At 72.0% G+C, this 57671-nt stretch carries 48 protein-coding genes, 1 tRNA gene and 1 other RNA gene (1 of these 50 cut by a window edge); 32 read left to right on the forward strand and 18 right to left on the reverse strand.

Annotated features, from left to right (window positions below):
- Both INTCA_RS02125 and INTCA_RS02130 read right to left on the reverse strand, forming a co-directional pair.
- A protein-coding gene (locus INTCA_RS02125; protein WP_041308234.1) for an extracellular solute-binding protein crosses the window boundary here: on the reverse strand, positions 1-159 show its 5' end (the start). 1203 nt of this gene lie to the left of the window's left edge; the window shows 159 of its 1362 coding nt (coding positions 1-159); its start codon is at positions 157-159; its stop codon lies beyond the left edge, outside the window.
- A 20-nt stretch (positions 160-179) separates the two neighbouring features.
- Positions 180-1382 (reverse strand): carbohydrate kinase family protein, encoded by a 1203-nt coding sequence (locus INTCA_RS02130; protein WP_013491287.1) that lies wholly within the window; start codon positions 1380-1382, stop codon positions 180-182.
- 159 nt (positions 1383-1541) lie between these two features.
- Between INTCA_RS02130 and INTCA_RS02135 the strand changes: the two genes are divergently transcribed.
- Together INTCA_RS02135 and INTCA_RS19750 are read left to right on the forward strand one after the other, a co-directional pair.
- Positions 1542-2891, forward strand: coding sequence for a 6-phospho-beta-glucosidase (locus INTCA_RS02135; RefSeq protein WP_013491288.1), 1350 nt, complete (start codon positions 1542-1544; stop codon positions 2889-2891).
- Positions 2892-3053: 162 nt separating this feature from the next.
- On the forward strand, positions 3054-5531 hold the full coding sequence (locus tag INTCA_RS19750; RefSeq protein WP_013491289.1) for a discoidin domain-containing protein: 2478 nt from the start codon (positions 3054-3056) through the stop codon (positions 5529-5531).
- A gap of 189 nt (positions 5532-5720) precedes the next feature.
- Here the strand turns inward: INTCA_RS19750 and argF are convergent, their stop codons facing one another.
- Together argF and INTCA_RS02150 are read right to left on the reverse strand one after the other, a co-directional pair.
- Positions 5721-6728 carry an ornithine carbamoyltransferase gene (gene argF / locus INTCA_RS02145; protein ID WP_013491290.1) on the reverse strand — a complete coding sequence of 336 codons (1008 nt, stop codon included), beginning with the start codon at positions 6726-6728 and terminating at the stop codon, positions 5721-5723.
- A gap of 72 nt (positions 6729-6800) precedes the next feature.
- Positions 6801-6888 (reverse strand) — tRNA-Ser (locus INTCA_RS02150).
- Between the two features lie 278 nt (positions 6889-7166).
- On the opposite strand from INTCA_RS02150, the gene INTCA_RS02155 reads away from it, so the two are divergent.
- The 3 genes from INTCA_RS02155 to INTCA_RS02160 all read left to right on the forward strand — a co-directional run bounded on the left by INTCA_RS02155 (position 7167) and on the right by INTCA_RS02160 (position 9953).
- Positions 7167-8477, forward strand: a complete 1311-nt coding sequence (locus tag INTCA_RS02155) for an MFS transporter (RefSeq protein WP_013491291.1) — start codon at positions 7167-7169, stop codon at positions 8475-8477.
- 24 nt (positions 8478-8501) lie between these two features.
- Positions 8502-8600: signal recognition particle sRNA small type (ffs, locus tag INTCA_RS18920), an RNA gene on the forward strand.
- Positions 8601-8741: 141 nt separating this feature from the next.
- Positions 8742-9953 (forward strand): MFS transporter, encoded by a 1212-nt coding sequence (locus tag INTCA_RS02160; protein ID WP_013491292.1) that lies wholly within the window; start codon positions 8742-8744, stop codon positions 9951-9953.
- A gap of 15 nt (positions 9954-9968) precedes the next feature.
- Here INTCA_RS02160 and INTCA_RS02165 read toward each other — a convergent pair whose 3' ends face one another.
- From INTCA_RS02165 to INTCA_RS02180, 4 genes are read right to left on the reverse strand one after another with little or no spacing between them, the layout of a single operon-like run.
- Complete coding sequence (locus INTCA_RS02165) at positions 9969-11198, reverse strand: GNAT family N-acetyltransferase (RefSeq protein ID WP_013491293.1); 1230 nt, start codon at positions 11196-11198, stop codon at positions 9969-9971.
- Positions 11195-12889 (reverse strand): RecQ family ATP-dependent DNA helicase, encoded by a 1695-nt coding sequence (locus tag INTCA_RS02170; protein WP_013491294.1) that lies wholly within the window; start codon positions 12887-12889, stop codon positions 11195-11197. Before INTCA_RS02170 ends, INTCA_RS02165 begins: the two co-directional genes overlap by 4 nt.
- A gap of 17 nt (positions 12890-12906) precedes the next feature.
- Positions 12907-14298: a hypothetical protein gene (locus INTCA_RS02175; RefSeq protein WP_148236455.1), complete on the reverse strand. Its 1392-nt coding sequence runs from the start codon at positions 14296-14298 to the stop codon at positions 12907-12909.
- Positions 14299-14312: 14 nt separating this feature from the next.
- Entirely contained in the window at positions 14313-14969 is a 657-nt protein-coding gene (locus tag INTCA_RS02180) for an ABC transporter ATP-binding protein (RefSeq protein ID WP_013491296.1), read from the reverse strand.
- 358 nt (positions 14970-15327) lie between these two features.
- Between INTCA_RS02180 and INTCA_RS02185 the strand changes: the two genes are divergently transcribed.
- From INTCA_RS02185 to INTCA_RS02230, 10 genes are all read left to right on the forward strand, one after another.
- Complete coding sequence (locus INTCA_RS02185; protein WP_013491297.1) at positions 15328-17667, forward strand: DNA polymerase III subunit gamma and tau; 2340 nt, start codon at positions 15328-15330, stop codon at positions 17665-17667.
- Positions 17668-17727: 60 nt separating this feature from the next.
- Complete coding sequence (locus INTCA_RS02190) at positions 17728-18483, forward strand: class I SAM-dependent methyltransferase (RefSeq protein ID WP_041307159.1); 756 nt, start codon at positions 17728-17730, stop codon at positions 18481-18483.
- 46 nt (positions 18484-18529) lie between these two features.
- Entirely contained in the window at positions 18530-19204 is a 675-nt protein-coding gene (locus INTCA_RS02195) for a lysophospholipid acyltransferase family protein (protein WP_013491299.1), read from the forward strand.
- Positions 19205-19267: 63 nt separating this feature from the next.
- Positions 19268-19867 carry a recombination mediator RecR gene (recR, locus tag INTCA_RS02200; protein WP_013491300.1) on the forward strand — a complete coding sequence of 200 codons (600 nt, stop codon included), beginning with the start codon at positions 19268-19270 and terminating at the stop codon, positions 19865-19867.
- Positions 19868-19948: 81 nt separating this feature from the next.
- Positions 19949-20599 (forward strand): DUF5063 domain-containing protein, encoded by a 651-nt coding sequence (locus tag INTCA_RS02205; protein WP_013491301.1) that lies wholly within the window; start codon positions 19949-19951, stop codon positions 20597-20599.
- Positions 20600-20806: 207 nt separating this feature from the next.
- Entirely contained in the window at positions 20807-21565 is a 759-nt protein-coding gene (locus tag INTCA_RS18490) for a helix-turn-helix transcriptional regulator (protein ID WP_013491302.1), read from the forward strand.
- A complete protein-coding gene (locus INTCA_RS02215; protein ID WP_013491303.1) occupies positions 21562-22833 on the forward strand; it encodes an aspartate kinase in 1272 nt (423 codons plus the stop codon). The genes INTCA_RS18490 and INTCA_RS02215 overlap by 4 nt, the downstream gene beginning before the upstream one ends.
- An 84-nt stretch (positions 22834-22917) precedes the next feature.
- The gene (locus INTCA_RS02220; protein WP_013491304.1) at positions 22918-23184 is read left to right on the forward strand and encodes a hypothetical protein; all 267 of its coding nucleotides are present in this window, start codon (positions 22918-22920) and stop codon (positions 23182-23184) included.
- Positions 23185-23231: 47 nt separating this feature from the next.
- Positions 23232-23651: a hypothetical protein gene (locus INTCA_RS02225; RefSeq protein ID WP_013491305.1), complete on the forward strand. Its 420-nt coding sequence runs from the start codon at positions 23232-23234 to the stop codon at positions 23649-23651.
- An 81-nt stretch (positions 23652-23732) separates the two neighbouring features.
- Positions 23733-24422, forward strand: coding sequence for a DUF6766 family protein (locus tag INTCA_RS02230; protein ID WP_013491306.1), 690 nt, complete (start codon positions 23733-23735; stop codon positions 24420-24422).
- Between the two features lie 64 nt (positions 24423-24486).
- On the opposite strand, the gene INTCA_RS02235 is transcribed toward INTCA_RS02230, so the two are convergent.
- Both INTCA_RS02235 and INTCA_RS02240 read right to left on the reverse strand, forming a co-directional pair.
- Positions 24487-27759: an ATP-binding protein gene (locus INTCA_RS02235; RefSeq protein ID WP_013491307.1), complete on the reverse strand. Its 3273-nt coding sequence runs from the start codon at positions 27757-27759 to the stop codon at positions 24487-24489.
- Between the two features lie 119 nt (positions 27760-27878).
- Positions 27879-28442: a hemerythrin domain-containing protein gene (locus tag INTCA_RS02240; protein WP_013491308.1), complete on the reverse strand. Its 564-nt coding sequence runs from the start codon at positions 28440-28442 to the stop codon at positions 27879-27881.
- 94 nt (positions 28443-28536) lie between these two features.
- On the opposite strand from INTCA_RS02240, the gene INTCA_RS02245 reads away from it, so the two are divergent.
- The 10 genes from INTCA_RS02245 (at position 28537) to INTCA_RS02295 (ending at position 38771) form a co-directional block, all read left to right on the forward strand.
- Positions 28537-29574, forward strand: a complete 1038-nt coding sequence (locus tag INTCA_RS02245) for a DNA topoisomerase IB (protein ID WP_013491309.1) — start codon at positions 28537-28539, stop codon at positions 29572-29574.
- A 307-nt stretch (positions 29575-29881) separates the two neighbouring features.
- Positions 29882-31543 (forward strand): phytoene desaturase family protein, encoded by a 1662-nt coding sequence (locus tag INTCA_RS02255; protein ID WP_052337947.1) that lies wholly within the window; start codon positions 29882-29884, stop codon positions 31541-31543.
- Entirely contained in the window at positions 31540-32010 is a 471-nt protein-coding gene (locus tag INTCA_RS02260) for an SRPBCC family protein (RefSeq protein ID WP_013491311.1), read from the forward strand. Before INTCA_RS02255 ends, INTCA_RS02260 begins: the two co-directional genes overlap by 4 nt.
- 82 nt (positions 32011-32092) lie before the next feature.
- Positions 32093-32557: a hemerythrin domain-containing protein gene (locus INTCA_RS02265; protein WP_013491312.1), complete on the forward strand. Its 465-nt coding sequence runs from the start codon at positions 32093-32095 to the stop codon at positions 32555-32557.
- A gap of 211 nt (positions 32558-32768) precedes the next feature.
- Positions 32769-33041 carry a DUF7218 family protein gene (locus INTCA_RS02270; RefSeq protein WP_013491313.1) on the forward strand — a complete coding sequence of 91 codons (273 nt, stop codon included), beginning with the start codon at positions 32769-32771 and terminating at the stop codon, positions 33039-33041.
- Between the two features lie 106 nt (positions 33042-33147).
- Positions 33148-33585: a hypothetical protein gene (locus INTCA_RS19375; RefSeq protein WP_013491315.1), complete on the forward strand. Its 438-nt coding sequence runs from the start codon at positions 33148-33150 to the stop codon at positions 33583-33585.
- Positions 33582-34811, forward strand: a complete 1230-nt coding sequence (locus tag INTCA_RS02280) for an NRAMP family divalent metal transporter (RefSeq protein ID WP_013491316.1) — start codon at positions 33582-33584, stop codon at positions 34809-34811. Before INTCA_RS19375 ends, INTCA_RS02280 begins: the two co-directional genes overlap by 4 nt.
- Position 34812: 1 nt before the next feature.
- Positions 34813-35628, forward strand: coding sequence for a hypothetical protein (locus tag INTCA_RS18495; protein WP_013491317.1), 816 nt, complete (start codon positions 34813-34815; stop codon positions 35626-35628).
- Positions 35629-35684: 56 nt separating this feature from the next.
- Complete coding sequence (locus INTCA_RS02290; RefSeq protein ID WP_013491318.1) at positions 35685-37106, forward strand: FAD-dependent oxidoreductase; 1422 nt, start codon at positions 35685-35687, stop codon at positions 37104-37106.
- A gap of 9 nt (positions 37107-37115) precedes the next feature.
- Entirely contained in the window at positions 37116-38771 is a 1656-nt protein-coding gene (locus tag INTCA_RS02295; RefSeq protein WP_013491319.1) for an alpha-amylase family protein, read from the forward strand.
- Between the two features lie 89 nt (positions 38772-38860).
- Here the strand turns inward: INTCA_RS02295 and INTCA_RS02300 are convergent, their stop codons facing one another.
- From INTCA_RS02300 to INTCA_RS02315, 4 genes are all read right to left on the reverse strand, one after another.
- The gene (locus INTCA_RS02300; RefSeq protein ID WP_013491320.1) at positions 38861-41278 is read right to left on the reverse strand and encodes a glycoside hydrolase family 31 protein; all 2418 of its coding nucleotides are present in this window, start codon (positions 41276-41278) and stop codon (positions 38861-38863) included.
- Between the two features lie 169 nt (positions 41279-41447).
- Entirely contained in the window at positions 41448-41879 is a 432-nt protein-coding gene (locus INTCA_RS02305; protein ID WP_041307166.1) for a DUF6098 family protein, read from the reverse strand.
- Between the two features lie 135 nt (positions 41880-42014).
- Positions 42015-45533, reverse strand: a complete 3519-nt coding sequence (locus INTCA_RS02310) for an ATP-binding cassette domain-containing protein (RefSeq protein WP_013491322.1) — start codon at positions 45531-45533, stop codon at positions 42015-42017.
- Positions 45534-45665: 132 nt separating this feature from the next.
- Complete coding sequence (locus tag INTCA_RS02315) at positions 45666-47351, reverse strand: alpha-amylase family protein (RefSeq protein WP_013491323.1); 1686 nt, start codon at positions 47349-47351, stop codon at positions 45666-45668.
- Between the two features lie 146 nt (positions 47352-47497).
- On the opposite strand from INTCA_RS02315, the gene INTCA_RS02320 reads away from it, so the two are divergent.
- From INTCA_RS02320 to INTCA_RS02335, 4 genes are all read left to right on the forward strand, one after another.
- Positions 47498-48484 carry a TIGR03885 family FMN-dependent LLM class oxidoreductase gene (locus tag INTCA_RS02320; RefSeq protein WP_013491324.1) on the forward strand — a complete coding sequence of 329 codons (987 nt, stop codon included), beginning with the start codon at positions 47498-47500 and terminating at the stop codon, positions 48482-48484.
- Positions 48485-48513: 29 nt separating this feature from the next.
- The gene (locus INTCA_RS02325; protein WP_052338067.1) at positions 48514-49389 is read left to right on the forward strand and encodes an SDR family oxidoreductase; all 876 of its coding nucleotides are present in this window, start codon (positions 48514-48516) and stop codon (positions 49387-49389) included.
- A gap of 153 nt (positions 49390-49542) precedes the next feature.
- Positions 49543-50667: a carboxylate-amine ligase gene (locus INTCA_RS02330; protein ID WP_013491326.1), complete on the forward strand. Its 1125-nt coding sequence runs from the start codon at positions 49543-49545 to the stop codon at positions 50665-50667.
- Between the two features lie 2 nt (positions 50668-50669).
- The gene (locus INTCA_RS02335) at positions 50670-50921 is read left to right on the forward strand and encodes a hypothetical protein (RefSeq protein ID WP_013491327.1); all 252 of its coding nucleotides are present in this window, start codon (positions 50670-50672) and stop codon (positions 50919-50921) included.
- Positions 50922-50988: 67 nt separating this feature from the next.
- Here the strand turns inward: INTCA_RS02335 and INTCA_RS02340 are convergent, their stop codons facing one another.
- A complete protein-coding gene (locus INTCA_RS02340; protein ID WP_013491328.1) occupies positions 50989-51360 on the reverse strand; it encodes a hypothetical protein in 372 nt (123 codons plus the stop codon).
- Positions 51361-51608: 248 nt separating this feature from the next.
- Between INTCA_RS02340 and INTCA_RS02345 the strand changes: the two genes are divergently transcribed.
- The 3 genes from INTCA_RS02345 to INTCA_RS02355 all read left to right on the forward strand — a co-directional run bounded on the left by INTCA_RS02345 (position 51609) and on the right by INTCA_RS02355 (position 54311).
- The gene (locus INTCA_RS02345; RefSeq protein WP_013491329.1) at positions 51609-52457 is read left to right on the forward strand and encodes a sigma-70 family RNA polymerase sigma factor; all 849 of its coding nucleotides are present in this window, start codon (positions 51609-51611) and stop codon (positions 52455-52457) included.
- Between the two features lie 245 nt (positions 52458-52702).
- Complete coding sequence (locus INTCA_RS20050) at positions 52703-53749, forward strand: helix-turn-helix domain-containing protein (protein WP_013491330.1); 1047 nt, start codon at positions 52703-52705, stop codon at positions 53747-53749.
- Between the two features lie 274 nt (positions 53750-54023).
- Positions 54024-54311: a DUF1905 domain-containing protein gene (locus INTCA_RS02355; protein WP_013491331.1), complete on the forward strand. Its 288-nt coding sequence runs from the start codon at positions 54024-54026 to the stop codon at positions 54309-54311.
- Between the two features lie 93 nt (positions 54312-54404).
- Here the strand turns inward: INTCA_RS02355 and INTCA_RS02360 are convergent, their stop codons facing one another.
- From INTCA_RS02360 to INTCA_RS19385, 3 genes are all read right to left on the reverse strand, one after another.
- On the reverse strand, positions 54405-55517 hold the full coding sequence (locus INTCA_RS02360) for an AI-2E family transporter (protein WP_013491332.1): 1113 nt from the start codon (positions 55515-55517) through the stop codon (positions 54405-54407).
- Between the two features lie 21 nt (positions 55518-55538).
- Positions 55539-57035 (reverse strand): phospholipase D-like domain-containing protein, encoded by a 1497-nt coding sequence (locus INTCA_RS02365; RefSeq protein WP_013491333.1) that lies wholly within the window; start codon positions 57033-57035, stop codon positions 55539-55541.
- Between the two features lie 323 nt (positions 57036-57358).
- Entirely contained in the window at positions 57359-57580 is a 222-nt protein-coding gene (locus INTCA_RS19385; protein WP_041307169.1) for a CarD family transcriptional regulator, read from the reverse strand.
- Positions 57581-57671 lie beyond the last annotated feature (91 nt).

Here is a 57671-nt window from a genome sequence, read left to right on the forward strand (position 1 = left end):
CGTGACCTCCCCGAGCGACGTGGCGTCCGTCGTCACGGACGCGTTCGGTGCCGGCTCGCTCGGGCCGGCGGTGCCGCCGGAACCGGGCGTGCACGCGGTCAGGCCCAGCGCACCGGTCAGGCCCGCGAGGGCGATGGTCCGAAGAACCCTGCGACTCATGGTGACTCCTTGGTTGTCGTTCACAGCGAAGCTCCTGGTGGTGTGCCCGCGGGTGGGCCGGGGAGGTCGCTGAGGTGGGCCAGCGTCGCCTCGGCCCGTCGCGTGGTCGCGATCGGCCCGATCGGGATGACGTCGTCGAGGAAGGCGAAGCGGCGCAGCAGCGACTGCTCGTAGGCGGTGGCCCCGGCGACAGCACGCAGGTCTCGCCACCAGTCGGCGATGTCGCCCCAGCCGGGCGCGGCGAGGGACCCGCCGAAGTGCTGCACGGCGAGCGCGGCGCACAGGCTGGCGAACGAGATGCGCTCGAGGAGCGGCCAGCCGCCCAGGGTGCCGACGACGAGCGCGGCGCCGAAGACGTCACCCGCTCCGGTCGGGTCGAGCGCATGGGTGCGCAGGGCCGGGACGGCCACCTCCTCACCAGTCCCGGCGTCGAGGGCGAGAGCCCCCTGCGCGCCGTTCGTCACGATGGCGAGGGGCACGAGGTCCGCGATGGCGTAGAGCGCCTCCTGGGGCGTCGTGGTCCGCGTGTAGGCCATTGCCTCGACCGCGTTGGGCATGAACGCATGGCAGTGCAGCAGCCGGTCGAGCACGCCGCGGTCCCAGGCCCCCGTGGGGTCGAAGCCGAGGTCGGCGAACACCAACGTCCCCTGGCGGTGGGCCCGCTCGACCCAGGTGGCGGTGCCAGCGGGACCGGACGCTCCGCCGCCGGGCCCGAGGTCGACGATGGCGGCAGCGGAGCGCGGTGGCTCGCCGATCATCTCGCCGAGGTCGACCGGTGGAGGGTGGCCGTGCGTCACCATGCCCCGGTCGGTCGCATCGGCCATCGAGACGGTGACCGGGGTGTGCCAGCGGGGGAAGCGCCGGGACCGGGACAGGTCCACGCCCTCCTGCTCGGCCAGGGTGGACCAGCAGAAGTCGCCGTAGGCATCGTCCCCGAACGCGGCGGCGAGGCCGGTGCGGAGCCCGAGCCGGCTCGCCGCGACGGCGAGGTTCGCGATGCCGCCCGGCGCGGACCCCATACCCGTCGACCAGACCTCCTCGCCGCCTGCGGGGCGGTGCTCGAGTCCCGTGAAGACGATGTCGAGGAAGACCGTGCCCGACATGAAGACGTCGAGGTCGGTGTCGCCGGGCTGCCCAGCCCGGCGCGCGGCGTGGGGCCGGTCTCGGGGCGGCCGCGGCGGGACGTGGTCGGACGTGCGCGAACCTCCCGTCCTCACGTCCATGCTCGCGATCCTTGCAGCGTCTGCGGGAGCGGGGCAACCAGATCCACGCACCTGGCCGCCACCGGGGCGCCCTCCAGGGGCGCTCCCTGCCGGTGGTTGCTACGTTGAGCAGGTGCGACACGAGCGGCTCCGCCACGGCGGCCCGGAGGTGACCGAGGCGTGAAGCTGGCGATCCTCGGCGGCGGCGGGTTCCGCACGCCCCTCGTGTACGGGGCGCTCCTCGGCGACCGGAGCGAGCGCCGCATCACCGAGGTCTGGTTGCACGACGTCGACGAGGATCGCCTCGACACGATCACGGCGGTCCTGCACTCGATGGCCGGGGCCGTGGACCACCCGCCGCGCGTGCGGACCGGCACCGACCTCGACGCGGCTCTCGAGGGGGCCGACTTCGTCTTCTTCGCCGTCCGCACGGGGGGCCTGGCTGGGCGCACGGCGGACGAGCGGGTCGCGCTCGAGCTCGGTCTGCTCGGCCAGGAGACGGTGGGCCCCGGTGGCATCTCCTACGGGCTGCGCACCGTCCCGGTGGCCCTGCACGTCGCCCACCGCGTCGCCGCCGTGGCGCCACAGGCCTGGGTCATCAACTTCACCAACCCGGCCGGCCTGGTCACGGAGGCGATGTCGGCCGTGCTCGGCCACCGGGTGGTCGGCATCTGCGACAGCCCGATCGCCATGGCGCGCAAGGCGGTTCGTCTCCTCGGGCTGGAGGGGTCCGAGGCGCGTCTCGACTATGTCGGGCTCAACCACCTCGGCTGGCTCCGTGCCGTGACGGTGGGGGGAGAGGACCGTCTCCCCGAGCTGCTCGGCGACGAGGCCCGCCTGGCCAGGATGGAGGAGGGGCGGCTCTTCGGCACGGAGTGGCTCCGCTCGCTCGGGGCGATCCCCAACGAGTACCTCTACTACTACTACTTCACGCGAGAGGCCGTGGCGCAGGCACTCGCCGCAGAGCAGACCCGCGGTGAGTACCTCGTCGCCCAGCAGGCCGCCTTCTACGCCCGGGTCCGTCGGTCGCCCACCGACCCGGTCGGTGCCCCCTTCGCCGAGTGGGAGCGCGTCCGTCTCGACCGCAACGCGACGTACATGCGCGAGGCGCGCGCCGAGGGGGAGGAGCGCGACGAGGAGGACGCGCAGGGCGGTGGCTACGAGGGGGTGGCGCTCGCCCTGATGGCGGCGATCGCCCGCGACGAGCCGGCGGAGCTGATCCTCAACGTGCGCAACGGCTCCACGGTGCCGGGGCTCCCCGCGGACGCCGTGGTCGAGGTCCCGTGCCGTGTCGACCACAACGGGCCCGCCCCCCACCGGGCGGCGGCCCTCGAAGGCCACCAGCTCGGGCTGGTGCAGCAGGTCAAGGCCGTCGACCGGCTCGTCATCGAGGCGGCGGTCACGGGTGACGCCGCCGTGGCGGTCAAGGCGTTCGCGCTGCACCCGCTCGTGGACTCGGTCACCGTGGCGCGCGAGCTGCTCGCCGGGTACCGGGCCAGGGTCCCCGAGGTGGGCCGGCTCTTCCGCTGAGTCCCGAGCCCTCCAGGTCGGCGGCCGTATGCCGCTGGGCTCGGTCGCGAATCAACGCGCGGTCCTGCTCTTGCCGGGTGTGAGATGGGGCACTAGTGTCATCGGACATCGTATGTCGGATGACCGTATTGCCCGAATTCTTCAACGAGGAGGAGTTACCTGATGCACACCCGACGCGCGGCCCTCGCGGGCCTCGCCCTCACCGTGTCCATCCCCCTGACCGTCCCCTTGAGCGTCCCCGTGGCGATGGCCGGGGCAGCCGCCGCCACCGCCGCGGACCAAACTGGCATCACCCGCACCGACCTCGACCACACCGGCGACGGCTACCCCGTCTACCGCATTCCCGCGCTGACGAAGACGACCGACGGGACGCTCGTGGCGGCTTATGACGGCCGCCCCAGCTATGGAGACGTCCCGAACAACATCGCGCTCGTCGTTCGTCGCAGCACCGACGACGGCTCGACGTGGGAGGACCGGCAGGTGGTTCGCTACGAGGCCGGCAAGCCGGGCTTCGGTGACCCCAGCCTCGTCACCGACCGGGTGACGGGCCGGATCTGGCTGTTCCACGCCGCCTCCGTCAACCAGGGCTACTTCGGGTCCACGACCGGCACCGACGACGCCGACCCCAATGTGCTCCACGCCGACGTCAGCTGGTCCGACGACGACGGCCTGACGTGGCAGCACCGGCGGCTCACGAGCGAGGTCAAGGACCCGCAGTGGGGCGGCCTCTTCGCCGCCTCCGGCGAGGGCATCCAGATCCGGCGCGGCCCGCACCAGGGGCGACTCGTCCAGCAGTACGCCATCCGGTACCAGGGCGGCAACTGGGCGGCCAGCCTCATCAGTGACGACCACGGCGAGACGTGGCGCTTCGGGGACCTGCTCGGCCCCGGCATGGACGAGAACAAGGTGGTCGAGCTCTCGGACGGGCGGCTCATGCTCAACTCTCGGGCGCCCGGCGGATACCGCAAGGTCGCCTACTCGAGCGACGGCGGCGAGACGTGGTCGGGGCTGCACGCCGACGACGAGCTGGTCGACCCGCAGAACAACGGGTCGATCATCCGCTACGACGCGGACGCGGCCCCGAGCTCACCGGACGCCGCCAAGCTCCTCTTCAGCAACACGGCGACGCAGAGCGGCCGCCGCAACCTGACGATCCGACAGTCGTGCGACAACGGGGAGACCTGGCCGATCCGCAAGGTCGTCGAGCCGGGCGCCGCCGAGTACTCCACCCTCACGCCCTTGGGAGACCAGCAGTTCGGCCTGCTCTACGAGCGGGGTGGCTACCAGCACATCAGCTTCGCGCGGTTCGGTGGCGACTGGCTCGACGGCGTCTGCGCGCCGCTCACGAGCCGCACGGTCACGGCGGGCTCCCCGGGCGGAACCGCCGAGGTCGAGGTGAAGGTGACGAGCCAGGAGACCGGTGCCATCGACGGAGGCAGGGTGGCCCTCGACCTGCCGTCGGGCTTCACCGCGCCCGAGGTCCCGGTCGCGAAGCTGAGCCGCGGGGCCACGGCGACGGTGCGGATCCCGGTCCGGATGCCCGAGGGAGCGGTGACCAACGCCTACCCGTACACCGCCCGGTTCCTCAGCGACAAGGGTTCCTCCCAGAGCGGCGGGAGCATCGTGGTCAAGGGCGGCAACGTCGTCCTCAGCGACTCGACCGAGCGCAGCTACGACGGAGCGACGATCACGGACCTCACCGACCGGGTCGACGCGGTGAAGGACCTCACCGGCGGCGCCGTGACCGTGCGCTTCAGCACGACGGCCCGCCCCGCCGTGGGCACGCTCCTGTCCCTGGCCGACCCCATCAGCGCCGTCCGTGACGTCATCGTCTCGCTCAACGGTGGGCGGCCCTACGTCGAGGTGCGCACCGCGACGAGCACCTACCCGATCCGGCTGCAGAGCAGTGTCGACGTCGCCGACGGCAAGGTTCACGAGCTCATCGCGGCGAGCAACGCCGGGGTCACCTCGCTGATCCTCGACGATGCCGTCATCGCCCAGGTCGACGGTCAGGGGTTCTTCGCCGACGTCACGGCCCTGACCCGCCCGCACACCCTCAACCCGAGCGGCAAGCCGAACCTCACCCTCGGCATGAACCGCGGTCACTTCTCCGTCAACGGCGGCCCCGCTGCGCCGAACAGCCGCTGGGGCTTCGTCGGCACGATCCACAGCGTCGAGGTCTCCGACGACCTGCGGACCGGCGAGGAGCTGGTCCCGGCCGCCGGACTCTCGATCGCCTCGGTCTCCAGCGAGGAGACCGCCGGTGAGGACGGTCGCGCCGCCAACGCCGTCGACGGCAACCCAGCGACGATCTGGCACTCGAAGTGGACCGGCACCGCGGCCGAGTACCCGCACCAGATCACCGTGGACCTCGGCCAGGCGCAGCCCCTCACCGCGCTGCGCTACCTGCGGCGCGCCGTCGGGACGAACGGCGACATCGCCGACCACGTCGTCTCGGTGAGCGACGACAACGTCTCGTGGACCCAGGTTGCGACGGGCACGTTCGCCGCGACGAAGGGTGAGGAGGAGGTCCGCTTCGCACCCCAAACGGCGCGCTACGTGCGGCTCGAGGCGCTCAGTGCCGTCAACGGACTGCAGTTCGCCGCGGCCGCCGAGCTCCGCCCCGTCCGCACCAGCTGAGCCACCGTCCCGCATCGAAAGAGCAGTTCGTCCACATCGAAAGAGCAGTTCGTCCGCACCCCAGGGCTCAGCTGGGCATCGAAAGAGCAGTTCGTCCGCGCGAGCGCGCAGTTCCCAGCCATCCTTGCCACGTGCGGACGAACTGCTCTTTTCGATGTCGGTGGGGGACGAACTGCTCTTTCGATGTCGTCAGGGGCGCGCGAGGGTGGCGACGAGGAGCGCCTTGATGGTGTGCATCCGGTTCTCCGCCTGGTCGAAGACGATCGACGCCTCGGACTCGAAGACGTCGTCGGTCACCTCCAGCTCCTTGCGTCCGAACTCCGCGTGGACGTCCCGGCCGACCTTCGTCTCCAGGTCGTGGAACGCGGGCAGGCAGTGCATGAACCGCACGTCTCGGTTGCCGGTGAGCTGGAGCAGCTCGGCGTTGACCTGGTAGGGGGTGAGGAGCCGGATCCGTTCGGCCCATACGTCCTTCGCCTCCCCCATGGACACCCACACGTCGGTGTGCACGAAGTCGACACCGGCGATCCCCTCAGCCACGTCCTCGGTGAGCGTGACCCGGGAACCGGACTCAGCGGCATACGACTTCGCTTGGGCGACAACAGCCTCCGACGGCCACAAGGAGCGCGGCGCGGCGATGCGGACGTCCATCCCGAGCATCGCCCCCATCACGAGGAGCGAGTTGCCCATGTTGAAGCGGGCGTCGCCGACGTAGGCGAAGGCGATCTCGGAATCCGGCTTCGCCGCGTGCTCGCGCATCGTCAGGGCGTCACAGAGCGACTGCGTCGGGTGCCAGTCGTCCGTCAGGCCGTTCCACACGGGGACACCGGCCCACGCCCCCAGCGTCTCGACGACGTCGTGCCCTGCGCCGCGGTACTCGATGCCGTCGTAGTAGCGGCCGAGCACACGGGCGGTGTCCTTGATCGACTCCTTGTGGCCCATCTGCGAGCCGGCCGGATCGAGGTAGGTCGTGCTCGCGCCCTGGTCCGCGGCAGCGACCTCGAAGGCGCACCGCGTGCGGGTCGAGGTCTTCTCGAAGAGCAGCGCGATGTTGAGCCCGGCGAGGCGACGCTGCTCACGGCGCTCACGCTTGGCCGCCTTGAGATCCGCCGCGAGGTCGAGCAGGGCGCGGAACTCGTCGGGGGTGAGGTCGGACTCCTTGAGGACGTTCCGGCCGAAGAGGGATGCCACGGTCATGCCCCATCGTTGCAAGAGCCCGGCCGGGACGTGCAGAGGGCCCCGAGTACTGAGACTCGGAGCCCTCTCCAGTGGCGGAGGATGGGGGATTTGAACCCCCGAGGGTTTTATCCCAACACGATTTCCAATCGTGCGCACTAGGCCACTATGCGAATCCTCCGTCGGGCAGGCTACCGGAGAGCGGGGGCTTGGATGAAATCCCAGCGGCGGCTGGTGCGCCCGCCCGGTGAGGCGACCCACCCCCTGCACCCCTCGCCTACGTCACTGACCCACCTGGGGGTCAGTGGTACCCACTGACTCGGCTGGGGGGTCAGTGGTACCCACTGACTCGGCTGGGGGGTCAGTGACGTAGTGGCGAAGCCTGAGGTCGCCGGGCCGTCGGTGCCAGCACGGAAATCCGGACGACGCGCGTCGGTGGCGACCGGCAGACTGGCGTGAGTGTCCACGCATTCAACGGCCCGTCCCACCCTGTCCTCGTTCTGGCAGGACCTGCCACGCGACGGCAAGCTGCTCATCTCGACCGTCGTCTTCCAGTCGATCGGCACGGGGCTGGTCCTGCCGTTCATGGTCGTCTACCTCAACGAGGTGCGCGGCATCGCCCTGGAGACGGTCGGGCTGCTCCTCGCGCTCCAGGCGGGGGTCGGTATCGCCGTCGTGACACCGGTCGGCGCCCTCATCGACCGGGTGGGCCCGCGACGCGTCTACGCCAGCAGCCTCGTCGCGCTCATCCTCGCTGACATCCTCCTCGCGCGGGCCACCACGGTGAACCAGGCGTCCGTCGCGCTGCTGCTGCTCGGGTACGGCTTCGGAGTCGTCTGGCCCGCCTCGAGCGCCCTCATCGGCAACCTGATCCCGAGCGAGCTGCGCCAACGGTACTTCGGCGTCAACTTCACCCTGCTCAACCTCGGCATCGGGATCGGCGGCATCATCGGCGGCCGGTTCGTCGACGTGACCCGACCGGACACCTTCGTCGCGGTCTACCTGCTCGACGCCCTGAGCTACATCCCGGGACTCGTCATCCTGCTCGGACCACTGCGCCACGCCCGCGACCGGGTCGAGCGCGCCGCCGACGCCGCCTCCGTGCGGGTCTCCTACCGGGCACTGCTCCGCGACCCAGACCTGCGCGCCCTCCTGTCCCTGGTCGCAGTGGCCGCCCTCGTCAGCTACCCCCAGCTCAACGCCGGCCTGCCTGCCTACGCGCGGGCGGAGGGCCAGATCTCGACCCAGGGCCTCGGCTACGCCTTCGCGGTCAACACCCTCGTCATCGTGCTGCTCCAGCTCTTCGTGCTCCAGCGGATCGAGGGCAAGCGGCGCACCCGCGTCGCCGTCGTCATGGCCGGCACGTGGGCCGTCGCGTGGTCGCTCCTCGGGGCGACGTCGATCGTTCCCGGAACCATCGTCGCCACCGTGCTCCTGGCGGCCTGCACCGGCATCTTCGGGCTGGGCGAGACGATGCTCCAGCCGACCACGGCCGCGATGGTCAACGACCTGGCCCCCGACCACCTGCGCGGTCGCTACAACGCACTCAGCTCCCTGATGTTCTCCATCGCGTTCGTCGTCGGCCCGGTCATCGCGAGCTTCCTCATCGGCCATGATCTGGGCGGTGGCTACATCGCCTTCCTCGTCGGCGGGTGCGCCCTCCTCGTCATCATGGCGCTCGCCGCCGAGCGTCGGCTGCCGGCGCACGTCAACGGCCTGCGCCCCGCGCCGGGTGGGTCCGTCACCGCGCCAGCCCCCATTTCGGGTTGAGGAGCGCTGCGGCATACACTGACCGTCGGCACCCCGCGTGGTGGTACCTCCCCGAACTCCCCCAGGGCAGGAATGCAGCAAGGGTAGGAGAGCTCTTCCAGGTACGCGGGGTGTCCCTCGTTCCCCAGCGCGCCGTTTCCCAGCGGCATCCCCAGCGCCATACCCCAGCAGGGTCCGCGTGCGGTCCAGGGGGTGGGGGAGCCGCGCGATGGAGCGCCCCCCCACCTCGGACCATCTGACGCGCTCCCCTGAGAGGCTTGCCCCATGTCCGCGATCGCACCGTCGGTTCCGGTCGTCCGCACCGCACGCAACGCCGTCTTCACCGCCTTCGCCATCAACGGTGCGGCCTTCGCGGCGTTCGCCTCCCGCGTCCCCGACCTCAAGCACCAGCTCGTCCTGACCGCCGGTGAGCTCGGCCTCACGCTCCTCGCGCTGTCCCTCGGGGCCGTCATCGGTCTGCCGCTGTCCGGCTGGTTCGTCCACCGCTTCGGGGCGGGGCGGTCGACCTTGGGGGCGGCAGCGGTCCAGAGCCTCGGTCTGGTCGGTGTGGGACTGGCCGTCACGGCCATGGAGAGCCGCGCGCTCGCCATGGCCGCCCTGGTGCTGGTCGGTGTCGGCACCGGGGTCTTCGACGTCTCGATGAACCTCGAGGGCGCCGCCGTCGAACGGCTGCTCGGCCGGTCGATCATGCCCCACTTCCACGCCGCCTTCAGTGCGGGCACGGTGGTCTCCGCCCTCGTGGGCGCCGGCCTGTCCTTCCTCCACGTCTCCGTCCTCGCCCACCTGGTCGGCGTGGCCGTCCTGCTCCTCGCCGTGACGCCCTGGTTCCTGCGGGCCTTCCTGCCGCGCGAAGTCGAGGACGACCCGACCGACGAGACCCGTGATCCTGCCGCGGGAGGTCGTGGTCGGGCCGGCCTCGGTGCCGCCTGGCGCGAGCCACGCACCCTGCTCATCGGCGTCGTCGTCTTCGCGGCCGCGTTCACCGAGGGCACGGCCAACGACTGGATCGGCGTGGCGCTCTCGGACGGGTACGACCTGCCGCGCTGGGCCGGTGTCCTCGGCTTCGCGGTCTTCCTCACGGCGATGACGGCGGGGCGGGTCCTCGGCACCCGGCTCCTCGATGCGCGGGGACGCCTGCCAGTGCTGCGCGTCCTCTTCGTGGCCGCAGTGGCCGGCAGCCTGCTCGTCGTCTTCGGCGGACCCGTGCTCGCGTTCGTCGGCGCGGCCGTGTGGGGGGTCGGAGCGAGCCTGGGCTTCCCGGTGGGGATGAGCGCCGCTGCGGACGAACCGCGTCGCGCCGCCGCCCGGATGAGCGTCGTGTCGACGATCGGTTACACGGCCTTCATCGCCGGCCCACCGCTGCTCGGCTTCCTCGGCGACCACGTCGGTGTGCTCCGGTCCCTCCTCGTCGTCGGGGCGATGGCGGGCCTCGCGGTCGCGGCGCTCCCGGCCGTCCGCGAGGCCGACCGCCGCTGACCGGCGCGGGCGCCGTCAGAAGTACTCGGTCAGGTGCGGGCTCCCCGCGAAGACCGCGTCGAGGGCGCGGTCGGTCTCGGGCCGGCCACCGCGGACCAGCCCGGCGACCCGCAGCCGCGACATGGTCCACCCGCACCAGAGGGCCGAGAGCCCGCGCGGTCCCAGCCGGGCCGGTTCACCCTCGAGGCCGTATGCCGCTGGGCTCGCCCCCGCTCCACCGGTCCCGTCGGTCGGGTCGGCTGGGTCCGCCCGCCCGGCGCCGGACTCGACGGTGAGCGTCCAGCGCCCCGAGCCGGCGGGCACCAGCGGGTCGTCGACGACCACGTCGACCGAGGCCGTCACGTGTGGTGCGAAGCCCCGCGCCGCCATGGCGCCGGGCAGGTCCAGGACGCGGAGCATCCAGAGGTGCTCGCGCACGTCGAGCTCGGGCACCGCGCCGAGGAGGAGGCGAGCGGGGTCCCGGGGGTCGAGGTGCGCCCGCACCGTGGGAGCCGCTGAGGAGCCGGACCCCACGACGGCCCAGAGCGCGGCCGTGGCCTCGGCGGACTCGGCGGCGATCTCCTCCACGGTGAGGACCTCGTCAGCGAGCGAGTAGGAGACGAACCCGCGGCCGTCCTCCTCGTCGAGGACGTAGTTGATCAGTCCGTCATCCGCGAGGTACTCCCGCCACTTCTCGACGGTGGGCAGCATCGGTCCGCTCAGGGCGTGCCGCTCCTGGTGCGCCCGCAGCAGGGAGTGGACGAGCGCTGCGTCCTCCGGCCCAGCGGGTCTGGGACGCAGCCCCCCACCCCGGGAACGGACGGCGCGGACGTCGTGAGCGGCATACGAGCAGCGGGGTTGGACGCCGCCGACCTCGTAGCCGACGGCGCGGTACAGCTCGGGGGCCGTGGGGAAGAGGCAGGAGACGACGTCGCCGAGCTCGACCATGCGCTCGACCAGGGCGCGCCCGAGCAGCGTCCCCACGCCGCGGCCACGGGCGCTCGGCTCGACGTAGACACCGGCGACGCCACCCATCCGTAGGTGCCGACCGCCCCAGACCTGCTCGAACGGCAGTGCCCGGCCCGTCGCCAGCATCGTGTCCGACTCGTCGACGACGGCGAGCATCCGCCCCGGGAGGACCTCGGCGGCGAGGCCGTCCCACCAGGACTGCTCACTGCCGCGGAGGGGGCCGAACGACCGGGTGCGGATCTGAAGGGCCGCGGGGAGGTCGGCTTCGGTGACGTCTCGGACGCGCAGGTCGCTCACCCACCGGACTCTAGGGCTCCCCGTGGGGACGCTCGATTCCTTTTCGGCTGCGGACCGGCCCACGGTGGGGTGTCACGCCGGCTCGAGGAGGTCGTGTTCGTCGATGACCGTCGTGGACAGGGTGCGCAGCCGACCTCCTCGAAGATCACGGTGATCCGGTCCCCGTGGACGTCGGTCACCATCCCCTCGCCGAACTCCCCGTGGCGCACCCGGTCCCCCATCGAGTACCCGCCCTGGTCGCCCACGGGGCAGGGCGGGCCGTCCAGGCCCGCCCGACAGCAGTCACAGTGACCGCACGGCTCGAGCGCCTGCTCGCCGAAGTAGGCCAGCAGGAACTCCGCCCGGCAACGGGCGGTCTCGGCGTAGCCGCGCATCATGTCCACCCGCGACTCGTCGAGGGAACGCCTCGCCCGCGCCCGGTCGATCGCGGCGTCAACCAGCTCTCGACGCTGGTCGCCGGCTCCGGTCTGGCGGGCCAGCTCGAGGAGGTTGAGGAGGCGGCCGGTCTTCCTCGCGCCGAACGGGCTGTGCTCGGTCACGGCGGACGGTTCCGTGCTCCCCGCGTCGCCGACAGCGTCGAGGACTGCTGCGAGGTCGGCCCGCTCAGGGACGGGAGCAGCGAAGAAGCGGCCCAGGGACAGGTCCTCCGGACGGTAGACGAGCACGGCCCGGGCCGGTTCGCCGTCGCGACCGGCCCGGCCGACTTCCTGGTAGTACGTGTCCGGGGACTCCGGGACGTCCGCGTGGACGACGAAGCGCACGTCCGGCTTGTCGATCCCCATCCCGAAGGCGGACGTCGCGACGATCACGTCGGCCGATCCGTCCATGAACGCCCGGTGCGCCTCGTCCCGCCTCCGCTGCGACAGGCCGGCGTGGTAGGTCACGGGACGGTGGCCCCGCTCGGTGAGGGCAGCGGCATACCGCTCGGCGCCCTTGCGGGTCCGGCAGTAGACGATCCCGGACCCGGCTGACGCCGCTGCGTCGTCCACGGTGTCGAGCACCGTCTCGAACTGCGCGTCGCCGGTCACGCACCGGACCACCTCGAGGGCGATGTTGTCCCGCTCGAAGCCGGTGACGATGGTGCGCGGCTCGGCGAGGCCCAGCCGCGCCACGATGTCGCGGCGCACGGGGCGAGCGGCCGTGGCGGTCATCGCCACGACCCGCGCCGGCCCGATCCGGGCGATGAGCTCGCCGAGCCGGAAGTAGTCCGGGCGGAAGTCGTGCCCCCAGACGGAGACGCAGTGCGCCTCGTCGACGGCCCACAACGTCGGGGCGACCGCCGTGAGCGCCTCGGCGACGGCCGGGTTGGCCAGCTGCTCGGGTGACAGGAAGAGGAAGTCGAGGTCTCCGGCGGCGGCCCGCTCGAGCACGGCCGTGCGCTCCGCGTCGCTCTCCGCGGAGCTGAGCCGGGCGGCGCTGAGGCCCCGCGCGCCCTCGGCCAGCCCGTCGATCTGGTCCTGCTGCAGCGCGAGGAGCGGCGAGACGACGACGGTGCAGCCGCCGAGAAGGGTGCCGGCCAGCTGGTAGGTGAGGGACTTGCCCGACCCCGTCGGTGCCACGAGGAGCACGTCGTGTCCCTGGAGGAGCGCGAGCGTTCCCTCCTCCTGCCCGGGAAGGAGGAGGTCGTGCCCGAAGACGCGCCGGGCCGTGGTTCGGATGCGACGCCGGTCGCGGGCGAGGCCAGAGGTCATGCGAACGCTGTACCCGCCTACGTCGCCCCGAACGCCCGGTGCAGGTGCGTGAGCCGGCGCACCGTGGCCAACCCCCAGGCCACCACGAGGCAGATCGCCAGCGTCGCGGTGACGGACCCCACGCCGTGGCCCCCTCGCAGGGCGTAGGAGGTGACGCCGCCGAGCACGACGACGACCAGGCCGGGGCGCAGGTACCACAGGACCACGCCCTGCGGTCCCGACACGGTGGGCGGCGCCCCACGGAAGGCCGCGAGGAGGTGGCCGCCGCAGAGGAGGGCGACGGACGGGACCACCGCGGCCAGGACACCGAGCGCGACCGGGGGCAGCCCCGTCGTCAGGGCCGCCAGTCCCGCGGCGCCGCCGAGCACCCCTGACGTCAGGACGGCCGGAACGACGAGATGGGCGACCGCCTCGGGCACGGCCGCGACCCCGATGAGCGACGGCGTGCCGACGTTGTCGGCCTGGAGCCGCAGGCCCTCGGCCCAGGCGCCGAAGCCGAGGTAGAGCGGCAGCATCCCGACCCCGAGCGCCACCGCCGGAGCCGCCGGCTGGGTGAGACCCCACACCAGCACGAGGGCACCGATGGTCGAGAGGCCCGCCCCCGCGAGCACGGTGGCCGGCTGGCGACGCAGTCCGAGCACATCGCGCCTCACCAGCACCCGGATCGGACGGCCCGCGCGCAGGCGAGCCGTGCGTCCCCTTCGGACCGGCCGGGCGAACGCGAGCCGTGCCGTGCGGAGGTTGCCGGTCAGTGCCGAGCCGGCGAGGGTCGACGTGTTGGCCGAGTGGGCTCGCAGCGACTCGGCGTGGAGTGCGCGCAGGGCGTCGGGCACGCGCCACAGGACGGAGACTCCACGGTCCGCGCCGGGCCAGGACCGGACCTGTCCCCAGAGCCACAGCCGCGCGCCGAGGACCCCGAGCGCGGCGCCCGCGAGGGTCGCCACCGCGATGGCAGCGACCCCGGTGACCTCCGCGAACGCGAGCCCGCTGCCGAGGACGAGCCCCACCACCGCACCGACGAAGACCGTCGCCACGACGGCGAAGCGCCACCATCGCCGCACGGCCAGCGCCCGGTCGACCGGAGCGGTCACGACGAGGTCGATCCAGGGCAGGGGTGGCACGACCGGGCCCCGGAACCGGCCGGCCCAGAGCCCCGCGCCGAGGATCGCGGCGACCGAGCCGGCGAGGACCAGGACCCCACCAGCGGAAGCGAGCTGCTCCCGGAGCCAGATGCGGTCGGACGTCCGGAAGAGCGCCTGGACCAACGGGAAGCCGTAGACCGCCGCGAAGAGCACCAGCACGTAGCCGGCGTAGATCCCCTGCTTGCGGGCCGCGCGGGCCGCCTGGCCGCCGACGATCCAGTCAGCCTGTCCCAGCCAGTCCTCGTCGTCGACCTCGAGAGCGGACACGTCGACCGGGCCCGTCACCGCGCCGGCGCGAGGTCGACCACCCGGGTGGCCAGGGCGGCGGTCAGCTCCGGGTCGTGGCAGGCCATGACGAGCGTCGCGCCCTCGTCGACCCGTGCTCGCAGCAGGCCGGCGACGACCTGGCGCTTCGTCGTGTCGAGGCGCTGCTCGGGCTCGTCCAGGAGCAGCACCCTCGAGGGTCGCGTCAGGGTCAGCGCCAGGCGGAAGAGCTGCTCCTGGCCCGACGACAGCTCGTGGGGGAAGCGATCGTCCAGGTCACCGATGCCGAGCGACTCCAGCAGCTGCAGGCCCCGCTGGTCGGATGTGCCGGGGTCATGGCCCCAGGTGGAGTCGACGAGGACGAGGTGGTCGACCAGGGTCAGGTCGCGGTAGGTCGTCGGGGTGCCGATGAGGGCGGCGACCGCCGCGCGGACTGCCGGGTCGCGCTCGTCAGCGGGTCTCCCGCCGACGGAGGCGGTGCCGGTCGTCGGCTCGAGCAGGCCGCCGATGATGCGCAGGAGGGTCGTCTTGCCCGAGCCGTTCGGGCCGCGGAGGACGACGCCTTCGCCGGGGTCGGCGGTGAGGTCCGTCGGCTCGAGGAGGGTGGTCGTGGCGATCGACTTGCTGACCGCGACGGCGCGGACCTCACCGGTGAGCACCGCCACCCTGCTCATCTGACCCCCTCGACGCCGCCGGTCCGGACCGTCGACACTCTACGGCGCCCGGTCCTCGAGCCGGGGCGGCGCGGCGCCGGGGTCAGCCCGCGCTGCCGACCGGAGGCCCGACGACGAGGGCCACCCCCGCGAGCGCGAGCCCCCATCCTCGGCAACACACCCGCCCATCGACAAATCCCCCCGGCTGCAGTACGGGCCGGCAGACGGTGAGCGGGTGTGTTGCGGAGGGTGTCCCGCTGTGTGTCCCGAGGTGTGTCGCGAGGTGCGGCCCAGGGCGGGAGGGCTGGGAGCGAGCGTGCGTCCACGAGCGAGCTCAGCGGCATACGACATCGTCTGCACCGACGGTTAGGGTTCGTGCATGGCCACCGCCCTGTACCGCCGCTACCGGCCGGAGAGCTTCGCCGAGGTCATCGGGCAGGAGCACGTCACCGAGCCGCTGATGCAGGCGCTGCGCACGGGCCGGGTGGGGCACGCCTACCTCTTCAGCGGGCCCCGGGGCTGCGGCAAGACCACCAGCGCGCGGATCCTCGCCCGGTGCCTCAACTGCGAGGAGGGCCCGACGCCCACTCCCTGCGGTGTCTGCCAGTCCTGCGTCGCGCTCGCCCGCGGAGGCCCCGGCAGCGTCGACGTCATCGAGATCGACGCCGCCAGCCACGGAGGCGTCGACGACGCGCGTGACCTGCGCGAACGGGCCTCGTACGGGCCCGCCCAGAGCCGCTTCAAGATCTACATCATCGACGAGGCGCACATGGTCACGCCGCAGGGCTTCAACGCCCTGCTCAAGATCGTCGAGGAGCCGCCCGAGCACGTGAAGTTCGTCTTCGCGACGACCGAGCCGGAGAAGGTCATCGGGACCATTCGCTCCCGCACCCACCACTACCCGTTCCGGCTCGTGCCGCCGGCCAAGCTGTCCAGCTACATGGAGAGCCTGCTCGAGCAGGAGCACGTGGCGGTCGCCCCCGGCGTCCTGTCCTTCGTCGTGCGGGCCGGCGGCGGGTCGGTCCGCGACTCGCTCTCGGTGCTCGACCAGCTCATCGCCGGCTCCGGGCCCGAGGGGCTGACCTACGAGAGCGCGGTGTCGCTGCTCGGGTTCACCGACGGGGAGCTGCTCGACGCCACGGTCGACGCGCTCGCGGCGGCGGACGGGGCCGCGACGTTCCGCCAGATCGACCGGGTGATCGAGTCCGGCCTCGACCCGCGGCGGTTCATCGAGGACCTGCTCGAGCGGCTCCGTGACCTCATCATCGTGGCCGCGGTGCCCGAGGCCGGGCAGGTGCTGCGCGGCGTGCCGGAGGACCAGCTGGAGCGGATGCGCGTCCAGCAGGCCGCCTTCGGCCCCGGGGCGCTCTCCCGGGCGGCTGACATCGCCAACTCCGGGCTCACCGAGATGACCGGCGCGACGGCACCGCGGATGCAGCTCGAGCTCATCTGCGCCCGGATCCTCCTCCCCGCGTCGTCCGGCGAGGCCGGTTACGGCGCCCGGCTCGACCGGCTGGAACGCCGTCTCGAGGTCGGCGGGGTTCCGAGCCAGGCGTCCTCCCCAGACCACCAACCGAGCCGTATGCCGCTGGGCTCGCCTCCGCCCGTCCCCCCGGTCCCAGCGCCGCAGCCTCCCCCGTCGAGTGTGCAGGACGTGTCGCCGCCGCCCCCGGCCCTGCGTGCGTCGAGTGTGCAGGACGTGCCGCCCCCGCCGGCGTCGAGTGTGCAGGACGTGCCGGCCCCCGGCGCAGGCAGAGCGCCGTCGAGGGGGCCGCAGTCGTCGACGGGTGGTCAGCAGGAACCGCCCCCCGCCCCCGCCGACCCGGCACCCGCGTCCGCCCCGGCCTCGGCTGGGGGCATGGACACCGACGCGATCCGCCGCGCCTGGCCCGACGTCCTCGGTCGTATCTTCTCCCGCCGCCGCATCACGTGGACGTTCGTCTCCCAGCATGCCCAGGTCATCGGGTATGACGGCACGACGCTGACCCTGGGCATCGCCACGGCGGGGCTGACGAACACCTTCCGGTCCGGCAACCACGCCGAGATCGTCCGCCAGGCACTCATCGACGAGCTCGGCGTCGATGCCGTCGTCGACGGGATCCACGCTTCGGAGGTCGCCCCCTCGGAGGTCGCAGGCTCCGGCCACCCCACGCCCGCGACGACCGCGACGGACGCGCCCGGTCCGATCACGCCCGGTTCGCACGAAGGCGGCCCGAGCGGTTCGCCTGGCCCGCAGCGTCCTTCGGGGCCCGGGGGAGGGGGCGGCGCTGCCGGTGATCTCCGCAACGCGGGCGGGTCAGCAGGGGCGGCCCGCGCGGGCGCTTCGACGCTGGGGGTTTCCCCCGGTGCGCCACCGACCACCGGTCGCTCCTTGGAGACCAACGCGGGGTGGGGCAGCGTCAGCGCCGCCGCCCCGGACTGGGCGACGCGGCCCGCCGGTGCGGCGCAGACCGATCTGCCGACCGCGCCCCCGAGCGGGTCCGCGCGGGTTGCGACGACGGGCGCGACCTCTGGGGCGAGCGCCGTGCGCGAGTCGCTGGGCGCGGCTCGGCGTGGTGCGCACCAGCCAGAGGGGGAGCCGCGCGCCCCGCAGCGCCCGGTGACCGACGACGCCGCGGTCAGCGACGACGACGAGGACATCGAGATCTCCGGCGATGTCGGACGTGCCGTGATCGAGAAGGTCCTCGGCGGACGAGTCATCTCCGAGCTCGACGACTGACGCTGGAGCGGTCCCGACGAAGGCCCGCGCGAAAGCCTCCGGCGGCGTACCGTCGGAGGCATGTTCCAGGTGGCGGCTGACGCGTACGGGCGCTTCATGGGCCGCTATTCCGAGCCTCTCGCGGAGCAGTTCGTCGACTGGGTCGGGGTCCGACCGGGAGAGCGCGCGCTGGACGTCGGCAGCGGTCCCGGAGCGCTGGCGGCCCGGCTCGTCGACCGGATCGGCCTCACCGCGGTCTCTGCGATCGACCCGTCGCTGCCCTTCGTGAGCGCGCTTCGGGCCCGGTTGCCCGGCCTCGACGTCCAGTCCGCCGGCGCCGAGCGGCTGCCCTTCCCGGACGACTTCTTCGACCATGCGCTGGCGCAGCTCGTCGTCCACTTCATGCAGGACCCGGCCACCGGTATCGCCGAGATGGCCCGGGTGACGAGGCCGGGCGGGTCCGTGTCGTCCTGCGTCTGGGACTTCGCCGGAGGTCGGGCCCCCCTGTCGACCTTCTGGCAGGCGGTCACGGACCTCGACCCGGGTGCGCGCACGGAGGAGGACCTGCCCGGGGCCCGCGCCGGTGACCTCGAGGGCCTGTTGGAGGCAGCGGGCCTCACGGAGATCCGGTCCGGAGAGCTCGTCGTCGTGGTCGCGCAGCGGAGCTTCGAGGAGTGGTGGGAGCCGTACACCTTCGGTGTCGGACCCGCCGGAGAGCACGTCGCGTCCCTCACCGACAACGCTCGAGATGCCCTCCGGGACCACTGCCGGGGGCTGTTGCAGGACGCGCCGTTCGATGTCGAGGCCACCGCGTGGGCCGCGAGCGGAACCGTCTGATGGGCACGATCGGCACCGGTCGGGTGCGCCCCCTAGAGTGAGCGCCATGTTCTACAGCCTCGGTCGAGGGGTGCTCGTGCCGCTCAGTCACGCGCTCTACCGCCCGACCATCGAAGGCCGGGAGAACGTCCCCCGCTCCGGCGGCGTCATCCTCGCGAGCAACCACCTGTCGTTCATCGACTCGTTCGCCATCCCGCTGGTGTCTCCGCGCAGGGTCCGGTTCCTCGCGAAGGAGGAGTACTGGACCGGCGAGGGCCTCAAGGGCCTGCTGCAGAAGGGGTTCTTCACGGCCGTCGGCATGGTGCCCGTCAACCGGCACTCGCCCACCGCAGCGCAGGAGAGCCTCGACACGGGCCTCGAGGTGCTCCGGGCCGGGGACGCTTTCGGCATCTACCCGGAGGGCACCCGCTCGCGCGACGGGCGGCTCTATCGTGGCCGCACCGGCGTGGCGTGGCTCGCGCTCAACGCGCAGGTTCCGGTCGTTCCCGTCGGACTCATCGGCACCCAGAACATCCAGCCCGTCGGGGCGAGCTTCCCCAAGCTCGCCAAGGTGACGGTCCGCTTCGGGCCCCCCATCGGCGTCGAGCGCTACCAGGGGATACCGGCAGGGCGAGCGCGGCGACAGCTGACCGACGACGTCATGGCGGCCATCGCGGCTCTCACGGGGCAGGAGCAGGTCGATGCGTACAACGAGGTGCCGGTCGGCGCGGCCGACGAGTGAGCGCTCTGCGCGGCGGCCCCCGAGGTGCACGGCGGTGTCGGGTCCGGGGCTTAGGCTGCAGGGGTGTACGAAGGCGCGGTCCAGGACCTGATCGATGAGCTCGGCCGACTCCCCGGCGTGGGTCCCAAGGGCGCGCAGCGCATCGCCTTCCACCTGCTTCAGGCCGACTCCGATGACGTCTCCCGTCTCGTCACGGCCCTCACCGAGGTCAAGGCGAGAGTGCGGTTCTGTGAGGTCTGCGGAAACGTGGCCGAGGCCGAGCGCTGCCGGATCTGCGCCGACTCCCGCCGGGACCACACGGCGATCTGCGTCGTGGAGGAGCCCAAGGACATCGTGGCGATCGAGCGCACGCGAGAGTTCCGCGGCACCTACCACGTCCTGGGCGGCGCGATCAGCCCGATCGACGGCATCGGCCCGGACGACCTGCGGGTGCGTGAGCTCATGCAGCGCCTCGCCTCGGGGGAGGTGCAGGAGGTCATCATCGCCACCGATCCCAACCTCGAGGGTGAGGCGACCGCGACCTACCTGTCACGCCTGTTGCGCGACGTCGGCCTGACCGTCACCCGCCTCGCTTCCGGCCTGCCAGTGGGCGGCGACCTCGAGTACGCGGACGAGGTCACGCTCGGGCGCGCCTTCGAGGGCCGCAGGCGGGTCGACGCCTGACCCGGCACCCGGCAGACTGGACCCGCCGAGCGAGACCCAGCTCAGCGGCATACGACACGCCACACCGGCAGGGGGCTGACCATGACCACCGACGACACCACGCGTGATGACGCGGTGCCCGACGACGTCGCTACGGACTCAGACAGCGACACCACGGCCATCGAGGACGGGAGTGCCGCCGCCGACGAGCTGAGCAGCCTCGCGGACCTGACCGCGCAGGAGGCGAGCGCCTTCCTCACCGCCATCACGGAAGTCGCTTCCGGCAACTCGCCGGACACGGCCATCCCCTTGCTCACCCTCGCGCTGTCCCAGATCCTCGTGGCCGGGGCGCGGCTCGGAGCCATCCAGGATGTCGTCCTCCTGGAACGCTATGAGGCGGACCCGGGTCCTGACGACGACCCCGACCCCTTGCGTGACGGACTCGCGAACCTGCTCACCGGCATCGACGACTACGTCTATGTGGTGGACCCGGTGACCTCCCCCGAGCGGGTCGGCGGCTCGATCACGAACGACCTGGCCGACATCGCCTTGGCTCTCACTCACGGGCTCAAGCACTACGCGAACGGACGGACCGTGGAGGCGCTCTGGTGGTGGCAGTTCAGCTACCTGTCGTCCTGGGGCGACCGCGCGCTGGCGTCGATGCGGGCACTGCACTCGATCCTGTCCCATCTGCGCCTGGACGCCGATGACGAGCGGGTGGCTGAGGCGGAGTTCGACGCCCTGCACCCCTGAGCCCTCGATCGTGTGGGAGGAGGCTCGGAGGCTCACGCACTGACCCGTCCAGCGGGTCAGTGCGGCTTGCTGTTCACAGTGCGCTCGCAGTGGGGGCCGCGCAGGCTCACGCACTGACCTGTCCAGCGGGTCAGTGCGTGAGGGTTCGGTGTCGAGGGGTGTCGGCGGTTGCTGACAAGGTTGTTCCGGGGCAGAGAAGGGTGAACCATGCCATCTGCCAGTGTTTCTCGCCATCAGCCCGAGCCCCTCGGACCCCTCGGACCCCTCGAGTCCCCGGACCCTCCGGCGGCGACGGACCTGAGCCGCGTCTCCGAGGTGAGCGGCCTCATCGTGCGTGCGCGTCGTCGAGGTGACCTCAGCCAACGGGACCTCGCCACCGCCGTCGGAGTGTCTCAGTCGACGATCGCCGCCCTGGAGACGGGCGATCGCGAACCCGCGTTGGCGCTCTTCCTCCGGATCCTCGCCGAGGGTGGGCTACGTCTCGCTGTCGTCGACTCATCGGGGAAGGAGGTGCGCCCGGTCGCCTCGGACACCGTCCGGGACAACGCGGGGAGGAGGCTGCCCGCGCACCTCGACGCCGACCCGCCGGACCGCAAGCCGTGGTACCGCCTGCGTGAGGAACGCGACCGGGTCCGCGCCGGTGCGGCGCAGGATCCCCGCCTTCTCCCCGACCACCCGACGCATGCCGAGCTCGAGGCGCGTCGCAGGCAACAGCTGTACGGCGCGCGGCCGCCCGCCCCTGGGTCGGACCGGGACGCCGGGTACCTCGAGTGCGAGTGCGAGACCGAGTGCTGGCTCGGGACCGCCTGCCCACCGCAATGCCTGTGCCAGTGCGAGACGACTCCCCGCCTCGACCCCTGCCAGGGTCGAATCCGCGTGTCTCACGATTCCGACGCCATCGGGGGAAGCCCGACCAGCGCAATAGACTGCGAGCTCCGCACTCCAGGATCCCGGGAGCCACAGTGAGCATCGTCGTCCAGAAGTACGGCGGCTCGTCCGTCGCCGACGCCGAGTCGATCAAGCGGGTCGCTCGCCGCATCGTCGAGACCAAGCGGCAGGGCCATCAGGTCTGCGTCGTCGTGTCAGCCATGGGCGACTCGACCGACGAGCTGCTCGACCTCGCCGAGCAGGTCTCGGCCGCCCCTCCCGCGCGCGAGCTGGACATGCTCCTCACCGCCGGTGAGCGGATCTCGATGGCCTTGGTGGCCATGGCGATCGCCCAGCTCGGAGAGGAGGCCCGGTCCTTCACCGGAAGCCAGGCGGGCGTCATCACCGACGACGCCCACGGCGCCGCCCGGATCATCGACGTCACGCCCGGCCGCATCCAGAGCGCGCTCGACGCCGGTCATATCGCCATCGTCGCTGGCTTCCAGGGCGTGAGCCAGACGACGAAGGACATCACGACACTCGGGCGAGGCGGCTCCGACACGACGGCCGTGGCGCTCGCCGCGGCCCTCGACGCCGACGTCTGCGAGATCTACACCGACGTCGACGGCGTCTTCACCGCGGACCCGCGCATCCTCCCCAGCGCACGCAAGCTCGACGTCCTCTCGATGGAGGAGATGCTCGACCTCGCGGCCAACGGTTCCAAGATCCTGCATCTGCGTTGCGTCGAGTACGCCCGCCGCTACGGCATTCCCATCCACGTCCGCTCATCCTGGTCGCAGCGGCAGGGCACGTGGATCAAGGCAAACCCCTACGAAGGAGAAGACGCCGTGGAGGCACCGATCATCGCCGGCATCGCCCACGACCGCAGCGAGGGCAAGATCACCATCGTCGGAGTGCCGGACCGAGTCGGCATCGCCGCGAAGATCTTCGGTGCCGTGGCCGACGCGGGGATCAACATCGACATGATCGTCCAGAACGTCTCCGCCGCCGAGACGGCGAAGACCGACATCTCCTTCACCCTGCCCAAGGGGGACGGGCCCAAGGCGCTCTCGGTCCTCCAGGCCATCAAGGGCGACGTCGAGTACGCCGACCTCCGGTTCGACGACACCATCGGCAAGATCGCCCTCGTCGGGGCCGGCATGAAGTCCCACCCCGGGGTCTCCGCGAAGTTCTTCGGCGCGCTCGCCGAGGCCGGCATAAACATCGAGATGATCTCGACCTCCGAGATCCGCGTGTCCGCGGTGACACGAGCCGAGCAGCTCGACGACGCGGTCCGCGCGGTCCACACCGCGTTCGGCCTCGACTCGACCGAGGACGCCATCGTCTACGGCGGCACCGGCCGCTGAAGATCCCGTTCCCCGACCGGCTTCCGCCCGGCGGACGGGAACCGCGCCGGGTGACCTCGGCCGGTCGCTGGGTAGGTGATGCCCATGACCCCCGACGAACCGAAGCTCCTTCCCGACGGTCGCGTCTTCCCGCCGGTGACGCCGGACCCGCCGCCACCTCCCGGCCAGGAGGAGATCATCGTTCCCGACCTCGACTTCGGGTCCGCCGCCGAGGCCGCGGTCGGCTCAGCAGCCGAGGCCGCGAAGGAGCCGGGGGACGAGCCGCGGGACGAAGCGCCCCACACGGCGCCCGACACGGCGCCCGACCCCCAGGACGGGTCAGAGCCCCCCGCGGGTGAGCCGACGGCGTGAGCACTTCGCCACCGCGCCGCCGGCGTACCTTGTGCCGAGGAGGCCGGATGCCGCTGAGCCGGGTCGCCGGGCTCGTGGTCCTGGCGCCCCTGGTGTTAGGGACCGCCGGCTGCGGTTCCCCCGAGGCGGCCACCGCCACGTCGGCTGCCTCCCGGTTCGTGCGCCTGGCCTCGGATGACGTCGCGGCTGCGTGCGACCTGCTGGCACCGGCGACGCGCAGCAAGGTGACAGAGGACGGCGGCGGCGACTGCGCGGCCGGGCTTCGCTCCGCAGACCTGCCAGCCGGCTCGGCCACCGGACCGGACGTGGATCCCGAGATCGCGGGCCACACCGCCATGGTGACGACCGGCGGTCAGACGCTCTTCCTCGCCCTCTTCGACGACGGCTGGAAAGTCATCGCGGCGGGGTGCACCCGCACCTCTGCGGACCTCGCGACGCCGTACGACTGCGCAGTGAGGGGAGAGTGACATGCGAGTGATGTTCTGGGTCCTCGTCGCGTTCATCGCCGCGGGCCTCTGCTTCCAGGTCGCGATGGGGTTGGTGCAGCGATGACGGGGCAGAGACAGCGAGAATTCCTCAAGGACAACGCCCTGTCCCTGGCCTTTCTCCTCCTTCTCCTGCTCAGCCTGGCGGGTCAGGCGCTGTCGGGCGTCGCTGAGTACAACGACCAGGCCCGCACGGCGCAGCTGCAGGAGATCTCGGTGTGGCGGTACGTCACATCGTCCCGCTTCGCGGTGGACACCGCGGAGAACTGGCAGTCGGAGTACCTCCAGTTCGCAGTCTTCATCTTCCTGACGATCTGGCTCGTCCAGCGGGGCTCCTCCGAGTCGAAGAAGCCCGGCGAAGAGGGCCGGGAGTCCGACAAGAAGCAGCTGCTGGGGCGCTATGTCCGGGACGACTCGCCCCCGTGGGCGCGAGCGGGAGGGTGGCGCACCGCGCTCTACTCCCACTCGCTGCTCGTCATCATGACGACGATCTTCGTGCTCTCGTGGACGGCCCAGGCCATCGCCGGTCGAGTCGCCTCCAACGAGGAGCGGATGCGCGAGCTCCTCGAGCCGCAGACGCTCGGGCAGTACGTGACCTCACCGGACTTCTGGAGCAGGACGTTCCAGAACTGGCAGTCCGAGATGCTGGCCATTGCGAGCATGGCGATCCTGTCGATCTACCTGCGCGAGCGGGGGTCCCCCGAGTCGAAGCCGGTCGGCATGCCGCACGACGAGACGTCCGCCGACGACTGAGCCGTCGGCGAGTGACCGGTCGACGAGTGACCCGCGGTGGGACCCGGTCCCCGGCTGGTCCCGGTCAGTCGGCCTCGTCCGGCTCCGCCCCGGTCTCGATGACTCGCGAGGCGATCTCGCGCAGCTTGATGTTCCGGGCCTGGGAGGCCTGCTTGAGCCTCGTGAACGCCTCGGCGGGAGTCACCCGGTGACGTTCGATGAGGATGCCGATGGCCTGGCCGATCATCCGGTGACTCTCGATGGCCCGGGACAGGTGCGACTCCCGGTCAGCGAAGGCCGTCGCCGCCACGACCCGGTCCACGGCGAGCGCGAAAGCCTGACCGAGCAGGTCGCCGACGATCCGCTCGTCGGTCGCGACCCGGCGGGGGCGCCGGAACTGCACCCAGACCCGGCACTCGGAAGAGGGGTGGTTCTGCGGGCTGATCAACAGCCCGGGGACGCGGTCGCTCGGCGCCGGCACCTCTGGCTCGATGGCCGTGAGCAGCTCCCACAGCGTGTCGTCCAGGTCGGCGCGACGCACCGGGCCCGCCGCCGTGAACACGTGCTCCTCCGGCCCGGCGAGGGCGCGGACCGTGGAGTCGCCGTCGAACAGGTCGGCGAAGCCGGTCACCGCGGCCTCGAGCACCTGCTCGAGGTCCTCGGCGCGCCCGAACTCGGCGGACAGGGCCGCGGCGGCCTGGCGGCGCGCTCGAGCGGCATGCTCCCGGGTGACGTCCTGGAGTGACATCACGACGTAGTTGGGCTGGCCGCCGACGCTCTCGACCTCGCGCGTGCTCAGCCGCACCCAGACGTCCCGGTGATCCTTGGTGACGAGCCGGCACTCGCGCCCGGTGATGGTCGCCCCCTGCAGCGCCTGCGCCAGGAGCTGTTCGACGTTCGCGCGGTCCGTCGGCGGCACATCGACCGCGTCGACCTCCGCAACCCCGGTCGGGGTCTGCACCGCCGGCCACCACGGGTGCGGAACGGAGAACGGCCCGTCGTCGGCGGAGAAGCCGAGCAGCTGGGTGAAGGCATCGTTGACCTCGACGACCTCACCTTCGGCATCCGTGATGAGCAGGGCGTCCTGGAACGACTCCATCACGGCCCGGCGCCACGCCGCGTCCCGCAACCGGGCCCGGGACCGCTCGAGGTTGCTCGCGAGCCGGGCCTTCAGGTCGCCGACCGAGAACGGCTTGGAGACGTAGTCGTCGGCACCGGAGGTGAGGCCTTCGGTGGTGTCGCTCTCCGCTGCCCGCGCCGACAGGATGATGACGGGGACATCGCGCACGGCGGCGTTCATCCGGATCGCCCTCGTCAGCGCGAAGCCGTCGAGCCCGGGCATCATCGCGTCGGCCAGGACGATGTCGGGGCGCGAGGCGACGGCCCGCTGGAGCGCGGTCGTGCCGTCGGGCACCATCTCCACGTCGTAGTCCGACTCGAGCGCGCCGCGCAGATAGGTCCGCATGTCGCGGTTGTCCTCCGCCACGAGCAGCCGGGGCCGGGCCGCAGCGCCGTCCGGCACACTGCCGGCGGGTGACCCCGCCACAGCGGGAGGTCGGGAGGTTCGGGGAGCGGGCTCAGCGGCATACGGCTCATACCAGCCCTCCGCCTCGGCGAGGAAGGCGTCGGCGTTGCGCGGGGTGATGGAACGGCCGTCGGCCGGCTCGGCGGACTCGACGGGCGGGGTGCCCCAGGGCAGGCGGATGGTGAAGGTCGACCCGCGGCCGAGGGTGGACTCCACGTCGACGGAGCCGCCCATCAGCTCGGTCAGCTGCTTCACCATGGCGAGGCCGATCCCGGCGCCCCCCTGGAAGCGGGCCCTGCCGCGCCGGGGCAGCTGCTCGAAACGCTCGAAGATCCGGGCGAGGTCGCGACGGCGGATGCCGATGCCCGTGTCGGCGACCGATACGGCGAAACCGTCGGCGCTGCACTCGAGCCGCAGCCGGACGCTGCCGGCGGGGGTGTACTTCAGGGCGTTGCTCAACAGGTTGAGCACGACCCGCTCGTACATGTCCCGGTCGAGGTGGGCGGTCCGCGGAGCGTGGTCGCAGTCGACGACGAAGTCCAGCCCGGCGCGGTCGAAGGCCTGCGTGAAGGAGTCGGCCATCGTCCGGGTCTGGAGCGCCACGTCGAGCGGCTCCGGCAGGGGCTGGAGCTTGTTGGCCGCCATCCGACCGAAGTCGAGCATGGCGTCGACCATGCGGGTCAGCCGAACGGTGTTGCGCTGGACGAGGTCGAGGCGCTCGCGCTGCTCCGGGGTCAGACCGGGGTCGCCGAGCGCCTCGGCGACGGGGCCGGCGATGAGCGTGAGCGGGGTCCGCAGCTCGTGGCTGACGTTGGTGAAGAAGGAGCTCTTGGCGGCGTCGAGCACCTCGAGGGTCTCGGCCCGCTGACGTTCGGTGTCGAGCGTGCGGATCGCGCTCAGCGCCGTGCCCAGGTGCGTGACGCAAAGGGCCAGGTAGGTCGCGAGGGCGGGCTCCCAGGTGCGCTGGGAGGAGCGGCCGACGACGAGGACCTCGGACAGCTCCTCGTCACCGGGGAGGGCGATCGGCAGGGCGTGGAGCCCGGCCACCGACAGGCCGCTGTCGTGCAGGTGGACGGGGCTCGGCAGGTCGTGGTGGACCTGGTGCTGGAGCGTGGCCGCCTGGGTCGCCGCGGCGAGCACGTCCGCGCGCAGCTCCTCCGGGACGTCGAGGTCGCGGGGGTCGTCGGGCAGCGCCGCAGCGTCGACCATGGCGACGACGGGGTGGTCCTGGGGGTTCGACAGGAGCACCTCGGCCGCGAGGCGCCGCACGTGCTCGGCGTCGGTCGCCTCACCGAGCCGCCTCGCGAGGACCCCGAGGGTGCCGAGGCGCCGCTCACTCAGCACGTGGTCGGTCGTCTCGGTGACTGCGGTGAAGACCCCGCCGACCTCGCCGGCCTCGCTGGTGATGGGGCTGTACGAGAAGGTGAAGTAGCACTCCTCGGGGTAACCGTTGCGCTCGAGGATGAGCTTCTGGTCGCGGGACCACGTCGCGACCCCCGTCTCCATGACCCGGTCGAGCATCGGCCCGATGGTGGCCCAGATCTCCGGCCAGACCTCCTTGCCGGCGCTGCCCAACGCGGCAGGGTGCTTCAGCCTGCCGAGCATGGGGCGGTAGCCGTCGTTGTAGATCATGACGTACTGCGGTCCCCACCAGACGAGCATCGGGAACCTGGAGGTGAGGCAGATGCTCACGGCCCCGCGCAGCTCCGTCGGCCATTCGGAGATCGGGCCCAGCGGCGTGTGCGACCAGTCGATGGTGGCAAACCTGGCGCCGAGCTCTCCGGGATGGTCAGGAGCGATCTCGCGTCCAGGCACGCGAGGTGCTGCGGTCATGTGTCTTTGCCTTCGCTCTCGGCGACATGTCAGCGTCGTTCTCCACTGGGTTCGCCCTTCTTGCGAACACTGACACGGACCTGTGGCCGTGGCAAGCCCAGTATCTCACCCGCCGATCGTCAGCGAAGTCGGAAGACGGCGTCGAACGCCTCGAGGCTGCGACGGTGCAACTCGCTGAAGCCGACGTCCCTGGGACCCGGCCGCAGTGGCATGCTCGCCACCGAGCCGCCGATGAGGCGGGCGGCGGGATCCATCCACACGTCGACCAGCCCGATCCCGCGCGCCATGTGTTCCAGCTCGTGGTCCGGGACGGCGCCGAGCACGCGGGCCTCCACGTTCTCCTCCGCGCGGGTGTGGCCGCTCATGGCCTCCTCGAGGAGGCCGAAGTAGATCATGAAGTCCATCGAGGCGGGGTCCAGGCCCTCGAGACGCGTGATGACCGCTTCGATCTCGCGTTCCTCGACGACCCGACCCTGGACCGCCGCCACGTCTCCCACGGACTTGAGCGCAACCGGGTGCATGAAGGTCTGCTCGGCGGACTCGTGGAGGGCGACGTACTGGAGCAGGTCGGCGACCGCCCCGTGTCGAGCGGTGCCGGAGGAGTCACCCACCCTGGAAAGCAGCATGCCGATGTGCGCGTGCTGGCGCTGCAGCACGCTGAGGAGGCTGTGCAGCGAGGACATGAGTTCCTAGTGGTCGAGTGAGGACAGGGGAAAGGTACCCAGCCCCGGATTGGGTAACCGTGTCCGTGCGGGCGCGAGCCGGAGGAGGGCAGGGATGCGGCTGAGGAGGAGTGATCCGGGCAAGCCCGGACTGAGGCGGGTGCGCCGCGGCAAGGGTTTCGTCGTCGTCGACACTGAGGGACGCCGCGTCGACGCGGACACGATGGCTCGGGTCAAGGCGCTGGTCATCCCGCCCGCGTGGGAGGACGTCTGGGTGTGCCCGTGGCCCAACGGTCACATCCAGGCCGTGGGGACCGACGCAGCCGGGCGGAGGCAGTACCTCTACCACCCGGCTTGGCACGAGACGCGGGACCGGGTCAAGCACGAGCGTGTCGTCACGTTGGCGCGACGCCTCCCGGAGGCGCGGGCCGAGATCAGCCGGCGGTTGCGGCGACCCGGGCTGGGGAGGGAGCGGGTCGGCGCCGTCGCGCTCCGCCTCCTCGACGCGGGGCTCTTCCGGACCGGGGGCGAGGAGTACGAGACCGAGAACGGCAGCCACGGCGTCGCCACGCTGCGCAAGGACCATGTCAGCGTCCGGGGGGACGTCGTGTCGTTCTGCTTCCCCGCGAAGTCCGGGGTCGAGCGGGAGGCCGAGGTCCGCGACCCGGCGCTCGCCAAGGCCGTCGCGTCCCTCAAGCGCAGCCGTGGGCCGAGCGAGCGGCTGCTCCAGTACCGGACCGAGGGCGGCGCGTGGTGCGAGCTGACCTCGACGGAGATCAACAGGGACTTCAAGGAGCTGGTCGGTGACGACTACACCGTCAAGGACCTCCGCACGTGGGCGGGCACGGTGCTCGCGGCTGCGGCCTTCGCCGAGCGGGCCGACCACGGTCCGCCGGCGTCCGAGCGGGTCCGCAAGAAGGTCGAGCGCGAGGTGATGACGTTGGTGTCCGAGCACCTCGGCAACACGCCCGCCGTCGCACGCCGGTCCTACGTCGACAGCAGAGTCCCCGATGAGTATGCCGCTGGGCGCACGATCGCTCGGGCGCTCGCTCGGGCCTCGGCTGCAGATCGCAGACGGTTGCGTCGTGGAGACCTCGCGGAGGTCACCGACCGGGCCGCCCTGGAGCGGGCGCTCGTGCGCCTGCTGTCCTGATGGTTAGCGAGCGGTCGGTGGGGTAGGCGCCGCTCATGACCAGCACCCGCCTCCCGATGTCCTCCTTGCCGCCTGCGGCGGCGCCGCGGCGCCTGGACACGATCCCGGAGCCACCGGAGCGGCCCATGCCGCCCCCGGAGCCGGGGCCCTCCCCGGGCCCGCAGCCACCGTCGCCGGGCCCGCCCGGCCCGTTCCCCGGACCCGATCCGACCCCCGGCCCGCCGCCGTTCCCCGAGCCGTATCCCACGCCGAGCCCGCCGAACCCGAGCCCACCGAACCCCGACCCACCCGGGTTCGAGCGCCACCGGTGACCCCGGACCGAGGGCCCGGCACTCGTGGTGGCCCGGGCGACCCGGACGCCGTCGTGGTCGGCAGCGGTCCGAACGGGCTCGTCGCCGCCAACCTTCTCGCCGATGCCGGTTGGAGGGTCGTCGTCCTCGAGGCGCAGGACGAGCCGGGCGGAGCGGTGAAGAGCGCCGAGGACGTGCGACCCGGCTGGGTGCACGACACGTTCAGCTCGTTCTACCCGCTGGCCGCGGCGTCCCCGACGATCCAGGGGCTGGGTCTCGAGCGCCATGGGCTGGAGTGGGTCCGAGCGCCCGCGTCCGTGGGGCATCCGCTGCCGGGAGGCCGGTGGGCGGTGGTCCATCCGCGGCCCGAGGACACCGCCGCCGCCCTCGACCGGCTGCACCCCGGCGACGGGGAGGCGTGGTTGCGGGTCTGCGCCCTCTGGGACCGGGTCGGCGCTGACCTCGTCGGTGCGCTGCTGACACCGTTCCCGCCGCTGCGGGCCGGGCTCCGCCTCGGCGCGAAGGTCCCGCGACTGGGGGGTCTCGCTTTCGCGCGAGAGCTGCTGTTGCCGGTGCGGCGCCTCGGCGACGAGTGGTTCGGCGGCGAGGGGCCGAAGCTGCTGCTGGCCGGCAACGCCGCACACGCCGACATCGCGATGGACGCCCCCGGGTCGGGTCTGCTGGGCCTGCTGCTCGCGATGCTCGGCCAGAGCCACGGCTTCCCGGTCCCGCGCGGCGGCGCCGGACGACTCACTGCAGCCCTCGTCGCCAGGTTCGAGTCGTTGGGCGGGGAGATCCGGACCGGTGTTCGCGTCAACCAGGTGGAGGTCCGGTCCGGTCGGGCAGTCGGGGTGCGGTTGGGCGACGGCGAGCACATCCGTGCCACTCGGGCGGTCGTCGCTGACGTCAGCGCCCCGGCTCTCTTCGGCGGGCTCGTCCCCTGGTCGCAGCTGCCGGACCGACTCCGGCGACGGATGCGGTCGTTCGAGTGGGACGCCGGGACCGTCAAGATCGACTGGGCTCTGAGCGGGCCGGTCCCGTGGGCCAGCGCCCCGGAGCTCACCCCCGGCACCGTCCACCTCGCCGACAGCGTCGGCGACCTCGCCATCGCCGGTGCTCAGCTCGCGTCGGGTCGCGTCCCCGATCGGGGCCTGGTGATCCTCGGCCAGATGGCCGCGACCGACCCGACTCGAGCGCCACGGGGAAGTGAGTCCCTCTGGGCGTACCTCCACGTCCCGCAGCGCCGGTCCCGCGCCGACCAGGCCCACCCCGAGCCGGTCGACGAGCCGCGTGCCGAGCTGGTGGCCCACCAGGTCGAGGAGCGGATCGAGGAGTATGCCCCGGGCTTCCGGGACCGGGTCCTCGACCGACGGGTGCTGGGACCGGCCGAGCTGGAGCGCCGCAACGAGAACCTCGTCGGAGGTGCGGTCAACGGCGGCACGGCGGCGATCCACCAACAGCTCTTCTGGCGGCCCGTGCCCGGCTGGGGCCGCCCGGAGACGCCGGTCCAAGGGCTCTATCTGGCCTCGGCCTCCGCCCACCCGGGGGGTGGCGTGCACGGAGCGTGCGGGTCGAACGCGGCGCGCGCCGCCCTCGCCCATGACCGTCTCGAGCGGCTCACCGCCCGTCGCATCCGCCCGGTGGGTCCGGGCCCCCGGCTGGGTAGGAGACAACCATGAGCCGCACGACCCGCCTCATGAGCTGCAGTCCGGACGACGTCTTCGAGATCCTTGCTGACGGCTGGAGCTTCGCGTCCTGGGTCGTCGGGGCAGCGCGGATCCGCGAGGTCGACGCCACCTGGCCGCAGTCGGGCAGTCGGATCCACCACTCGGTCGGCCTCTGGCCGGCCCTCATCGACGACACGACGTCGGTGCTCCATCTGGACCGACCGCACGCGCTCGAGCTCAAGGTCCGCGCCTGGCCGACGGGCGAGGGCAAGGTGCGCCTCGAGTGCGTTCCCGAGGAGGGTGGCACCCGCGTCATCATGACCGAGGACGCGACGAAGGGGCCCGCCACCCTGGTGCCCCGCCTCGTCCGGGACCCGGTGCTCGACGCCCGCAACACCGAGGCGCTCCGACGGCTCGCCTACCTCGCTGAACGCAAGGCCGCCGAGTCCCGGCCCGCGAAGCGGGTAGAGAAGTCGTAACGAGGGTGCGCGCGAAGCGCACTCTGAACGTCTCTCCGCAGTCCAGACCAGTTCGACTCGAACAACCGAAGGGAACCCACCGATGTCCGGTGTCATCACGCTGATCAAGGAAGACCACCAGAAGCTCGAGTCCGTCTTCAAGAAGCTCGAGAAGGCGGAGCCGCAGGAGATCCCGGGCCTGCTCCGACAGGTGCAGGAGCTGCTCGTCCCGCACTCCAAGGCAGAGGAGAAGGTGGTCTACCCGGCGATCAGGTCGACCGTTCCGGACGAGTCGTCCGACATCGAGGACGGCCTCGAGGAGCACCACCACGTCGAGGAGACGCTCGAGCAGCTGCTCGCCTCCGACCCGGAGGCTCCCGGCGTCGACGGCCTCATCGCCGCGATGATCGGCGAGGTCCGTCACCACGTGGAGGAGGAGGAGGAGCAGATCCTTCCCGCCTTCGGTGACGCGGCGAGCAACCAGCAGCTGAGCGACCTCGGCGAGCAGTTCACCGCCGCCAAGGAAGAGGAGCTGCGGGCCCTCAAGGCGGGCTCCGCGGGCGCGTGATCGCGTAGTCGGTGGCGCCTCACGGCGCCGGAAGCCCCCTCATCGCACGGAGGGTCCTGAACGCCCTGTTCCCAGCGGACAGGGCGTTCAGTCTGCCCGCGGTGGGCCTCGAGGGCCCCCACCCGCTGACGCCGGGGCGCGCGGTTCCGGTCCCGGCTGCGTGGGTAGGGGAGTGACGTCGCCGACCTGTAGATCCGAGAAAGGAAAGATCATGCCGCGCCGTCGTGATCCGGGTCCGTCAGTCAAGGACAAGAAGCTCTACGAGTCGCTCCGTGACGAGGGGGCGAGCAAGGAGAAGGCCGCCCGCATCGCCAACGCGGCCGCCAAGACCTCCCGCAGCGCCGTCGGACGCAAGGGCGGCTCGTCGGGAGACTACGAGGACTGGACGAAGGACCGGCTGCTGAAGCGGGCCCGCGAGATCGGCATCGAGGGCCGCTCGAAGATGGACAAGGGAGAGCTCGTCAAGGCCCTGCGGAACCACTGACGGGGCCGGCGATGCTGATGACCGAGGGCCTCGCGCTCGGGGCCGGCTGGCTCGTCTTCCTCGGGCTCGTGGGGTTTCTCGCCCACATGCTCCTCGGCCGGCGTCGATGAGGGCGGCGCGGTGGCCGCTCGCAGCGTGCCTGGTGCTCGCCGGCTGCGTCGCCCCGGCGGCCGACACCGGTGCCTTCGAGCACAACGCCCTGGGCGCGCTCGAGTCCGCCGTCTCGACCGCTCGGGTGGCGGCCGTGGCGCTGGACGCCCGCGCGAGGGACCGCGTCACGTTCGCCTACGCCAACACGGTCGTCACCGAGGCGGAGGACGCGATCGACCCGATCGTGGCGAGCTTCGGAGTCGTCGACCCACCTGACCGCAGCGTCGACCCCTTGCGGAGGGAGGTGCTCGACCACCTCGGCGAGACCGGTGACCTGCTGGCCGAAGCGCGGATCGCCGTGCGGCGCGGTGACGTCCGCGCCATGACCGACCTCGCCGCCGGGCTCCGGCGGGTCGCCGACGGCATGGATCAGCAGGCCGAGGAGCTCTCGTGAAGAAGCTCTTCGCCATCGCGCTGGGGATCCTCACGGCCATCGGTGGCTTCGTCGACATCGGGGACCTCGTTGCCAACGGGCTCGTCGGCGCCCGCTTCGGGATGTCGCTCGCGTGGGTCGTCGTCGTCGGCATCGTGGGGATCTGTGTCTTCGCCGAGATGAGCGGGAGGGTGGCGGCCGTCAGCGGGCGCGCGACCTTCGACCTCATCCGGGAGCGCCTCGGGCCCCGGGTCGGGCTGCTCAACCTCGCTGCCTCGATGGCGGTCACGCTGTTGACCTACACGGCGGAGATCGGTGGTGTGGCGCTCGCCCTGGAGCTGGCGACCAGCGTCAACCCGTACCTCTGGATCCCCGTGGTCGGAGCGGCGGTCTGGCTCGTCCTCTGGCGGGTGCGCTTCTCGTTGCTGGAGAACGCCTTCGGCCTCGCCGGCCTCGCCCTCATCGTCTTCGCCGTCGCGCTCTGGCAGCTCGGCCCGGACTGGTCGGCGCTCTGGGAGTCGGCGAGCCGACCCGCGCTGCCGGAGGGCGAGAGCCGGGCCGTCTACTTCTACTACGCCATCGCCCTGTTCGGGGCGGCGATGACCCCCTACGAGGTGTTCTTCTTCTCGAGCGGGGGCGTCGAGGAGGGCTGGACCGAGAAGGATCTCGGCGTCATGCGGGCCAACGTCTTCATCGGCTTCCCGCTGGGTGGCCTGCTGTCGCTCGCCATCGCCGCGACCGCTGCGGTCACCTTCCTCCCGCAGGGGATCCAGGTGGACAGCCTGAGCCAGATCGGCCTGCCCGTCGGGCTCGCCCTGGGCAAGCTCGGCCTGGCCTTCCTGCTCCTCGGCTTCTTCGCCGCCACGTTCGGGGCCGCGTGCGAGACCGGCCTCTCCGTCGGCTACAGCATCTCGCAGTACTTCGGCTGGCAGTGGGGGAAGTTCGTCGAGCCGCTCCGCGCAGCCCGCTTCCACACCGTGGTGCTGCTCAGCACCATCATCGGGGTGGGCGTCCTCCTCACGACCGTGGACCCGATCATGCTGACCGAGTACTCCATCGTCTTCAGTGCCGTGGCGCTGCCACTCACCTACTTCCCCATCCTCGTCGTCGCGAACGACCGGACCTACATGGGGAACCACACGAACGGGCGGCTCGCCAACACCCTCGGCACGATCTACCTGTTCATCGTGGGCGTGGCCGCCGTCGCGGCGATCCCGCTCATGGTCCTGACGAGAGCGGGGCAGTGACGTGGCCGACGACCACCTGGACCTCGTCCTTCGCGTGCTGGACCACCAGATCCTCGGCCCGGACCGGGAGCTGGTCGGCAAGGTCGACGACCTGGAGCTCACCCCCACGGAGTCGGGACTGGCCGTGACCGGTGTCGTCGTCGGACCGGGAGGGCTCAGCCAGCGGCTGCCCGGGCGGCTCGGTGACTGGGTCGCCGCCGTGTGGCGACGACTGTCGAGCAGCTCGGACCCCCAGCCGGTCGTCGTGCCGATCGTCCACGTCGCCGACCTCGGGTCGGGCGTCGTGCTGACCGGCCGCGCCGCGACAGCGCTCCAGCGCTCGTTCGGCCTCGAGCAGTGGCTGCGTCAGTACGTCGTCTCCCGGATTCCCGGTGCCAAGGGCGGCGAGGAGGACCGGGCACCGGACTCGGATGAGTCACCAAGCCGGGACGAGCCCCTCGTCAACCTCACCGACCCGCCGACCCGCCCGCCCGGCCCGCACACCCGGTGGCTCAGCCAGCTGCTCGGAGCCCCGGTGGTGGACGAGTCGGGCCGCCACCTCGGCAGCCTCATCGAGCTGCACTGCGGCATCGGCAACGAGCGCTGGACGGTGACCCACCTGCAGGTCACCCGTTCTCCGCTCGGCACTGAGCTGGGCTACCACGCCGACCCCGACCAGGGCCCGGTGGTGCTCCAGCGGGCGTTCCGCCGCCTCCAGCGCCACGACCTGCTCATCGCCGTGGGCGAGGTCCGAGAGATCGACACCGAGCCGCCGAGGGTCGTCGTGGAGACCCGGGACGACCGGCGACACCCCCACCACGACGCGGCGGCTCCCTGACCCGGGGACCGAGCCCAGCGGCATACGACATCACGGCCCCTTGGAAAGGCAGCGACATGAGCACCCACGAAGGCACCCACGGCAGCGTCTGGCTCGACGACCCCGGCCGGCGGCGGCAACCGGCATCCCCCCTGGTCGGGGACGCCGAGGCGGACGTGGTCGTCGTCGGCGCCGGCATCACGGGGCTCACCACGGCCCTGCTCGCGGCGCGCGACGGCAACCGGGTCGTCGTCCTCGAGGCCCGCCGGGTCGGCGACGGCACGACCGGCTACACGACGGGCAAGGTCACCGCCCAGCACTCCCTCATCTACGCGCACCTCGTCGAGTGGGCGGGCGCGGACCGCGCGCGACAGTACGCCGACGCGAACCGGGCCGGCATCGACCTCGTCGCGCAGCTCGTCGAGGAGCTCCGGATCGACTGCTCGCTGACCCGCGCCGACGCCCTCGTCTACACGACCTCCGAGGACTCCCACAAGATCCGGGCCATGGAGGACGAGGCGGTGGCGGCACGGCGGCTCGGCCTGCCGGCCTCGCTCGTCGGCGAGTCCGGCCTGCCCTTCCCGATCACCGCGGGGGTCAGCTTCACCGACCAGCTGCACCTGCACCCGCGCCGCTACCTCGACGGGCTCGCCGACGCCGTCGTCGCGGCCGGAGGGGTCATCCACGAGCAGACGCGCGTCACCGGCGTGACCGAGGAGCGCGGCCACGTCGTCGTGGAGGCCGACGGCGGAAAGGTCACGGCCACGAGCGCCGTCATCGCGACGCTCCTGCCGTTCGGCCTCGTCGGTGGCTACTTCGCCCGGACCCGCCCGACCATGTCCTACGGCCTCGCGGTGCGACTGCGCGGCGCGGCCCCCGCGGCCATGACGATCTCCGTCGACGACCCCACGCGGTCGACGCGGCCCTGGCCGGACGGAGGGCCCGGTGGCCTCATCGTCGTCGGGGGCGGCCACGAGGTCGGAGCGGACGTCGACACCGAGGGCCGGTACGCGGAGCTCGAGGCGTGGGCCCGGGCGACCTTCGACGTGGCCGAGCTGTCCCACCGGTGGAGTGCCCACGACTACACCACGCCCGACCGGGTGCCCTACATCGGGCGACCACCCCTGCACCGGAACGTCTACGTTGCAACCGGGTTCGGCAAGTGGGGGCTGGCCAACGGCAGTGCCGCCGGCCTCGCCATCAGCCACCTCATCGCCGGCCACGACACCCCGTGGCTGCCGATCTTCGATGCGGGCCGCATCGAGGGCGTGCGGTCCGTGCCCACGCTCGTCGGTGGCAACGTCAAGGTGGCCGCCGAGCTCGTCACGGGGGAGCTGCGGCGCGAGGCGCCCCGGTGCTCCCACATGGGGTGCCGCCTCCGGTGGAACGACGCCGAGGAGACCTGGGACTGCCACTGCCACGGCTCACGCTTCGCCTCGGACGGTCAGGTCCTCGCGGGCCCGGCGGTCACGCCGGTCGACGTCGGTGCGGACGGGTAGGGCTTCCCGGTGACCGCACGGTGGTATCGCAGCGGAGTCATCTACAGCCTCGACGTCCGCCTCTTCCAGGACTCGAACGGCGACGGGATCGGTGACCTCGCGGGTCTGACGAGCCGGCTCGACCACCTCAGCCGGCTCGGCGTCAGCATCCTCTGGCTCAACCCGATCCACCCGACGCCGTTCAAGGACGGGGGCTACGACGTCGCTGACTACTACGACGTCGATCCCGCGCTCGGCAACCTGGGCGACTTCGCGGAGTTCATGGCCGAGTGCGACGAGCGGGGCATCCGGGTCATGCTCGACCTCGTCCTCAACCACACGAGCGACGAGCACCCGTGGTTCCAGGCGGCCCGGTCGGACCCCGACTCGCCCTACCGGGACTGGTACGTCTGGTCCGAGGAGGAACCGCCCGACCGCGACCAGGGGATGGTCTTCCCCGGGGTCCAGGAGTCGACCTGGAGCTACGACGAGACCGCAGGCGCCTGGTACCACCACCGGTTCTACGCCTTCCAGCCCGACCTCAACGTGCTCAACCCGCAGGTGCGCTCCGAGATGAAGAAGATCGTCACCTTCTGGGAGCGCCTCGGGGTGAGCGGGTTCCGGCTCGACGGCGCCCCCTTCCTCATCGAGAAGACGACGGCGGAAGGCGGCGCGGGCCGGGACCACGGGTTCCTCGTCGAGCTGCGGGACCGGCTGTCGTGGCTGCGGGGCGACGCGGTGTTCCTCGCCGAGGCCCACGTCCCGAACGACCAGCTGCTCGAGTTCTTCGGGGACGCCGACGGCGCGGCCAGCCGGGTCCAGATGCTCTTCGCCTTCCGCCTAAACGAGGCGCTGATGCTCTCCTTGGCCCGCCAGGCGGCCGGCGCCATCGAGGATGCCCTGACGGGGCTGCCCCCGCTGCCACGGAACGCCGCGTGGGCCACCTTCCTGCGCAACCACGACGAGGTCGACCTGTCCCAGCTCACCGGGGAGGAGCGGGCTGACGTGTTCGCCGCGTTCGGCCCCGAGCCGGACCACCAGCTCTACGAGCGGGGCATTCGCCGCCGGCTCGCGCCGATGCTCGGGGGTGACGAGGCCCGGCTGCGCCTCGCCTACAGCCTGCAGTTCACGATGCCCGGCACCCCGGTGCTGCGCTACGGCGACGAGATCGGGATGGGGGAGAATCTCGACCTGCCGGAGCGGGACGCGATCCGGACGCCGATGCAGTGGTCGGGCACCGAGAACGGCGGTTTCTCGACCGCGCGGCAGGACCGGCTCATCCGTCCCGTCGTCGACCTCCCGCCCTTCGGCTTCAAGGAGGTCAACGTCACCGACCAGCGGCTCGAGCCGAACTCGCTGCTGACGTGGTTCGAGCGGATGCTCCACACCCTCCGGGAGTGCGAGGAGATCGGCGCCGGCACGCATCGGATCATCGGCGGCCCGCCGCCCGCGGTCCTCGTGCACGTGGCGGAGGGGCCGACGGGGGTCGTCATGTTCGTCCACAACCTGGGTGACACGCCGCAGCACCTCGAGCTCGACGATGTCCCGCTGGGGGAGCAGCCACCCGTCGAGGTGTTCTCCGACCATCCCTACGAGGGCGAGCTCGACCCCACCCGGCTCGACGTCGCGCCCTACGGCTTCCGATGGCTCCGCCTCCGCCGCTCCCACGGTCCCGCTCCCGGCTGACCACGGCCGCAAGGTGGTTCAGCCGTATGCCGCTGGGCTCGCTCGGCGGGTCGGGTGCCCGCCCGATCCGGCGGGCAGCGGAGGACGGGTCAGACGGCGAGCTCGACGCGGAAGTCGGTGCCGTCGTCGGTGAGCACGAAGCCGCCGTCGGTGGGGGAGACCTCGGTGCCGTCGTGTCGGACGGTCGACGGGGTCGCGCCGTGGACGACGAGCCGGAAGGCAGTGCGCCGGAGCTCCGGGTAGCCGCCGCCGGTCACCGAGGCGAGGAGGGTCACCTCGTCGCCCTCTCGGGTCACGGTGAACGTGGTGGTGCGGTGCGCGCCGTCCCGGGAGGCGAAGGTCAGCCCGTCGTCCTCGACGAGCCGTGACTCGTAGCGACCCTCGCCGAGTGGGACGAAGAGGTGCAGGTCGATGGAGGCGGGGTGGTACCCGTCGGTCGACGGTGGGGCCTCGGGCCACATCGGGACGACCGAGCCGGCGCGCGCGTACAGCGGGATCCGGTCCATCGGGGTGGGGGCGATGACGTAGCTGCGCCCGACGTGCGGCTCGTCGGTGAACCAGTCGTACCACCCGCCCGCGGGGAGGTAGACCTGTCGGGCGGTCATGCCCGGCTCGTCGACCGGGGCGACGAGCAGGTCCCGGCCGAACAGGTACTCGTCGTCGATGTCCGCGGCCGCAGACTCGTACTGGAAGTCGAGGACGAGGGGGCGCTGCACCGGCTCGCCGGTCTCCGAGGCGCGGACGAAGGCGGCGTAGATGTAGGGCATCAGCCGGTAGCGGAGTCGGACCGCGTCGCGGACCAGGTCGTGGACGACCTCACCGAAGGCCCAGGCGTACTGGTCGATGTACCCCGTCTCGGAGTGGTTGCGGCAGAACGGCGTCAGGGCGCCGTACTGCATCCAGCGGAGGAGGAGCTCGGCGTTCGCGTTGCCCTGGAACCCGCCGATGTCGGCCCCGACGAAGGGCTGCCCGGAGACACCGAAGCCGCAGCCCATCGTGATGCTCAGCCACAGGTGGTCCCACCGGGACTGGTTGTCGCCCATCCAGTTCGCCGCGTAGCGCTGGATCCCGGCGAAGCCGGCGCGGGAGAGGATGAAGGTGCGCCGGTCGGGCATGGCCTCGAGGAGCCCCTCCGTCGTTCCCATCGCCATGAGCAGGGCGTACTGGTTGTGGAACCGCTCGTGCGGGTGCTCGCCGTGGCCGAAGCGCATCGGCTTCGAGGAGATGACCCCGGTCGCCGGCTCGTTCATGTCGTTCCAGATGCCGGCGAGCCCGGACTGGACGTGCGCGGCGTTGAGCTCGCCCCACCACGCCCGCGCCTCCTCCGTGGCGAAGTCGGGGAAGGCCGTGTTGCCCGGCCAGACCTGCCCGATGTAGACGTCGCCGCCCTCGGTGCGACAGAAGAGGTCGCGCTCGAGGCCCTGGTCGAAGACCCAGTAGCCAGGTTCGAGCTTCACCCCGGGGTCGATGATGGTGATGACCCGGAACCCCTGCTCGCCGAGGCGCTTGACCATGCCAGGGCCGTCCGGGAAGGACTCCGTGTCCCACGTGAACACCCGGTAGCCGTCCATGTAGTCGATGTCGAGCCAGAGGGCGTCGCAGGGGAAGTCGTCGTCGCGGTGCCGCTGGCCGAGGGCCTCCACCGCAGCCTGGTCGTACTTGTGCCAGCGGCACTGGTGGTAGCCGAGCGCCCAGATCGGTGGGAGCGACATCCGGCCGGTCAGATCGGTGTAGGCGCGGACGATCGCGGGCATGTGCGGACCGGCGAAGACGTACTCGGTGTACTGGCCGCCCTCGAAGGTGATGCGGTACTCGTTCGCCGGCGCGAACTCGTAGTGGCCGCGGTAGCCGTTGTCGACGAACGACCCGCTCATCTGACCGTGCGGGTAGAGCTGGTGGTAGAAGAACGGCACGGAGACGTAGTACGGGTCGAACTCCGTGCTCGTGCGGTCGCCGCGGGGGTCGCCGGGCGCCTTGCCGGACGTGAACTCCTGGGAGCCGACCTCGCTAAGGACGTCGTTGTTCCACAGGGTGAAGTCGCGGCCCTTCCGGTCGTTGCGCCCGCCCTTCTCGCCGAGCCCGAAGATCCGGTCCGCGCCGCCGCACCGACGCCGGAGGGTGAACGTGTCGTTGAGCGTGGCGTAGGCCCAGTAGCGACCGTCCTCGTCGGCGGCGGTCTCGACCACAGGTGTGCCGTCGGTGCGGTGGACGTCGACGCGGAACGGGTCGAGCCAGAGGGAGACGACCAAGGCCGAGGTGACGAGCCGGACCCGGTCGTCGTCCTCCTCGAGCTCGAAGCGGACCGGTTCGGCGAGGGGGTCGACGCAGACGGCGTGGGTCGGCTCCTCGTCGAAGGTCCCGCCTCGGCTGATCTTGAGGCGCACGACGTCCTCGCGCACGAGGTCGATCCGCAGCTGTTCGGTGTGCACCTGCGCCACCAGGCCGTGAGCGGTCCGCTCGGTCGAGCTGACCTGCTCGAAACGGATGAAGTGGTCGGTCTGCAGCATGTGGTCCTCCTGGGCCCGCCGGGGGCCGGTAGGGGTCGGAGTCTGCCGTTCCAACGTATCCCGGTCACTCCTCCGTCGCCGACCGGAGTCGATGTGATCGATCGGCCTGCACCTCGATCGATCACATCGAACGCCGGGGTCAGCGGGTCAGGCTCGGGTCAGGCTCGGGTCAGGCCGGCTTCGGCTCGCTCAGGCCGGAGCCGTGGAAGCGGGTGCGATAGACCTCCGCCGCCGTCTCGAGCGCCTCGGGCCCGACCCAGCCGAGCGCTTCGACCGCCCCGATCAGGGGCTCATGGCTGGGCCCGGAGCCGACGACGACGCCGGTCAGCAGCCACAGCCGTTCGTCGGAGTCCGGACCGCGCTGTTCGACGTGGTCGAGGCAGCTGCACAGCCGCCGGGCGACCCAGTCCTCGTCCGGACGGGTCCACCAGGGCTCCGGGGTCAGGCCGCTCGCGGGAAGGCCGGGCAGTGCGACCTCCGCCTCGATGTCCAGGGCGGGATGCTCGGCGTCCGGGCCGGGTCCGGCGGAATGGCGCACGTAGAGGGGCGCCCGGAGCCGGGCCAGCTCGACCACCTCGTCGAAGGTCGCAATGGTGTCCACGTTCTCCTTGTACCCCGCGGGCGCCGCGGCTCGCTGCCTCCGGCCGGAGAAACTGGAATGCCGCTGCCGGCCCTCACCGGCCCTCACCGGCCCTCACCGGCCCTCACCGGCCCTCACCCCGGTCCTCGATCGGTCTTACCCGGCGAGGTGGGCCCACCTCTGCGAGAGCTCGCGCCAGGGACCGACCTCGACGACCCGGCCCGCGTCGAGGAGGACGACTCGGTCGGCCTGGGCCAGGGCGGCCGCCTTGCTCGTCGCGCCGATCACCGTCGCACCGCCGGACCGGAGTGCCGCCCAGAGCTCGATCTCGGTGGCCGCGTCGAGCGCTGAGGACACGTCGTCGGCCAGCAGCAGGTCGGCTTCGCAGGCGAGGGCGCGCGCGAGGGCCAGGCGTTGGACCTGGCCGCCGGAGAGCCGGACCCCTCGGTGGCCGACGAGCGCGTCGGGCCCGCCCGCCTCGGCGACGTCGCGCTCCATCCGGGCGGTCGCGAGGGCCGGCTCGACGCGGCGGCGGGCATGGTCGAGGGCCACGTTGTCCGTGAACGTCCCGGACAGCACCCGGGGCACCTGGGCGATGTGTGAGACCCGGGCGGGTCGCAGCTCCACCTGCGCGTCGCCCACGGGCCGGCCGTTCCAGAGGACCTGGCCGGTGTGGGCCGTCAGACCCACCAGGGCGGAGAGCAGGCTGGACTTGCCCGAGCCGACCTGGCCCAGCAGGAGCACGAGCTCGCCCGCCTCGACCGTGAGGTCGACGTCCTGGACGCCGATGGTGCCGTCGTCGTGGACCGCGGTCAGCCGGTGCAGGGTGAGGGTGCGCAGTGGATCGCGCGGGCCGGGCTCGGGCTCGGCAGCGGTGCCGTGCACCAGGTCGAGGCCCGGGGGCAGGTCCATCAGGTCGCCGCCGCCGGCCAGGTCGCTCGTGGCCCGCATCCAGGCGCGCACGCCGGGTGCCTCGGTGACGACCGACCCGGCGACCCGGCCGAACCAGTCGAAGCCGCTGACGGCGTTCGCGACGAGCAGCGCGATCGCCAGCGGCCACGTGCCGTGGAGCAGGCCCGCCCACGCTGCCACGACACCGCACTGGACCATGACGATCGGCACTCCGTCGAGCAGCGCCTGGACCCGGTGCTCGCGGACGGCCGCATCGACCCGGCCGCCGTCCACCTGGCGCAGGTGCTGGTGCACCTGCGGGGTCGCGGCGGCGAGCTTGACGGTGCGGATCGACTCGAGGGCCGAGACCAGCGACCGACCGAAGCTGGCCCGGGCCGTCGAGGCGGCCGCGGCGGAGCGTCCGGCGACCGGTCGGCCCAGGGTCGAGGCCAGCGCGGAGACGACCATGACCACGAGCAGGACCGCGCCGGCCAGCCACGTGCGGGCGATGAGGGCCGTCATCGAGGCGACGATCAGCCCGTTGACGAAGTCGACCCAGCGGTCGGTGTAGCGCGCGAGGCGGTCCGCGTCCATGGTGCGGGCGACCACCTCACCGGGCGGGGTCCGGACGAGCCGGCGCTGCGCCGTCTGGCCGGCGAGCACCGCGGCGCGCACCCGGAGCCGGACCTCCACCCACCAGTGCGGATAGGTGCGGAACGCCTGCGACAGGACGAGCGGGCCCATCACGAGCGAGACGACGAGCGCACCGAGCCGCCAACCCGGCTGACGTCCGGACTGCAGGTCGGTGACGACGAGACCCCAGACCCAGCCGGTCACCGCGCCGAACGCCCCGGTCAGCGAGGCGATGAGGAAGAACCCAGCGCCGAGCAGGCCCCACTGCGGCTGGATGCTCACCGTGTGAAGGACCTGCCTGGCCAGGCCCGGGCTCGGAGCCAGCTCCGGGGGCGGTGGCGGGGTGGTGCTCCGGCGGACCGAGCCGATGGAGGCGTCGTCGTGGTGGTGCTCCTCCACGGCGACCTCGTGGGCGGCCGCCTCGAGGAGCCGGCGGAACGGCCCCTCGGCGGCGGCCAGCCGGTCGCGGGGGCCCTGCTGGACCACCCGACCCGACTCGAGGACCGCGACCTGCTCGGCGCGCTCCGTCGTCGACAGGCGGTGGGCGACGAGGATGCCGGTGCGCCCCGAGATGAGCCGGTCCGCGGCCCGGACCACCCGCGCCTCGGTCACCGGGTCCATCCGGGCGGTGGCCTCGTCGAGGACGACGACCCGCACGTCCCGGACGAGCAGCCGGGCGAAGGCGACGAGCTGCTCCTCGCCGGCCGAGAGCGTGGTGCCGCCGGGGCCGAGCATCGTGTCGAGGCCGTCGGAGAGCCCGGCGACCCACTCGGTGAGACCGAGCTCGGCGACGGCGGCCTCGACCCTGGCCCGGGGCACGTCGCCGAAGAGCGTCATGTTCTCGGCGAGGGTGCCGGCGAGCACCTCGGTGCGCTGGGTGACGACGCCGACCGCTGCGCGCAGCTGCTGCAGGTCGAGGTCCCGCACGTCGACCCCGCCCAGCAGCACCGTCCCACGCGGCGGCTCGACGGCGCGGGACAGCAGTGACGCGAGCGTGGACTTGCCGGAGCCGGTGCGTCCGACGAGCGCGCAGGTGTGCCCTGCCGGGACGAGGAGGTTGACGTCGCGAAGCGCGAACGTGCCCGTGTCGTAGCTGAACTCGAGCCCGCGGAACTCCACGCCGAGCGACCCCTCAGGGAGAGGCCGCCCTCCGGTGGGCTCGGCGGGCGACGCGAGCATGGCCCGCAGCCGGAGGACCGCGCCGAAGCCTTCCTGCAGGTCAGGCAGGTGACGCGCGAGCATGTCGACGCCGCCGACGAACATCGTCGTGACGAGGAAGAGGGTGACGAGCCGGGCGGTCGAGAGGTCGCCGGCGAGCACCAGGGCGGCGCCGACGACCGCGACGGCGGCGAGCGCGCCGTGGAGCAGCCCGCCGCTGCGCCGGGTGATCCGGGCCTCGACCTGGAGGACCCGCTCGAGAGCCGCGTGCACGCGTGCGGCCATCCGTGCGTTGCGGCGCAGCACGTGCGCCTGGCCCAGTGCGGTGCGCAGGTCGTCGCGGGCGGCGATGCCTTCCTCGGTGGAGGCCGCGTGGTCCGTCCAGGCCGCCTCCTCGATCACCTTCCGCTCGGCCACCTGGGGGAGCAGCCGCCGGACGACCCAGTAGGTCGCGAGCCCCGTCAGGGGGAAGAGGATCGCGGCCGGCCACCAGGCGATGCTGGCGACGACCCAGAGCGGGCCGGAGGCGAGCAGGGTGCGCACGGCCTGCCACACGCCCCAGCGCATCAGCTGGCCGACCTCCCAGGTGTCGTCGTCGATGCGGTCGAGGACCTCGCCCACGGCCTGCTCGGACAGCTCCGACAGCGGCTGGGCCATCGCGGCGTCGAGCAGGTCGGCGCGCAACCGGCCCTCGGCGCGGTCGCACACCACCGCCCAGATGACCTTGGCGACGGTGTCGATGACGGCACCGCCGACGACGCAGAGCGCGAGGAGCAGGACGAGGGTCGACGTGGCGTGCTCCGCCAGCCGGCCGGCGACCATCGACCCCAGGGATGCCGAGACGGCGCCGAGCAGGGACATCGAGAAGCAGACGACCGTGAGGGGCCGGTGGACGCGGCGCCAGTCCACGGGCACCCGCCCCGTCGGAGGGCGGGCATCCCACCGAGCGCCCAGCTCGGTCGCCTGCGGCTCGTCCTGCTCCACCCTCGTCATCGTCACAATCACTGAACGCTACCGACCGCAGCCGACAGCCCGCCTCCGGTTTTCCCCTCCGGGCCAGCGTCCGTATGCCGCTGGGTCAGGTCGCGCTCGCGGGTCCCGTCCGGTCCCGGGGCCGTTTCGGGGTCACTTCGGCGGGCGGTCGCCCGGACGGTGCAGCAGGAGCCACCGGTAGCCGTAGCCCTCGACCTCGAGCTCGATGCTCCCGTCCGCGGCGACGGGGTGCTCGCGGCGGTCGCCCAGCAGGTCGACGAGCACGGAGCCGGGTGGCACCTCGCCGAGCGAGACGTCGACGAGAGTGCTCTCCGGGGCGAGGTTGTGCAGCGCCAGCATGGTCCAGCCGTCCTCCTCCCGGGCCAGGTGTGCGAGGACGCTCCGGGGCTTGGTGCGAGGCACCTCCACGGTCGACCAGCCGATCTGGGGGTACTGCCGCCGGAGCCGGATCAGGGTGCGGATGAACCACCACAGGGAGTCGTGGTCGTGGCGCTGGCTCGCGACGTTGACCCGCTCGGCCGAGTAGAGCCCGTCGGGCATCGGCCGGGTCAGCTTGCGGGGCGGGGCGTCGCTGAAGCCCCCGCTCGGGTCGTCGCCCCACTGCATCGGCGTCCGGACCGAGAGACGACCGGGCACGTCGAGGTTCTCGGCCATGCCGATCTCCTCGCCGTAGAAGAGCACCGGTGTCCCGGGCAGGGAGAACATGATCGAGTAGACGAGGCGGAGGCGTCGGCCGTCACCGCCGAGCATCGACGGCAGCCGTCGGCGCAGGCCCCGGCCGAAGAGCTGCATCCCCGGATCGGGTCCGAACGCGTCGAAGACGTCCTGTCGCTCCTCGTCCGTCAGCTGGTCGAGAGTCAGCTCGTCGTGGTTGCGGACGAAGTTGGCCCACTGGCTGGTCACGTCGAGGGCCGGGCGCCGGCGCAGGGCTCCCTCGATCGGGCGCGCGTCCTCGCGGGCGAGAGCCAGGTAGAGGGCCTGCATCGCCGCGAAGTCGAACTGCATGTTGAGCCCGTCGCCGTCCGCACCGCCGAAGTACGTCTTCTGGTCCTTGTAGGGCAGGTTGACCTCCCCGAGGAGCAGCGCGTCGCCGACCCGTCGGGTCACGTACTTGCGGACGTCCGCGAGGTAGCGCTTCGGGTCGAAGGAGACCTGGTGGTGGTCGGCCGGCACCGTGTCCGGCGTCATGAGGAACGGCACGGCGTCCACCCGGAACCCGGACACCCCGAGCTCGAGCCAGAAGCCGATCGTCCGGGCGATCTCCTCCTGCACCGCCGGGTTGACCACGTTGAGGTCCGGCTGGTGCTTGTAGAAGTGGTGCAGGTAGTACTCCCCGGTCTTCGGCTCCAGCTCCCAGAGGCTGTCCTCCTGGTCGGGGAAGACGATGTCCTTCGGGTTCGTCTTCGGCTTCGTCGGGCTCCACACGAAGTAGTCCCGGTAGGGGTCGTCCGTGCTGCGCCGCGCCGACCTGAACCACGGGTGCTGGTCGGACGTGTGGTTCATGACGAAGTCGAGGATGACGCGGATGCCGTGGGCTCGCGCGGTCCGCACGAGCTCGACGAAGTCACCGTGCGTCCCGAGGCGGCGTTCGACCCCGTAGAAGTCGGTGATGTCGTAGCCGTCGTCCTTCGACGGGGTGGGGTAGATCGGCATGAGCCACAGGCAGGTGATGCCGAGGTCGGCGAGGTACTCGATCTGCTCCGTCATCCCCCTGAGGTCGCCGACGCCGTCGCTGTCGGAGTCGTAGAAGGTCTGGACGTCGGCGCAGTAGAGGACGGCCGTCTTCCACCACAGGTCACCGGTCTGGCTCATTCTCATGGATGGCCGGTTACCCACGAACACGCCCGAAGCCACGCCTCCGGACGCATCCTCAGGGGTTTTGCCGATGCCGCACCGGGTAGACGGCTGCTGCACGCAAGAGCGGCCAGCGCCCGCGCCGACGACTCGACGAAGGACGGAACCGGATGCCCACGATCGGCTTCCACTGCTCGCACGAACAGATTCCCCCCTCCCAGCTCCTCGAGGACGTCAGGCACGCAGAGGCGGCCGGGTTCACGGCAGCGATGTGCTCGGACCACCTCGAGCCGTGGAGCACGGACCAGGGCCAGTCCGGCTATGCCTGGTCGTGGCTCGGCGCTGCGCTCAACGCGACGCGCCTGCCCTTCGGCGTCGTCACGGCGCCGGGCCAGCGGTACCACCCCGCCATCACGGCGCAGGCCATCGGCACCCTGGGAGAGATGTTCCCCGGGCGGTTCTGGGCTGCCCTCGGCTCGGGGGAGGCGGTGAACGAGCACGTGACCGGTGACGGCTGGCCGCGCAAGGAGCTCCGGGACCAGCGGCTCGTCGAGTGCGCCGAGGTGATCCGGCGCCTGCTCGACGGCGAGCGGGTGTCCCACGACGGGCTCGTGACGGTCGACCGGGCCAAGGTCTGGTCCCGCCCGAGCACGCCCCCGGACCTCGTCGCCGCGGCGGTCAGCGTCGAGACGGCCGGCAGCGCCGCGGCCTGGGCCGACGGGCTCATCACGGTGAACCAGCAGGAGGGCGGGGACCGGCGGGCCGCCGAGGCCTACCGGGAGCACGGCGGGCGGGGGCCGGCCCGGCTCCAGCTCCACGTCAGCTGGGCGCCTTCCGAGGACGAGGCGCTCGACATCGCGATGCAGCAGTGGCGCAGCAACGTCTTCGGCTCGCCCGTCGCGTGGGACACCGACTCCGTCGACGCCTTCGACGAGCTGGGGCGGCACGTCACCGAGGACGACGTCCGCCGTTCCGTGCACGTATCAGCCGATCTCGAGTCGCATGCGGCCCGGATCGGGCAGGCGTTCGACGACGGCTTCGACGCGGTCATGGTGCACTTCGTCGGCACCGACCAGGCGCCCTTCATCGACGCATTCGCAGCAGCGGTCCTCCCTCAGTTCACCCCCGCTGCCCTCACTGGAAGGAGCACATCGTGACCAGCAGCATCGGAGAGCGCGCGGCCTCGATGGTCCGCAGCGACGACAAGGGCGGCTTCCCGCCGCAGCAGCAGGACCCGCCCGGACTCACCCAGCGGATGGAGCCGGTTCCCGACCACGGCGAGGAGACCTACGTCGGCCACGGCCGGCTGGAGGGGCTCAAGGCGCTGATCACGGGCGGCGACTCCGGAATCGGCCGCGCGGTCGCCATCGCCTTCGCCCGGGAGGGCGCCGACGTGGCGATCAACTACCTCGCGGACGAGCAGGCCGACGCGGAGGACACCGCATCGTGGGTCCGCAAGGCTGACCGCACGGCCGTCCTCGTGCCCGGTGACCTCACGGAGCGCCAGACCTGCGACCGTGTCGTCGCCGAGGCGGTCGAGGGTCTCGGCGGGCTCGACATCCTCGTCAACAACGCGGGGTTCCACTGGGACAAGGGGCCCCGTGACGGGCTCGAGGGACTGACCGACGAGAACATCGAGCGCGTCATGCGGACCAACCTCCACGCGGTGCTGTGGCTGTGCCGGGCGGCGCTCCCACACCTCGGGGAGGGCTCGTCGATCATCAACACGACGTCGATCCAGGCCTACGACCCGTCGCCGGCGCTGCTCGACTACGCGGCGACCAAGGCGGCCCTCAACAACCTCACCGTCAACCTCGCGCAGTCGTTGGGCCCGAAGGGCATCCGCGTCAACGCGGTGGCGCCCGGGCCGATCTGGACCCCGCTGCAGCCGGCCACCCGGGACACGGAGAAGATCGAGACGTTCGGCTCCGACACCCCGCTGGGGCGCGCCGGCCAACCGGGCGAGGTGGCCCCGGCCTTCGTGTTCCTCGCCTCCCCGTCCGACGCCAGCTACGTCTCGGGCACCGTCGTCGGCGTCACGGGCGGGGGAGCGGTGTTCTGAGCAGACCTCACCGTATGCCGCTGGGCTGGCTCCCAGCGCATGGGCGCTGAGCGCTCCAAGGCGTAATGTCGAAGCGGCGAAGCCGATCGTGGACCTGCCCCCTCGGAGGCACCCGCTCATGGTCGGCTGGGCCCCTGTGGGTTGGAGGTAGGGATGGTCAGAACGGTCGGTGTCGAGGAGGAGATGCTCCTCGTCGACGTGCGCAACGGTCGGCCCAAGTCGGTGTCCGGACAGCTCGTCCTGCGTGCCGCCATGCAGCAGCAGGCCGTCGCCGGCCTCGGGGTCCATGGCGCCCTCGAGGGCGAGTTCCAGCAGCAGATGATCGAGACGCACACCGCCCCCGTCGAGTCCCTCGAGGACCTCGAGCGCGAAGTCCGGCACTGGCGGACCGAGGCGAACTCCGCTGCCCGGCAGGTCGGTTCGAGCGTCGCAGCGCTCGCGACCTCACCGCTGCCGGTGACTCCGATCCCGGTCGAGTCGACCCGCTACGCGTGGATGCACGATCGCTACCAGATCGTCGCCAAGCAGCATCTCACCTGCGGGCTGCACGTCCATGTCGCCATCGGGTCCGACGAGGAGGGCGTCGGTGTCCTCGACCGGATCCGCGTGTGGCTGCCCGTGCTCCTCGCGCTCAGCGGGAACTCGCCGTTCTGGAACGGCGAGGCGACCGGGTTCGCGAGCTGGCGCTCGCAGTCGTTCGGCCGGTGGCCCTCGAACGGTCCCACCGAGATCTTCGGCTCCGCCGCGGCCTACCACCGGATGGTGCGCGACATGACGATGTCCTCGGTCATCCTCGACGAGGGCATGGTCTACTTCGACGCCCGCCTGAGCCAGCACTACCCGACCGTCGAGATCCGGGTGGCCGACGTGTGCCTCCGGGCCAGTGACGCCGTCCTCCTCGCGGCGCTCTGCCGGGGCCTCGTCGAGACGGCGGCGCGCGACTGGGCCCGTTCGGTCCCGGTCCCCGACGTGCCCACGACGATGGTGCGCCTCGCCACCTGGCAGGCCGCGCGGGAGGGGACCGAGGGACGTCTGCTCGACCCGTTCACCTCCCGGCCGCGGCTCGCGTGGGACGTCGTCGACCGGCTGGTCGAGTACGTCGCACCCGCCCTGTCCGAGGCGGGGGACGTCGAGCTGGTCAAGGAGGGTCTCGAGCGGATCCGCACCCGTGGCAACGGTGCCCAGCTGCAGACCCGCACCATGGAGCGGACCGGCCAGCTCATCGACGTCGTCGCGCACGCGGTCCGGGTCACCGCCGGCCAGGAGGAGGACGACTGAGCATGCCTGCCGGTCCGCCGCGACCGTTGCCAGCTCGCGAGAACCTCGCCGGCCGGCCCCTCGACTGGCCGCCGGACTGGACCCCTGGCGGCGCTGCCGGCTCAGGCGGCTCAGGCGGCTCAGGCGGGCCGGTGCCCGTGGCGGTCGCGACCGCGCACCCGTCGTCGGTCCTGCGCTCGCGGCAGCGTGAGGTGGACCGAGCGCAGCTCGTGGACGACCTCGGTGTGGCCAGGACCCTGCTCGACCAGGGCTGACCTCGGGAGGAGCGGGCCGGCACCCTCGCGCGGACCGAGCCCAGCGGCATACCCCTTCACGGGAGGGTCATCCGTCGCGCTCCCACGGGGGCTCGTCGTCCCACTTGGCGTAGTACTTCGCGAGGTGGCTGCGCACGCGGTCGCGGTCCTTGTCGGGGAGGTCCACTCCTCCGCGCGAGCCCTGCATGACGGCTGCCGCAGCCATGACTCCCCGCGGCACCGCCTTGAGCCGACCGTCGACGACATCCGCGATGAGCAGCTTGTACGCGGTGAAGTTGTTCTTGTTCTCGGCGTCGTACCAGACGTGGGCGTCCCGGTACTTCTCGTTGGGTCCGTCCTCGGCCCCCGCCCACTCGCGCACCCGGCGCTCGGCAGCGTCGCCGTCCCACTCACGGTCCCGGTCGGCCAACGGCAGGTCCTGGAAGCTCGTCACGCTCACGACGACTCCTCTCGTCAACGTCCTGGGGCTCGTGCCCCTCGTGCGGCGCCTACCCCAACCGGTCTCGCGCAAACCCCTCTCAAATCGGGCCTTTCCGGCGTGGACTTCGTTTTCGGGGGGTGCCGACGGCGCAAAGTGTTCGTTCTCGTGGTGGTCCCGCCCGGAGCGGCACCGCCAAGGTTGAAGGGACTTCACGAGCGGTTCAACCACGAGCTGACTCCGTCACCCGCAGAAGCAGGAGATGAGTCATGTCACGCATGAAGTCCGTTTCCCCCACCAGCACGCCCACCCCGATCAGCCGCCGTCGCGGCCGATTCGTCGAGAGGGACCGGAAGGCGGAGGAGCTGCTCCTCGAGCTCTCGCGTACAACGAACTGCGCGGAGCGCGAAAGGCTCACCGACGAGATCGTCCGGCTCCACCTCGACCTCTGTGATGGCGTGGCTGCCCGCTACGCCGGGCGCAGCATCCCGACCGAGGACCTCGTCCAGGTCGCGCGGCTCGCGCTCCTCGTCGCGATCAAGCGGTACCAGCCGGGCCCCGGCTCGTCGTTCATCGGCTACGCCCTCCCGACCATCTCGGGCGAGCTGAAGCGGCACTTCCGGGACCACGGGTGGATGGTCCGCCCGCCCCGGCGGCTCCAGGAGCTCGGCCCTGTCCTCCGCCTCGCCCGCGAGCACTGGGAGCAGGAGCACGGCACCTCGCCGACCACGCAGGACCTCGCCGAGGAGGTCGGCGTCGACCCGGAGCAGGTCTCCGAGTGCCTGTCCGCGGAGCACAGCTACCACCCGCTGTCGCTCGACCTCACCTTCGGAGACGACGAGTCCCGCTCCCTTGCGGAGAGCCTCGCCGAGCCGCAGGACGAGCTCGAGTCGGCGGCGGACCGGGTCTCGCTCGGGACCGCGCTGAGCAGCCTGTCGCAGAAGGACCGTGAGCTGCTCCAGATGCGGTTCGTCGACGGGATGACGCAGAAGGAGATCGGCCTCGCGCTCGGCGTCAGCCAGATGCAGGTCTCTCGCCTCGTCCGGGCCGTCCTCGACAGGCTGCGCACCCAGATGGGCGTCACGGTCGACGACGACCGCAGCGCCACCGCCGCCTGACCGCAGGCCTCGACCCGGTTTCCCCCAACCGGTCGAGGAAGCGGGTGAACGCGCCGACCACGGTCGGCGCGTTCACCCTTTCCGGGGCGGGGGTTGGGTCGGTGATGTGACCTGCGCCCCAAGAGGCGGCGGCCCAGGGTGCAATCAGGAGGAGAAGTGGTATATGGTCGGATGGTCGGCGGCCCGGAGACGGGCGCGGACGGGTCAAACCATGGCCCTCGGACACGACAGCCTCGGAGTTGATCATGTCCCTATCGACCAGCACCACCAGCAGCATCCACCACGTCACCCTCACGGCGACGGACCCGACTGCGATCGAGCGGATCTGCGCGGAGGAGCTCGGCGTTCCGCTTCGCCTCGTCGGCTGCCCGGACGGGCCCTATGTGGCGCTGGCCCACACCGACGCAGGGCGGTTCTCCATCGACGTCCTGTCCGGCGCGGGCCTCTCGGCAGAGCTCCGTCCGCGCGATGACGCCGGCCCGACCGGGACCGACTCGACCGGCTCGTCCGAGTCGGCGCTCTTCCTGACCGGCGAGCGGGGCCAGATCCGCCTCGACGCGGCCGGCAGCGTCGAGCAGGTCGGCCCCGGCCAGTCCGTGTGCCTGGCCCGCGCGGCCGAGACCAGTCGAGTTGACTGGACCGGCGACGCGCCACGTGCCCACTGCGTCCGACTCGACCTGGCGCTGATCCGCGACATCGCGGCGGCCACCACCGGCGTGACCGACGTGGTCTTCACCGGGAGCCGGCCCGTGAGCCGGGCCGCCGAGCTGCACTGGCAGGAGACGGTCACCCACGTGGCCCGCACCCTGTCCGGCGTCCCCGGCGTGCCGGTCACGCCGCTCGTCGTCGGCGAGGCGGCCCGGTTCCTCGCCGCAGTCGCGCTCGCGACCTTCCCGAACACGACGATGGAGTCGGTGCGGCGCGACACCGACGCCGCCCCGCAACCCGTGACCGACCTGCCGATCACGGCCGAGACGGTGCGCGACGCGATCGCCTTCATCGAGGAGCGCGCTCACGACGACCTCACCGTCGCCGACGTCGCTGCCGCGGCGGGAGTCACGGCAAGGGCCGTCCAGCTCGCCTTCCGCCGCCACCTCGACACGACGCCGATGGCCTACCTGCGCAGGGTCCGGCTGGCGCGGGTGCACGACGAGCTCGCGCACGCCGAGCCCGACGCCGGCGTGACCGTCACCGAGGTCGCCTCGAAGTGGGGCTTCAGCGGGTCGAGCCGGTTCACGGCGTACTACCGGGACGCCTTCGGCGAGGTCCCCAGCCAGACGCTCGCCAGCTGACCCCGGTCACCCACACACGTCGAGTGTGCCCGGTCACCCACACACGTCGAGTGTGCCCGGCCACCCACACACGTCGAGTGTGCCCGGCCACCCGCACACGTCGAGTGTGCAGTTCCGGCCGGTTGCGTCAGGGACTGATGACGCACCCTGCGCCCCGCAGTGCCCGGCTCCACGCACGCAGCCGGGTGACTGACTGCCGGTAGGTGCGTCATCAGTCCCCATGCGCGCCGGGACGAACTCGTCGCACGACGCGATCGGGCCCTAGGTTGGCCGGATGGACCTGGAGTTCAGCGGCGAGATCGTCTGGTGGCGAGGGCCCGCGCCGTACCACTTCGTCCGCGTTCCGGACGGGGAGTCGGCCCAGATCGAGGCCGTCAAGCACCTCGTCACCTACGGCTGGGGGGTCATCCCGGTGACGGCGGTCGTGGGCGACACCGAGTTCACCACGTCGCTCTTCCCCAAGGACGGAGCCTTCCTCGTCCCGCTCAAGGACGGCGTCCGTCAGGCCGAGTCCCTCGAGCTGGGCGAGGTCGTCTCGATTCGGCTCATCCTCGATGTCTGAGTAGGGCGGGCCTGACGCCTTCGCCTACACCGGCGAACCCGCACCTGCGCAGCCGTCCCGGTACACCCTCGATCGACCGGTCGTGTCAGTCGCTCACTGTGGGGGCGTTGCGGGCGGTGGGGGCTGCGGGGAACCGCGCCCGGGCTCCTCGGTGCTGCGCCAGGTCGTGATCGCCGACCAGGCGACGGCCGCGAACGGCACGGCGAGGATGGCCCCGATGATGCCCGCGGAGATCGTCCCGGCCGAGAGGGCGAGCAGCACGGCGAGGGGGTGCAGCGACACGGCCTTGCCCAAGACGTAGGGGGACAGGACGTCGCCCTCCAGCTGGTTGACGACGATGACCACCGCCACGAGGACGAGGGCAGCGACGACACCGTTGCTGACCAGCGCGATGAGCGCCGCGAGCGCGCCGGCGGCCGTCGCGCCGAGGAGCGGGATGAACGCGCCGATGAAGACGACGATGGCGATCGGGAGGGCCAACGGCACGCCGAGGATCGCCACGGCGGCGCCGATCAACGTCGCCTCGACGAGCGCGATGAGGGCGGTGCCTCGGACGTAGCCGCCCAAGGTGGACACGGCCTCCGCGGCGACCCGGTCGAAGCGTGGCGAGTGCCGGTCGGGCAGCAGCTCGCTGCGCAGGAAGGTCCAGATGCGGTCCCCGTCCTTGAGGAGGAAGTAGAGCAGGACGAGCCCGAGGAAGATGCCCGCGAGGATCTCGACGACCAGGGTGGCTCCGGTGATGACGCCCTGGCCCTGGGGCCCGGCCAGGAACTCCGCGGCCTGCGCCCACAGGTCCTCGATCTCCCTTCGGTCGAGCCCGAGCGGTGACTCCGCGAGGAACCGCTCGAGCTCCTTGACCCCTTCGCCGGCGCCCGCCGCGAGCTCACCCCACTGGTCCTGGGCGGCGCGCGCAACGAGCCACCCCAGCCCGCCGAGGACCGCGAACGCGGCGAGCAGCGTGACCCACACCGAGGGCGCGCGCGGCAGGCCACGGCGGTTCAGCCAGGTGACGAGCGGGCTCGCCGCGGCGGCGATGAGGACGGCGATGAGCAGGGGCACGACGACGAGGCGCAGCTGGACCCCCACCCACACGACGATGACGAGGAGCGTGAGCACGGCGAGGACCTGGAGGCTGCGGATGGCGGCTCGTCCCAGCCGGTCCTGCCAGGGTCCGCTCGCTGCCGCAGGCGGCTGCGGTGGGTTCATGACGGGAACTCTCCCACACCGCTAGCCGTCGACGAGCAGTCCGCGGAGCGGGCCCTGGAGACGGTCGGCCCGGCGTGAGACGTGCTCGAGGAGCCGCAGCCGGTGGGTCGGCGGCAGGCCGTCGCGACGGCGACGGGCCTGTTCCTCCGCGATGGGACGCCAGACCGCGTCGATGACGGTGTGCGGGTCGCCGTCGATGGCCTCGACCGGCCGCTCGGTGTGCTCCGCCCAGAGCCGCAGGCGGGTCCTGCGGGCGAGGTCGGGGTCGCAGGTGAGGACGTTCATCTCCGTGTCGTTGAAGAGGGAGTGCTCGTTGAGGTTGGCCGACCCGACCGTGAGCCACCGGTCGTCGACGATGCCGACCTTGGCGTGCACGTACACCGGTGCCGACGTCCCGCCGTCGTGGGCCGAGATCGTCGTCGCGAGCAGGCGGTGGGACCCGCCGTCGGCCTCGAGCAGCCGGCCGAGCTGGCCGCGCGTCGTGTCCGCGCCGTTGTTGGGTCGGGCCGGCAGCAGGAGCAGCACGCGGAACTCGTCGCGCGGGGGACTGGCCAGCCGCTCGCAGAGGATGTCGACGACCTCCGGGGACCAGAGGAACTGGTTCTCGAGGTAGATGAAGCGCTCGGCCGCCCTGAGAGCGCGCAGGTAGGCGGCGAGGATGCTGAACTCCCCCCGCGGGGCGAAGGTGTAGATCCGCTCCGGAACGGTCCGGAGCACCTGGACCTCGACGTCCCCGGCGTGCTGCGGTCCGATCGTCGCCGCCGGCTGCCGCTGCGGCTGGGGGTCCTGCTCAGACCCGGGCTCGGCCACGTGGTCCGACGTCACCTCGTTCCAGCGCTGGACGAAGTGGCGGGCCACGTCGGCCACCGCGGGGCCCTCGAGGCGGACGGCCACGTCGTGCCAGCCGAGCGGGTGCTTCGGTGGGTGGCGGTCCTCGTCGTGCCGGTCGCCCTGGAGGGCGGTCAGGTCGATGCCGCCGACGAAGGCGACCCTGCCGTCCACGACCACGGTCTTCTCGTGGTGGCAGTGGAGGGTCCGCTCCCGCCGGTCGAGGGCGCACTGCACCCGGCTGCCCTGGGTGAAGCCGTCGCGTGCCGCCCTGGCCATCCGGCGGGTCGGCTCGAACGCGGGCAGGGGCGGACCGGCCCAGAGGAGCAGTCGCACGGGGACGTGCTCGGCCACCTCCGCGAGCAGGTCGCGCAGGGCGATCGACCCGGGCCCGCGAGAGAGCTGGAAGTCGGGCGACGAGTGCCAGCCGGCGATGTGGACGTACTCGCGGGCCCCGCGCACCGCCTCCTCCATGGCCGGCAACGCGGCAGCACCGTCGATGAGCACGTCGACCCGGTTCCCCGGGCGAACCGGGACGCCGGGCGCCCACCATCCCGTCCCAGCCGTGGCGGTGAGCGCCTCGGACCAGCCGAGGCCGGCCAACCTCCGCACGTGGTGCCGGCGCAGGACCGCCTCGAGGGCATCCCCCACCTTCGCGTCCAGCCGAGCCACCCGGGATGCGAGATCCATACGTGCATCGTCGCGCACCGTGGCGCGGAAGCGCGAGGAGCCGTGACCTTCGCGTCGATGCTCCCTTCATGGGGTATGCCGCTGAGCTGGCTCCGCGCCCATCGTTCCTTGGGCGCGGGCGAGCCCAGCGGCATACGGCATCGTCGTGGGAACCGGTCACGAATCGAGAAGCAGCCGACCCCGACGGGCTCCTAGCGTGGCGGACATGACCCCCATCGACGTGGCTGCGCTCGACGTGGCCGACCGGCGCCATGTGCAACCCGCTGTGGCGTGAGGCGATGGCCCAGGCGCTTCACGCCGCTGAAGACCGCGCGCTGACCGGCCTAGAGCTTGGTCATCTTGCGGAAGGGGGTGGTGACCCGGATCGTCCGGCCACTGAAGTCCACGGTGGCGCCGCTGGCGTCGATCCCCACGACTCGACCCACCCCGTAGGAGTCGTGTGAGACCCGGTCGCCCACCGTGAAGTCCTCGACTTCCGGCTCGACGTGCGGCTTGAAGGGACTGCTGGCGGGACGCGGACGCGGGTGTGCAGATGAGGTTGCCATTGCCCCCAGTATGCGCGCACGAGGCCGCTCGAGCCACCGCCGCCCACGGGGGACGAGCATCACATGGCTCGGGTTGGGCGAGGCCAACCCC

Origin of the sequence: Intrasporangium calvum DSM 43043 (assembly GCF_000184685.1) — a bacterium.
GTDB lineage: Bacteria > Actinomycetota > Actinomycetes > Actinomycetales > Dermatophilaceae > Intrasporangium > Intrasporangium calvum.

What these genes read in the sequence shown, in the direction of transcription:
- INTCA_RS02130 (WP_013491287.1), bottom strand. Translation starts at nt 1,382, where the DNA reads ATGGACGTGAGGACGGGAGGTTCGCGCACGTCCGACCACGTCCCGCCG.
- INTCA_RS19750 (WP_013491289.1), top strand. Translation starts at nt 3,054, where the DNA reads ATGCACACCCGACGCGCGGCCCTCGCGGGCCTCGCCCTCACCGTGTCC.
- argF (WP_013491290.1), bottom strand. Translation starts at nt 6,728, where the DNA reads ATGACCGTGGCATCCCTCTTCGGCCGGAACGTCCTCAAGGAGTCCGAC.
- INTCA_RS02160 (WP_013491292.1), top strand. Translation starts at nt 8,742, where the DNA reads ATGTCCGCGATCGCACCGTCGGTTCCGGTCGTCCGCACCGCACGCAAC.
- INTCA_RS02170 (WP_013491294.1), bottom strand. Translation starts at nt 12,889, where the DNA reads ATGACCTCTGGCCTCGCCCGCGACCGGCGTCGCATCCGAACCACGGCC.
- INTCA_RS02180 (WP_013491296.1), bottom strand. Translation starts at nt 14,969, where the DNA reads ATGAGCAGGGTGGCGGTGCTCACCGGTGAGGTCCGCGCCGTCGCGGTC.
- INTCA_RS02185 (WP_013491297.1), top strand. Translation starts at nt 15,328, where the DNA reads ATGGCCACCGCCCTGTACCGCCGCTACCGGCCGGAGAGCTTCGCCGAG.
- INTCA_RS02190 (WP_041307159.1), top strand. Translation starts at nt 17,728, where the DNA reads ATGTTCCAGGTGGCGGCTGACGCGTACGGGCGCTTCATGGGCCGCTAT.
- INTCA_RS02195 (WP_013491299.1), top strand. Translation starts at nt 18,530, where the DNA reads ATGTTCTACAGCCTCGGTCGAGGGGTGCTCGTGCCGCTCAGTCACGCG.
- INTCA_RS02205 (WP_013491301.1), top strand. Translation starts at nt 19,949, where the DNA reads ATGACCACCGACGACACCACGCGTGATGACGCGGTGCCCGACGACGTC.
- INTCA_RS18490 (WP_013491302.1), top strand. Translation starts at nt 20,807, where the DNA reads ATGCCATCTGCCAGTGTTTCTCGCCATCAGCCCGAGCCCCTCGGACCC.
- INTCA_RS02220 (WP_013491304.1), top strand. Translation starts at nt 22,918, where the DNA reads ATGACCCCCGACGAACCGAAGCTCCTTCCCGACGGTCGCGTCTTCCCG.
- INTCA_RS02225 (WP_013491305.1), top strand. Translation starts at nt 23,232, where the DNA reads ATGCCGCTGAGCCGGGTCGCCGGGCTCGTGGTCCTGGCGCCCCTGGTG.
- INTCA_RS02230 (WP_013491306.1), top strand. Translation starts at nt 23,733, where the DNA reads ATGACGGGGCAGAGACAGCGAGAATTCCTCAAGGACAACGCCCTGTCC.
- INTCA_RS02235 (WP_013491307.1), bottom strand. Translation starts at nt 27,759, where the DNA reads ATGACCGCAGCACCTCGCGTGCCTGGACGCGAGATCGCTCCTGACCAT.
- INTCA_RS02240 (WP_013491308.1), bottom strand. Translation starts at nt 28,442, where the DNA reads ATGTCCTCGCTGCACAGCCTCCTCAGCGTGCTGCAGCGCCAGCACGCG.
- INTCA_RS02245 (WP_013491309.1), top strand. Translation starts at nt 28,537, where the DNA reads ATGCGGCTGAGGAGGAGTGATCCGGGCAAGCCCGGACTGAGGCGGGTG.
- INTCA_RS02260 (WP_013491311.1), top strand. Translation starts at nt 31,540, where the DNA reads ATGAGCCGCACGACCCGCCTCATGAGCTGCAGTCCGGACGACGTCTTC.
- INTCA_RS02265 (WP_013491312.1), top strand. Translation starts at nt 32,093, where the DNA reads ATGTCCGGTGTCATCACGCTGATCAAGGAAGACCACCAGAAGCTCGAG.
- INTCA_RS02270 (WP_013491313.1), top strand. Translation starts at nt 32,769, where the DNA reads ATGCCGCGCCGTCGTGATCCGGGTCCGTCAGTCAAGGACAAGAAGCTC.
- INTCA_RS19375 (WP_013491315.1), top strand. Translation starts at nt 33,148, where the DNA reads ATGAGGGCGGCGCGGTGGCCGCTCGCAGCGTGCCTGGTGCTCGCCGGC.
- INTCA_RS02290 (WP_013491318.1), top strand. Translation starts at nt 35,685, where the DNA reads ATGAGCACCCACGAAGGCACCCACGGCAGCGTCTGGCTCGACGACCCC.
- INTCA_RS02300 (WP_013491320.1), bottom strand. Translation starts at nt 41,278, where the DNA reads ATGCTGCAGACCGACCACTTCATCCGTTTCGAGCAGGTCAGCTCGACC.
- INTCA_RS02310 (WP_013491322.1), bottom strand. Translation starts at nt 45,533, where the DNA reads ATGACGAGGGTGGAGCAGGACGAGCCGCAGGCGACCGAGCTGGGCGCT.
- INTCA_RS02315 (WP_013491323.1), bottom strand. Translation starts at nt 47,351, where the DNA reads ATGAGAATGAGCCAGACCGGTGACCTGTGGTGGAAGACGGCCGTCCTC.
- INTCA_RS02320 (WP_013491324.1), top strand. Translation starts at nt 47,498, where the DNA reads ATGCCCACGATCGGCTTCCACTGCTCGCACGAACAGATTCCCCCCTCC.
- INTCA_RS02325 (WP_052338067.1), top strand. Translation starts at nt 48,514, where the DNA reads ATGGTCCGCAGCGACGACAAGGGCGGCTTCCCGCCGCAGCAGCAGGAC.
- INTCA_RS02330 (WP_013491326.1), top strand. Translation starts at nt 49,543, where the DNA reads ATGGTCAGAACGGTCGGTGTCGAGGAGGAGATGCTCCTCGTCGACGTG.
- INTCA_RS02335 (WP_013491327.1), top strand. Translation starts at nt 50,670, where the DNA reads ATGCCTGCCGGTCCGCCGCGACCGTTGCCAGCTCGCGAGAACCTCGCC.
- INTCA_RS02345 (WP_013491329.1), top strand. Translation starts at nt 51,609, where the DNA reads ATGTCACGCATGAAGTCCGTTTCCCCCACCAGCACGCCCACCCCGATC.
- INTCA_RS20050 (WP_013491330.1), top strand. Translation starts at nt 52,703, where the DNA reads ATGTCCCTATCGACCAGCACCACCAGCAGCATCCACCACGTCACCCTC.
- INTCA_RS02355 (WP_013491331.1), top strand. Translation starts at nt 54,024, where the DNA reads ATGGACCTGGAGTTCAGCGGCGAGATCGTCTGGTGGCGAGGGCCCGCG.
- INTCA_RS02360 (WP_013491332.1), bottom strand. Translation starts at nt 55,517, where the DNA reads ATGAACCCACCGCAGCCGCCTGCGGCAGCGAGCGGACCCTGGCAGGAC.
- INTCA_RS02365 (WP_013491333.1), bottom strand. Translation starts at nt 57,035, where the DNA reads ATGGATCTCGCATCCCGGGTGGCTCGGCTGGACGCGAAGGTGGGGGAT.
- INTCA_RS19385 (WP_041307169.1), bottom strand. Translation starts at nt 57,580, where the DNA reads ATGGCAACCTCATCTGCACACCCGCGTCCGCGTCCCGCCAGCAGTCCC.